Consider the following 57,671-nt stretch of genomic DNA (forward strand, 5'->3'; position numbering starts at 1 on the left):
GGTCGATGACCGCGCAACAGTTTGCTGATGTTATTGCTACAGCTCGACCCGAGTTGTCAGCGAACTTTTGTGCGATATCAAACGGCTTTGCACAACTAAGCTATCAAAGGTTTGCTGATGATATTAGCCAACAAGAGCGTGATAAGCAGTTAATAAAACTACAACTTAGCTATCGGCAACTTCGTTGGCAATTATGGCTAGCCAAGCTGGGCATTGGCTAGTATTCATTGGCTAATGTTAACGGGAAATGTTAACGGGGAATGTTAAAAGGCAATAGCTAATATTAATGCTGTTTTGATTTTAACCAAACCACTGTGCCAACAATAACAAAGAAAAATAGGCTGAAAAATAATATCACCATGACCTGACGTTTTTGTTTACTGGTTAAATCTAAGCGTTCAACCTTTATAACCTTCGCACTTAAAAAATTCTGATAGTCTGTCTCGGCTAACCAGTTAACAATATTTAGCCCCATTTGGGCATTACTGTATTGATTAATATACACATTAGTTAAAAAGTCTGCATCGGTGAAAACAATCATTCGGGTATCAGAACGGGGCGCTTGCACTTTATTCGGGCTAGCAGTTATCTCTTTATGCTCTTCAAGTACCACATAAGAAATGGGCACTGGACCAGGGGTGTCTATACCTTGATCATATTGAATCGCTAAATTTCTGTTGGTTTCTGCCCAACTTTTTTCTGTTGATGCTGTCGCGGCAATAACCGCTAACTTAATGCTTGGGCGACGTTGGGCTAACATCTCAATGGAGCGCGGCCTAACGTAAAAGGTATAATCTAAACCTTGGGTAATGGCTTTATGCTTTTGGTAGTTTTTGGTGGCAGGACTGCCAACATCGTTACCGACATGGTTGGTTAAATCAACCACAATGTCGGATTTAACCTTAAGTCCCCACTGATTAATAATGCTATTTAATGACGGATTTTGCTCTAGCTGTTCTACTGTTAGTGGCTTATCAGGCGTGGTAACTCTGGTATGTTCAACCAGAAATAAGGCATCACCACCCGCGCTTAAATAATCAATGATTAACTTATCCTCTTGTGTTGTAAGTTCAGTGCGAGCACCGGCAATAACTAGCACATCGCAATCAGCAGGGATCGACTGAGTTATACCTAACATCAGTGGTTTACTGTTAATATTGTTATCAGCCAATAACTGTTTAAAGGTCGATAAACCGACATTGTCGGTGTTTGCCAGTGAATATTCACCGTGGCCAGTGAGAAAGTAAAGCTGTCTTGGCGGGCTACTAGCGCGAGCAATAGCATTAGTGAGTTTTTCTTCTGTCAGTGCGTCATCGCTAAAATCAACATCTTTGCGGCCATTAATTGATTGGACAATAACTTTACGTTCGGCACCACTGACTACATTGCCAAACTTAGCAGCGAATGAAATATTCTCTATTGGGTCAATTATTTGCGTGCTGATCAGGCCAGCAGAAAGCCTTTCATATTCCTTAAATAAATCTTGTAAATATTTTGGTGGCAAACCGACATAAAACGCGGTTAATTCAACTTTTTCTTTCAGTGTACTAATAAACTCGGTAGTGTTTTTAGTTAAGGTATGTTGCTGACTTGCCGTGACATCCCATCGCGTGGTTATGCTATTGGCCGCATAATGACTGGTAGCCAAAAAACCTATACTCACGATGATCATAGTAAAAATAAGGCAGACTTTTTTTCCTTGTGGGCCAATAAAAATGGGCTTAGCCTTGCCTTGATTAGTATCAGTTGAATTAGTGGCGTTGAATGCCGCCTTTATCGCCTTAGCGTCAGTCTGATTAAGCTGACTGTTAAGCTTGAGCAAAACTAAAAATGCTATGCCGCCGCCTAATGTAAGGCCACTAGCAAGACTTAATGACAGCAAAGAAAATTGCGCATCGATATAAAATAACGCTAAACCTAATATAAATAGCAAGAGCGCTGCGCCAATCAACGTAGGTAATAACTTTTTAAGCAGTAAAGTTTTATTGTTTTTAATCATCATTTATTGCCACAACCTATGGTTGATGCTCAAGCCAGTTAATATCAAGCAGAGCACAATGCCGGCTAAGTAATAGACAACATCGCTGGCCGTGATAATACCCATAGCGAAATTTTCAAGATGGCTACGCGTGCTGAGTTGGATCAAAAAGTTTTCTGCAAAGCCAGTGAAATACTTGGTAAAGCTGATTGAAAAATACAGTGAGAATAGGATCAGGTACGAGGTCATCGCGGCAATAATTTGATTTCGTGTCCACGACGAGGTCAGTAAACCTATGGCGATGAAAAGTGCGCCTTCTAACCAAATACCCACATAACCCGATAAAATACTGTAAGGGTCGGGGTTGCCATAATACTCAACAATAAAATAATAAATGCCAGTGATGCTAATTAACAGTGAGTAAAAAATTAGCATACTAAAGTATTTACCTAACACGATCATACTCGGTGTTAAGGGGGCAGTGAGCAAAAACTCCATGGTGCCGTTAGCTTTTTCTTCGGCAAATAACTTCATGGTTAATAAAGGGATGATAAAAATAAACATAAACTCCATCACTTGAAAGATGTCTCGTAATGACACTTCTCTATTTTGCTCTATCAACATATAAAAAAGCACATTAAATAATAACAAACAAGCAATGAGAATAATGTAGGCCACAGGGCTACTAAAGTAGCTATGTAGCTCTTTTTTGGTCAGTGCGATAATTTTATTCATCAGTAATTACTTACATTTTGGCTTGGCGTTTGTATAGTTTTTTTTGATGAGACAGGTGCTGACTCTTGGTGATGGTTAAAAAATATTTGCTCTAAGGTTAATGCTTGAGCTTGGCTGTTTTCATCAGTGTTATTTATACTGCCTTTTAGTAAGGTTTGTAATGACTGATCAATAATAAGTTGCCCAGATTTAATCATTAAAATACGTTGGGCTATTTTTTCAATTTCAGGCAAGGTATGTGTGCTCAGTAACACGGTTCTTTGTTCTTTTTGGTTATTAATAAGTGCTAATACTTGTTGAACTTGCATGGGGTCAAGGCCACTGGTGGGCTCATCTAAAATAAGTAATTTAGGCTCATGAATAATCGCTTGAGCAATACCCACTCTTTGTTTATAGCCTTTAGATAAGGTTGAAATAGTTTTGTGTTTAACCTGCTCTAATTGGCAGTCTTCTAATACTTTAGCGAGCTGAACAGCTTGTTTTTTCGCGGCAACGCCTTTTATTTCAGCCGCAAACTTTACATACTGCAATACGGTCATATTGGTATACAAAGGCGGATTTTCGGGTAGGTAACCAATTTTTTTCCGGATAGTTAACGAGTGTTTAGTGATGTCGTCGCCATCAATGAAAATTCTGCCAGAAGAGGGGGCAAGAAAAGCGGTTATCATCCGCATTAATGTCGTTTTACCCGCGCCATTTTTACCTAAAAAGCCAACAATATCGCCTTGGTTAATTTCAAAGCTAACATTATCTACCGCCTGCAGTGCGCCAAAGTTTTTACTGATATGCTCAACTGTTAAAATACTCACTCAATAGCCTTATATAATTACGCTTAATAAATCTGACTTCAATATTATTTGATCATAAATATTTGATCATAAATATTATTGTTAACACAGATTATCTATGACATTACTCATGTCTGCTAGTTTTTATACTTAGGTCAATATAAGCGCCAGCCACTAGTTTGAAGCTATTTTTTCACTGCGCGTGTTTTACAACATTATAGTGAGGTAAAACAGCAATAATACTCATAGTTAGACTTAGCCACTAGTAAAATAGCATTAATAAAGCGCGGTCAAAAAACGCGATTAACCAATAAAAAACACTAAAGCAGTGTAGCACGAACAAACTGTTTTAGTGTTTTATAAACAACACCTTGCTACTATTTACTAAATATAAGTATCAAGATTTTTTTGCATGATTTTGGCGGTACATTCACTTGGCAATATTATCTATAAAAAGTGATTTTTTCATCTTATCCAATTTTAGTCATTGTTGTTATAGACAGTTAGCTATTATTTCTTTTTGAGGTGAAAAATAAGACAAATAGCTAGTTTATCTATAAGCGAGCATTGGTAATACTGGCAAAGTTTTGTTATTAATATATAAAATAAATCAGAGGGAAGTTTCTCTGATTAAATGCTTAGGTGAATTTAATTATGAAAATAGTATATTCCAACGAAAGTCTTTTACTGGTTAGCAATATTAAAAATCTTATTGAAGCACAAGGAATAAGCACATTTATTAAAAATGAATTTTCTCAGGGCGCTATAGGAGAAATCTCCGCTTTCGACTCTTGGCCTGAAGTTTGGGTTACAGATGATGTCGACTTGGAACGTGCGACAGAAATATTAGACTCATCACAGAGTGACATTGATGGCGAGGACTGGACCTGTACAAACTGCTCAGAGAAAAATGCCCCGTCTTTTGAAATATGTTGGAATTGCGCGTCTGAAAATTCATAACAACACGCCATGAGGTAGAGCACAGCTCTAGAGTTCAACTTACAGCAAAGGTTAATAATAGCGAGCCACTTGGTTTAATCGTGGAAAATTATTTTTTAATAAGGTTAAATGACCTGGTCTAATTACCACGAACTAACAGACATTCTTTTAATGAACCCGATTGCAATAAGTGATGCATTAACCGCTAGCAAAGTGAGTCCAACTCGTTTGATAAAGGTCACAAAAGCATAGTGCAAAGTATCAGCTTTATATTATTAAGCTATTTGTACTTTTCAGTAGATGAATCTATATAATGCTATGTGGCAAGTAAATAAATTAAAGGTCGTTGTTTAATGTTTAAAAAAGTGTTGTTGTTGTTATTTATAGTCATTAGTTTAACCAGTTGTAAGAGCATACCCAACCTCAGTTCAATTCGTAGTGCTGAAAGCTTAATTAAACAAATAAATGCTAACGATACGGATTTTATTACCATTGCTCATCAAGCGGTTGAAACTAATCGACTTATTCAGCAAGATGTCAATAATATCAAAGTGCTGCTTAAAGAGTTAAGTAAGCATATAGGTGATGTGTGGGGCGAAGCTAAGCCTCAAATACCGAGCAATAAAAAACTGGTTAAATATACTAACGACTACCAAGCGCGTGCCATTGTTGATTTTGAAAAAGGCAGCATTTTAATCGAAACGTTAGCGGCTCAGTCTGAGGCTAAAACCTTGCACAATTTACAGCGTGCCATTGTGACTACTTTATTAGCAACATCAGATCCTCGAAAAACTGATATATTTTCAAGCGAAGCGCCACAACTCTCCGGCACACCATATTTGTACCAACAGGTGCTTGATCGCGACAATAAGCCTATTCAATACTCATGGCGTGCTAATCGATTTTCTAAGTACTTAACAGAATTTAATTTACAGAAATACAACAAAAATCGAAAACAAATTTATGCTGTTAGCATTAAAATGGTTGAAAAACATCAACACTTACGTGAACAAAAATACAGTAAGCATGTACTTGCGGCGGCTAATCGTTATCAAATATCACCAGAGCTGATCTTCGGCATCATTGAAACCGAAAGTAGTTTTAACCCATTTGCTGTAAGTACCGCTAATGCCTATGGTTTGATGCAAGTTGTGCCTAGTACCGCTGGAGCTGATGTTTTTCAACGTATTAAAAAGAAAAAAGGTATGCCAAGCAAGCAGCAACTCTTTGATCCTGCTTTTAATATTGATATTGGCTCAGCCTATTTACACATTCTCAATAACAATTATTTGAAAGATGTCAGCAATGCCACCAGTCGTCATTACGCCATTATTTCAGCTTATAATGGCGGCAGCGGCAATGTATTAAAAACCTTTCATGGTAATCGTAAAACCGCGATGAAAGTACTCAATACTAAATCGCCTAAAGTTGTTTATTATCTGCTCACTAAAAAGCACCCAAAGGTAGAATCTCGTCGTTATTTAGAGAAGGTAACTAAAGCTGAAAAAACCTATTTGTAAATAGCGCTGTTGTGCAGCCCTGTTACTCGGTATCTGTGCTGATAACCGTTAAATTTCATTTAACTTGATGGACTGAAGTCCAACCTACATAGTGCCTGTGAGTGACTATATAGCGTTAGGCGTTTCTTGTAGGTCGGACTTTAGTCCGTCAACCGTCAAGCCAGTGATTACTGTCATGGGCCAAAAGAACTTGCAGCTGTGTATTACTTTTCTCACTCGGTATTTGTACTGATAACCGTTAAATTTCATTTAACTTGATGGACTGAAGTCCAACCTACATAGTGCCTGCGAGCGACTATGTAGCGTTAGGTTTTTTTTTGTAGGTCGGACTTTAGTCCGTCAACCGTAAAGCGAGTGATTACTGTCATGGGCCAAAAAAATTTGCAACTGTGTATTACTTTTCTCACTCGGTATCTGTGCTGATAACCGTTAAATTTCATTTAACTTAATGGACTGAAGTCCAACCTACATAGTGCCTGCGAGTGACTATGTAGCGTTAGACGTTTTTTAGGTCGGACTTTAGTCCGTCAACCGTTTAGCCAGTGATTACTGTCATGGGCCAAAAGAACTTGCAGCTGAGTATTACTTTTCTTACTCGGTATTTGTACTGATAACCGTTAAGTTTTATTTAACTTGATGGACTGAAGTCCAACCTACATAGTGCCTGCGAGCGACTATGTAGCGTTAGGTGTTTCTTGTAGGTCGGACTTTAGTCCGTCAACCGTTTAGCCAGTGATTACTGTCATAGGTCAAAAAAAACTTGCAGCTGTGTATTGCTTTTGTCACTCGGTATTTGTGCCGATAACCGTTAAATTTCATTTAACTTGATGGACTGAAGTCCAACCTACATAGTGCCTGCGAGCGACTATGTAGCGTTAGGTGTTTTTTTGTAGGTCGGACTTTAGTCCGTCAACCTTAAAGCCAGTGATTACTGTCATGGGCCAAATATGAATAGCCAACTATTTATCACAGGTTATTATCACTAGTTTAGTAAGACGTATGTGAAAATTATGTATTTTGGCAGGGTTTTTACAGAGAGTCTTTACAGGAACTTTGTTTCTGTGTGGATATCAGTATTAACACAAGCTATGGTTCGTTATAATGCTAGCTCAATAAGTTAGAGTCCCCGCATCCTTTTATTTCAGGTGGGAATCAAGACTAAAAAACACATACGGGCAGGGCATAGAATTGACAATTAACTGGCATGATTTAATCGCAAAAGCATGGAAGGATCGAAAAGTTTTACATGAGTCTGATGAATTTGATTGTTGGCGTGTTTTTCATGGTTACGCTGAAGGCGCAAAAAGTGTTGTTATTGAAAAATTCGGTACTATGGCTGTGGTTGAATATAAAGAGGATATTCGTGACGATCTTGATGCGATTAAAGATGCACTGCTACAGCACTTTCCCTTTACGCTAATTCTAGCCAAAGGTGACCAATTACTTGGATTACGGTTGAAGGAAAGAATGTTTGCGTTGCATGGTGATTTTTCCGACGCTCCAGAATTTGTTAAAGAATATGGTGTTTATTACAGTTTACTTCCGGATGCGATGCATAACTGCGGTTTGTATCTTGATGCGCGTCCAGTGCGCAAATGGTTAGCTGATCATAGTGAGGGTCGCCGTGTTCTCAACTTATTTTCATTCACGGGTAGTCTCGGTATTGCTGCTTTAAAAGGTGGTGCAAAAGCCGCTATTCATTTGGATAAGTCGAAAGACTTGTTACCCCGTATCGAAAAAAGCTACAAAAAAAATGGCCTTGACCTTGGCACGCGCAGTTTTATACAGGGTGATATCTATAAGCATTTACCTAAAGCAATAAAGCGTGGCCAGACCTTCGACGGTATTATTTTAGATCCGCCGCCAAAAGTGTATAAGTCACCTCATTCAGAGCATCAACCTAAAGGGCAAGACTTTGCGAGATTGGTCAGTCTATGCTCAAAGCTTTTAAACCCAGGAGGCTGGTTGATTTGCATGTTTCATCGCTTTGATGCAACGTGGGATCAGTCAGATGCCGAAATTATTACCGCATCGACTCATACCTTGAAAATGATTGATCGGTTTACCAGTGAGTGTGACTTTCCTGATGAGAATGTCGATCGAAAGCTCAGAGTGACAGTATTTGAAAAGATTTAAGCTATGTCTCGTTAGCGCATAGACCAAAAAACTGTGGCCAAATAAACGATTTTATTTTTTCACTGTACTGCCAAAATAGATGAGCACGGCCGTCGATAAAATTATGTGTATAACAAGGGAAATCTGTCTAATGGGTTTTCCGCTTATATTATGAATCATCAATGGGATGGTGGTACTAAGGCGTTTCTCTTGAGTTTGGCAAAAAATTTTAGAATGATGTTTAATAAAATCTTAGTTTTCAATAAATTCATCGGGTCATAAAAACAGGTTATTTTTACATGATAAAAGTGGGTGTAATAGGATACGGATATTCAGCTAAAACATTTCATATTCCCCTGATAGAAACATCAGAATATATGGAGTTAGTCGCGATAAATAGTTCTCAAAAAGAATTAGTAAGGGAGCAACATCCTAATATTGCCATTTTTGATACGGCACAAGCGTTAATAACGAGTGCAAACCTTGAATTAATGGTCATCACAGCGCCAAATAATGTGCATTATTCATTGGCAAAATTGTGCTTAGAACATGGCATTAATGTCGTTATAGAAAAACCTATGGTTACCACCAGTGTAGAAGCGCAGGAGCTAGTAGATTTAGCTAAAGAGCAGGGGTTATTACTGTCTGTTTTTCATAACAGGCGGTGGGATGGGGATTTTTTAACGGTTAAAAAGCTTTTAAAAAACAATCAACTTGGAGATGTTCGATACTTTGAATCTCATTATGATCGTTTTCGCCCTACCGTTAGGCAAAGGTGGAGAGAACAAGCAGGAAAGGGCTCTGGAATATGGTTTGATCTAGGCTCGCATTTAGTGGATCAAGCCATCAATATTTTTGGTCTGCCTGAGTCATTAACGGCAAGATGTTTACCATTAAGAGCTGGCTCTCAAACCACGGACTATTTTCACGTGCAACTTCATTATGAAAATCTTGAAGTTGTTCTCCATGCAAGTTCATTTTCAGCGGCTCCCAATATGCGCTTTCGTATTGAAGGAACAAAAGGAAGTTTCATTAAATATGGTTTTGACCCGCAAGAAGAGCAATTAAAAAAGGGTATAAGCCCAGTAAATTCCTTGTATGGTGTCGAAAATGAGGAAAACTATGGTCGTTTATACACTGAGTTTTCGAGTACAGCGATAGAAACTGAGCAGGGTTGCTACAAGCAATACTACTTAGAAATTGCTCAAGCTATAAAGTTAGGTGGTTGTAATCCAATTAATCCAGCTGATGCAGTAGAGGTTTTAAAGATACTTGAATTAGCGGAAATAAGCAGTGAGAGTGGTAAAAAAATGATGATATCTCTAGCTAAAAACTATGAAGGATTAAAATAGGACAAATAAAATTTGTTTTTTGCGGCTGTGTCGCTTACTTTAGCCAGCTATATTTTTCTGCTGAAATAGCTGTAAGGTTTAAAATGAATATTCTTTGTCCAAATTGTCAAAATGCACTTATTTCAAAAAGTGATGTAAACAAGTTATTACCACTTAAACGGTTTGGACTCTCTGAGGTAAAGTGTAAAAGCTGCGGTAGCCTTTGTGTTTCAACAGGAAAATCCAAAAGCATCTGGTTTGCTATTTTTTTAGCGACATTAATATTTTTAATGCTTACGGGTAAGCAACTGGTAGAATTTAGCGGCTATGACTCAGACGTTCGTATTGTTGTACTGCTTGTGGTTTATTTCTTCGTAAATTGGCTTTTTTCTTATATCTGGCCAAAAGTTATCTCTATAGAGTTAAAAGCGGGCACTGAGTAACACTAAGCTTACTAAGTTTTTGTTCCATGTAGGTTGGACTTCAGTCCATCAGGTTTTAAAAAAAACAGCGCTCAGTTTGAAGTTTTGAGCTGTCAGATTTAAAGAAAAATAGCTTTCAGTTTATTTTTCTGTTTGGCTTTATCCCACTACGTTTTGTATTCGCGGTAAGCTTGACGGACTAAAGTCCGACCTACAAAAAAATCACTAAACGTTTGTCCCATGTAGGTTGGACTTCAGTCCATCAGGTTAAATGAAATTTAACGGTTATTGGCATAAATGCTGATAAAAAAATATGCCGCTGCAGATGTCGGATGACCTATTATGTTAATTGGCCACTAAACGTTTGTCCCATGTAGGTTGGACTTCAGTCCATCAGGTTAAATGAAATTTAACGGTTATTGGCATAAATGCTGATAAAAAATATGCCGCTGCAGATGTCGGATGACCTATTATGTTAATTGGCCACTAAACGTTTTTCGGACTGAAGTCCGACCTACAAAAACCGACAAAAAACCGATAAAAGATCTACAAAAAAATGATAAAAAAATGCTTAAAGGCTAGATTATCATCGGTAAAAGCAATCTTGGTTCAATACTCATTTTTATAACCTTTTGTAATTAGACTTCATAACCTAATAACCGTGTTGTGGAACAGAGCCAAATTACTAATAATCGTTGTTGTTAAAGCAGGTTATTCGCCGATCTGCATATATACCCGTTCCACCTCAAGAGGCAGGCTTTTGCAAGTCGACAAAGGTTTAGCCAGAAGGCACGGATTACTTCAGGCGATCATGATCTTTGCCTATAGACTAGCCAAAGCTATTAAAAATTCCCCCGATATTTTGTTAAGAGAATAACCATTATCATCGTATCCCGCCTTGATCTTATTTCCTCGTTTAACGCTGAAACTACACCTTAAAATGGCCTGGGTATCACAGTGATCTTAAATAATATCTTTGCTTTAACTTCAAATGAAGCGAAAGGTGTTTAGTTTATCTAATATGCTTTTTATTCAATGATTTTCAATACCTATGAGACAACAACCGCTAGTGTTATCGTGCGTGATGTGGTTAAATTTAACTATAAAAACCCTGGCTAAAAAGGCGCGCACTTGTTCTATCTTTATCCCGCTAACAAAATGGAAAATTTGTTAGTGCTGCTTGATAAAATTCAGCAACTCTCCCCACTTCCTGTTTTCGCTCAAGACACTGTTATTGTGCAAAATGCCGGTATGCAACATTGGCTGAATATGTCACTGGCCGAGCAGCGAGGCATTAGCATGAATATGCGTTATGCCTTACCATCACAATTTTTGTGGAATTTAATTAGAAATTTAGCCAGTGATGAAGACGTGCCTGAGCAATCGCCTTATTCACGAGAAGTACTTGCTTGGCGCATCGACACTTTATTAGCATCAAATGAAGTCATTGATGATGTCTCGTTTCAAGTAGCCAGTGATTATTGGCAGGCTAAAGCCAATAACTCTGAAAATTTTAACAATACTGGTAATCGCCCTATTGCTAATAAAAGTGCGGCTAATAAAAACGCCGCTGGTCAAAGTTACAGTGATGCTGAGCAATTAAAACGTTATCAGTTGGCTTGTCAGTTAGCTGATTTATATGAGCAATATTTAATATTTCGTCCTGAATGGATCCACGCTTGGCACCAAGGTGAATTTAGCGCTTTTGATCAACAAGCGAGTGAGCATTCAACAGTATCAGATGATAATCAACAAGATATTGAAAGTAATGCTATTTGGCAAGGCAAGCTTTGGCATTTATTGGTGCGCGAACAACCTTATAATCCCCGTGAACTAGTCGCACTGGCGATAAAAAACTTAAATAACCTTGACCGATTAACAGCACAAGCGTTACCGCATCGCTTATCATTTTTTGGCATTAATGCCATGGCACCACTTTGGCTTGAGTTTATTAATGCCTTAAGTGAAAAAATTGATGTGCATTTTTTTCATTTAAACCCTTGTTATGCTTATTGGGGCGATGTGGTGACAGAAAAAAATGCCATTGAAGCTTGGCTCAAAGGCACAGACTTTTCGGCGGAACAAGTCAATGAGGTGAGTGATGAAAGTGTCGATCAGCAAAGTCTTAATGCTGATTTAGCCGATATAAACCAGCCAGTAGGTAATCCTCTCTTAGCCAACTTGGGCCAGCAAGGCCGAGAATTTATGGCGCTTTTATATCAGTACAGCACAATCAATATTGAGGTCTTTGAATCAGCCGTTGCAGACTTAAATAGCGCTGAGCAAGCTAACTCTAGCCCTGAAGCCATTTCACAAATCATGTCACAAGCCAATGTTTTAGCGAGTGTTCAGCAAGACATTTTATCTTTGTCAGATGCTCGCCATCAAGAGCCGCAAAGCCCTGAACAAGCGCCAAAAGTTGATGGCTCAATTTTGATCACCAGTGCTCACAGTGCGCTGCGTGAAGTGCAGGGTTTACACGACTGGTTGTTACATCAATTTAATCAAGACAAAAGCTTAACGCCAAAAGACGTTTTAGTAATGTGCCCGCAAGTTGAGCAATATGCGCCTTATGTTAATGCCGTTTTTACTCGAGGCTGGCAAGATGTTGCTGACGAAGTGCCACCGCTACCTTGTTCGATTGCTGATCGCATTAGTAAAGACGCCGAGCCGTTAGTAGCCGCGTTTGCCCAGTTATTAACCTTGCCCGATAGCCGCTTTCAAGTGTCAAGTTTAATTGCTTTATTACGCTTGCCGGCGATGCAATCTCGTTTTGGTATTAACCTTGACGACATCGAAAAAATTACCCATTGGCTTGAACTTTCTTGTGTGCATTGGGGTTTAGATAAAGCCCATAAACAACAAGTGTTAACGCAAAGCCAAGCGGGTGACGTGAGGGAAGAGCCTCATAAGCAAGAAAATGAACCAGTGGCTTCAGATCTCAACAGCGCCAGTAACAGTTTTACTTGGCAACAAGGTTTAAGCCGTTTAATGCGCGGTTTTGCTTTTGCAGACCATAGTGTGATTTACCAAAATCAGCTGTTATTGCCTACTATCGAAGGCAGCGACAGTGAGCTACTTGGCAAACTCATGTTGATTATTGAGCAGTTACAACTAACCGCTGTTAGCATGTCAAAAGCACGCACAGCCGTGCAATGGCAGCAATTTTTGTTTGATCTATTGCAACAACTTTTTGACGATGAAAGCGATAATGGTTTGAACATTATTCGCACCGCCATTGAGTCGTTAGTGGAATATTGTCAGCATGGCGCTTACGACAGCGCGATTAGTTTGGCGGTTATTCGTGATTTTTTAAATAGTCACTTCAGTCAGCCTGATCCCGGTCGACAGTTTATGATTGGGCAAGTTACCTTTTGTTCTATGCTGCCTATGCGCAGTATTCCCTTTAAAATTATTGCGGTATTAGGCTTGAACGATGGCGAATTCCCGCGCCAACGCCAGCCACTCAGTTTTGATTTAATGACCACCACACCAGCGCAATTGGGTGACAGATCACGCCGAGGTGACGACCGATATTTATTTTTAGAGGCAATAATTTCTGCCCGCCAAGCTTTGTATTTAAGCTATCAAGGTAAAAATATTAAGAACAATAAAGACCGTCAACCGTCGTTGGTATTAAAAGAACTGATGGAATATCTTGCTCGCGGTTATGGTTGGCAGTTACTCGGTTTAAACGCCGAAGCGGCAACTAATGTACAGGGCCAAGTTAGACAATTACCTATGCAGGCGTTTAGCGAGAAAAATTACCTAGGTGCATTTGCCAGCTTTGATGCCAACTGGTTACACTTGCGCCAAGCAAAAGCTGAACTTGGCAATGCGGTTACCCATGCATCAGAACATAGTGTTGTAGATATTTCGACAAATGTTCCAACAAATGTTTCAGCAAATAGCACAGAGCATAACCTAGAAGGCAGCGTAGAAAATAATACCATAACAGCCGTTGATGCCAACACAGCCGGCAATCCTGAAAATTTATCGGCTAATGATGTTATTCGCTTTTATCAGCATCCTGGGCGTTATTACGCTCAGCGAGCACTTTATTTGTATTTAGACAACAGCAATACATTGATTAATGACGTAGAGCCTTTTGTACCTAACCGACTCGATAGCTACTTGCTAAGACAAGACTTGCTGAGCTATTACCTAGCACCGGCGCAAAGTAAACAAAGCTGTGATGAGATATTACTTAGCGCTAAGCTGTCAGGAAACTTGCCCGACTTACCCAGTACTGATGAGCTAATACAAGGTTGGCAAAAAGACAGCGAAGACTTCAGCCAATTCATTATTACTGAATTAGCGCAAAATGAAGGCTTAACCCTTGAGCCCATAGATTGTAGCGTCACGCTGAACTTAGCTGATGCTTTAACCAATAAAGTACTTTTTGATGACAGCCTATATTCAAGCAATGAACTAGCCAGCTTAAAAACTGTGTTACCTAAAAGCTTAACCCTTGAGAGTAAATTGACTATTGTTGATAACAAGGCGGTATTTTATCGCAGCAGTAGTGCGAAAGCGAAAGACTTATTTACCTTGTATTTACACCAACTTATTGTTCAAGTTGCACAAGTTGAGGCTTTACAAAGTAACTCAGCACCAGCGAAAACCGCATTATATGCCAATGTGGCCGCGACACATGGTTACTATTTTGACACTAAAAGCCAAAAGCCAAGCCAATTCTACTTTAGTGATATTAACGATGCCAAAGGGCAATTATTACGCTTAATCGTAACGTTTTATTTAGGTCAGCAGCAACCACTATTACTTAATGGTGATATTGCAGAGAAAATACGCAAGAGCAAAGTTTTTGAACAAACACAGTTTGAACAGTTTTGGTCTGACAGTAATAGCTTTCAAGCCTTTGGTGATGAAGCCTATGTACAATATTTTTGGCCACAATGTCCTGATTATCAAAAAATATCACCCAGATTACTTGCTTTGTATCAGCCAATGTTCGATGCCCTGCAGTCAGTAAAAGTAGCAGCAAAAGGGCAGGGAGCTAAAAAATGAAAAATTTAAACGCCAATACTATTGAGCTGCAAGGCAAACATTTAATTGAAGCCAGTGCCGGTACAGGTAAAACGCATAATATCACCCGAATATTTTTACGCTTATTGTTAGAGCGAGAATTACCGATTGAACAGATTTTGGTGATGACTTTCACCAAAGATGCGACAGAAGAAATTCGTGGTCGTATTGATGATTTTATTCGAGAAAGTTTACACAGCTGGGATAGGTTAATTGTTCAGGATGCTTACTTTAAAACCTTGAACCAAAATCTGGTCAATAAAAATATTGGTAGTCGTGAAGTAAAAGCGCGCTTAAGCCAGGCCTTATTGTATATCGATGAAGCCGCTATTTTTACCATTCATGGTTTTTGTAAGCGTGTACTGAACCAATATGCTTTTGCCAGCGGTATTAGCTTTAATGCCCAAATGGAAACTAACACCCAAGATATCACCTTAGAAGCTTGCCAAGACTGGTATCGCGTATTGGCATTAGGGGCCGAAAATAACGGCCAAGCCTTTAAGTTGGTCAGCGAATTTTGGCCAGAGCCAGCTACTTTTATTAATCAGTTTTCTAAAGCGTTAGCGACACAAAACGTCTTGAACGTGCAAGACCCAGAAAATATTAGCGTTGAATTTAAAGGCTTAGTTGAGGAAGCCATTGCTAGTTTAGATGCCAATATAACCATGTTAACCACCTCGCTCATTGAGGTTAAAAAGGGCGTAGAACAAGAAAAGCGCCAACAAGAGTTAACGCTATTACTCCATTGGTTAGCAGAGCTGTCGGCTGATGTTGCAGGTAAGCACGGCAAAATGCCTGATGCTTTTATTGATGGTCGACGTTACGGTCGCTCGAAAGTGAAAAGCGAATTAATTGAAATTTTTACCGCGGTCAATAGGGTTAAAAAACAACATCCTGATTTAGCAAAACAGATTAATCGTGCACAAGCTTTGTTGGTGGTGAGAAAAGGTATTTATCATATCCGCGCAGAAATCACCCGAAAAAAACTGCAAGCGAATGTGATGGGCTTTGACGATTTAATTAGCACGTTAAATGATTGTTTGACGCCTAAATCAGGGCAAGCGCCTGATCAGGTGTTGGCCAATAGTATATTTGCTCAATTTCCTGTCGCGCTGGTTGATGAGTTTCAAGATACCGACCCGCAACAGTTCTCGATATTAAAAGCAATTTATTATCATCAGCCAAGTGCTGCACTTTACATGATAGGCGATCCTAAACAAGCCATTTATGGTTTTCGTGGTGGCGATATTTTTGCCTACCTTTCAGCGCGAAACGACTGCGACCATCAGTGGTTAATGGATACCAATTGGCGCTCAAGTGCTGCCATGATCACCGGCTATAATCGTTTGTTTTACGGTAATAAATTATCTGACGATGCAGTTGATGTTTTTGGTTATCAAATTCCTTATTTACCGGTTAAAGCCTCAGCCAAGGCGCACGAAAAAGTGTTTCCAGACCGCGAGTTTAATGCCCTACAGTTTATTCACTTTAATGTTGAAGCGGATGCTAAAAGCAAAGACGGTAAAGAAAAAGCGGTTAAACAAGGCTATCGCACGCAAATGTCGGCTTGGTGTGCCAATGAAATTGTCAGGCTCTTAGCTTGCCCTGAACTTAACATGGCGAGTGGCGATATTGCTTTATTGGTCCGCGACGGTGCCGAAGCGGCTGATATCAAATTTGCCTTAAACCAATGTGGGTTAGCTAGCGTGTTTATGAGTAATCGCGCCAACTTATTGCAAAGTGATGAAACCAAGCATTTACTGCAATTATTAAAAGGTATTTTGTTTTTAGAGAATGACCGTTTATATACCGCCGCATTAGCCAGCCCATTAATGGGCTTTAATCGTGAAAAGTTATTGCAATTACAGCACGACGAACAACAATGGCAAGCATTAAAAATTAGCTTTGAAAAACTGCGTAATGAATGGCAATTTAAAGGCTTTATCAGTATGGCATTGCAGTTAATGCATCAACATTTTCATATTGAGATTAGTGCTGTAGATAACAGCGCTGATGATAAGCATAATGCGGATAGAATATTAACCAATTTATTGCACTTGTTTGAATTGTTACAAGGGGCAAGTCAACGACATCGTCAACCGCAAGAGCTGTTATTTTGGTTTGAACAACAAAGCCAGATAGACAACCCAGAAGTTGAAGCTGAGCTACGTTTAGAAAGTGACGAAAACCTGATCCGTATTATTACGCAACATGGCTCTAAGGGTATGGAATATCCGGTGGTGTTTGTGCCGTTTGCCACGCGTCATAAAGACCCGCTTAAGTTCGGTAATCGTCAGGTCAGTTTTATCGAATTTCATGATAAAAATGGCGTGCTACAACAGAGCCTAGACGGTAACGACGATGCGAAAACCCGCATGGCGTCAGAAGCTTATGCTGAAGCTATTCGGCTGTTATATGTAGCGGTTACTCGCGCGGAAAAACGCTGTTATATTCTCAGCACGGCTTTCGACCATTATGAAAATTCTCCCTTAGGTAAAACACTAAAATGGTCGGCAGATACTGATATGGCAACCAGCTTGCAGCAATTAGTGCAAGACAATCCTGATGAAATAGCCCTTGCAGTGTTAGACAACTATTTAGCCGGAGAAAGCTTATCACAAGAAACCTTATCAAAAGAAACGCTATCAAATGAAACCTTAGCTAAGCAAATTTCAGTCACGGGCAATACCAATATCAATACCCAAAGCACTAATGATGAAATCAATGCCAAGGTTATCGTTGAAAAACAAGCTCAAGTAGCGCGTTTTGAGGGTAAAATTGAGCGTGATTGGTGGTTAAGTTCATTCTCCGCTTTGAGTAAAAATCTACGTCATAATGGTGTTTCTTCGCCTGATCGAGATAATCAAGAAACCGAACTTGCTGATCAAGGCGATAATACCTACAACGCACTATCAAGTCATATTAACGAGTTACGTTTTACCTTAACCAAAGGTGCACAAACCGGTAACTTACTGCATGATATTTTAGAACAAACCGACTTTTCAGCCCCTGATTGGCAAAAAAGCTGCCATTGGCCACTGGTAAAATATGGCGCTATAGATAGCGTAATAGAAAGTGTGGCAGATAGCAGTTTAAATAGTTCAGGAGAGAGTTCAATCGAGAGTGGCGAAAATACGCCGCAAAACCATGGCCAAACACGGTTAATAACATGGTTAGAAGAGGTATTACACACGCCACTTAACGTAAATAACTCTTGGTCTTTAGCTCAGCTTGAGTTGCAAGATACCTTACGAGAAACCGAGTTTTATTACCCCATGCGCTCGGCAAGTAGTAGTTTATTAACAAAACTGCTGACCGAGCATAGAAATAGTAATGCTAGTAGCAAAATAGCTAAAAATCATCGAGTGCATCTGCCTTCTTATCATCAACTTAAAGGTATGATGCATGGTTTTATCGATTTGATTTTTCAGGCCGATGGTAAATATTATGTTTGTGATTATAAGTCTAGCCATTTAGGCGATCACTATAGTGATTATAACGATCTGGCTATGCGTCATAATATCGAGAAAAATCATTACGACTTACAATATCTTATTTATGCTTTGGCATTACACCGTCATCTAAAATATGCCTTGGCTGATTATGATCCCGAGCAGCATTTTGGCGGTATTTATTATTTGTATTTACGTGGTATGAGCAACCAAACTCAGCATCAAGATTGTGGTGTTTATTATCGCCAAATTACCCTCGCAGAATTAGATCAACTTGATGATATTTTTGCTGGAGAAACCACTAATGCCTGAAGTCATGATTAACCATAAAGTACAAAGTGAAACTATTTATGCATCGTTTCAACATGCGTCAAGTCAACTTGATGGTTTGGTTGCTGTGGATTATTTTTTCGCTAAAGAAATCAGCCAATGTCTGGGTTTTTACCTGACTAATAACTTAGCTGATAAACAGACTGATGACATGCAAAGTGATGAACAACTGTTATCCAATCAACAACAATGGTTTCATTTGTTGATCGCTTTAAGTGCGAGTCTGCGAGACGGTCATACTTGTTTACCCTTAGCGCAAGTCGCCGGTAAACGACTCTTTAGTGATGGCACAAGTCAAAGTGCTGATGTGAACGAAAACCCCACAGTGGTAACAACAGATACTAAGGGCTTTATATTTGCCGACCTTAAAACCCTTACGGCGCTGATGGAAAAACTTCCTTTAGTAAGCTTGGAGCAAAAGATAGAGGCCGAGCAACAACCGATAGTGTTAAGTCATGAACGGCTTTATTTACGGCGCTATTATCAATTTGAGCAAGAGCTAAAGCAGCTAGTGCGAGAGCGACGTAACAGTAGAGAGAGGCAAGTTGAATCAGCTGAAAATACCCAGCAAGCAAAATGTGAACTTGATACCATCAAAAGCATTGTCAGCACTTTGTTTCCTGATTTAGCCGCACAGAATGAGTTACCCACTAGCGCCATTGACTGGCAAGGCGTTGCCGTAGCTAATGCGATGAATAAAGACTTTGCTATTATTGCCGGTGGTCCTGGTACAGGCAAAACTTATACCGTGACTAAACTGCTTGCTGCCTTGGTCATGTTAGCCATAGCAGATAGCGAAAACTCAAGTCAAGGTAGCCAAAACTTAACGGATGAAAGCTCAAGCGACTCAAACTTAAATAGGGCAAGTTTTACGGCCCCACGAATCGCCTTAGTAGCGCCAACAGGCAAAGCGGCACAACGCTTATCAGAATCAATCACCAATGCGGTTCAAGATTTTCGTGGTATTATTGCTGATCAAGTATTAGATCTTATTCCAGAGCAAGCAAAGACCCTACATAGATTATTAGGCGTTATTCCTGATCAGGTCAATTTCCGCCATTATCAAGAAAATAAACTCGCGATAGATATTTTACTGATTGATGAAGTATCTATGGTCGATTTACCTATGATGACGCGAATTTTTCGCGCCTTACCAGCCACCACTAAAGTCATTTTATTGGGTGATGCTGATCAATTACCTTCAGTGGCGGTTGGCAGTGTTTTAGCTGATTTTGCACCGCGTCCACACTTAGGTTACAGCGCTTTAAATCATCAATATTTAGCCCAGGTAACCGGTTATCAAACGCTGACAAAAGATAGCAGCGTATTAGCGGCAGATGAGCAATACAGCGCCGGAGATTGCGTCACCTTTTTAATGAAAAGTCGTCGCTTTGATGGCGAAGGTGGCATAGGTAAAATCGCCAATTATGTTATTAAAGGCCAATATCAAGAAAGTTGGCAGTTATTGCAACCAAGCGAGCCACCGAGTAACGACAAACAACTCACCTTATTATCGGGCACTATTGAAACTTGGCTTACACCCTTGGTTGAGCAGTATTACCTAGGCCTTTGTCAATGCGACAAGGTTGAAGAGGCTTTTGCCTTATTGGCTAAATTTAGAATTTTATCGTCAACGCGTAAGGGCCCACAAGGGGTCGAAAGCTTAAATGCCTTAGTGATTGATATATTGCGTAATAAAGGGGTAATTCCTTTTAATCGCTTTGAATCAAGTAATACCTTATACGCCAGTCAACCGATAATGATCAGTGAAAATGACTATCGCTTAGGTGTATACAATGGCGATATTGGCTTGCTATGGCGTAATAGCCAAGGGCATTTAATGGCCGTATTTGAGAATACACAGGGTGGTTATGACTGGATAATGCCGTCGCGTTTGCCTAAATTTGAAACGGTTTATGCGATGACTATCCATAAAACTCAAGGTAGTGAGTTTGAACATGTCGCTATGGTGCTGCCTGAGCAAAAAGACAATAGATTATTGTCGCGTGAATTATTATATACTGGCATTACTCGAGCTAAGCTGCAGTTAAGTATTGCTAGCAGTCAGAGCGTTTGGCAAAGTGGCGTAAGTCAGCAAGTTAAACGCCATTCTGGCTTGGCAATAAACTAGCTTTTATCACCCTAATTGTTCATCTTTATTGAAATTATAGAAGTAAGTTAAGAAATGAAATTAAAAGACATTGAAAAACCCGTTTACCGTAAACACCTCAATATTATTATTGTCAGCTTTATTGCTAGTTTGCTTATTTTAGCTTTGGCTTACGGACAAGCTTTGATCATGCTATTTGCTGATGTTGGCAATATAACCCCGGAGCCGGCAGTTAAAGCGGCAGGTGAGTTGACAAAGGATGGCGCCGCATCAGAAAGTAATTTTAGGTATAATTTTATTGGGGTATTATTGGCATTATTAACCTGTGTTTTTGCTTTGCATCGCCTACGAGCCAGTGCATTTTTTAGTGAAGTGTATTATGTTTGGCAAATTAAGCAGCAACAAAACGCGATATATCGTAAACTGAAAAAAATAAAAGCCGCCGCTGCCAATGACAATGTTAATGCACTGATTATTTTAAATTTTTATTATGCCAGTTTAAAGCAAATTTATTTATTAGATGACAACACCTTAACCATGTCTAAACTTGATAAAGATATTAGTGAATTGAATACGCGAATAGAAAATAAAAATTTAACACTCTCTACCGATCAGTTTAATAAATCACTGTTGGCAGATTATTAAAATACCCATGTGAGTGATATGTCATGAGAGGTTAGTTTATAGCTTAGGTTTGATTAGGTCGCAATATCCTAGTCTAAGCCGTAGCCTTTTACCTTAATAAGACAGTAGTATAATTTATAGTAAAGGTTTTAATATCAGTGCTGTAAATTGTACGAATTGATTACATGATCACTCAGTATGATCACTCAGTATGATCACTCAATATGAACAAGGCTCATTTTTGATCTTAAGTTTAACACCTGAGCTTGTTATGGAATAAAAACACAGGAAAATATACCGCGCATGAAGAAGTTAAAAAATGAAGCTGAATTATTGAAAAAAGCCATTGTTATTGGTGAAGGTTATGCGAAAAATCGTGGCTATAAAGGCTTTTCAACCACTAACGCCGCAAAGGACAAAATTGAAAGCTTATATCGCTTATTGGTCAATGATAAACTTATTCAACCTTTGCCAAAAGATGCTGAAGACTTGGCCAGCATGAAACATAAGTTATCGTTATGGATTGCCAAACAGTTACCGGCAGATCATCCGTTACTGAAATAACGAGGCATTTATCTCAGGCGCTAACTTAGCGGGCATAATGCTTAGTTTAGATTAGTGGCTTTGATATGAGTGCCGTGTTCATCGTAACGTTTTTACAGTACATTTTTTAGAGAATTTTTTAGAGTACTTTTTATAGTACATCCTTGATAGTCATAGAGAAGCAAACAAGTTATATGAATCGTAAAAAGAAAATTAACCAAGCCTTAAAATCAAAAGTTAAGAAAATGAATGCTAAGTTGCAAAACTCCAGCAAGCCTAAGTATGTTTCTAAGGCCGACCGGGTGGCTGTTGCAGAAAAAGAAGCTGAAATTCATTTAGCTGATTGCACAGAAAACTCGCCTGAAAGTGTTGGTGATAGTGCTGTGGATAGCGTTACTGATAGTGGCTCATAATAAGCTATAAATTATTAACATGTGCACAAAATTAGCAAGGTTAAAACCGACTAAATACGACTTACAAAACAGTACCCAAGGCGATACCATCACCCGCAGGTACTATGTAGGTTGGACTTTAATCCATCAAGTTAAATGAAATTTAACCCTGTTAGCATAGATACTGAGCGATAAAACAATACACAGCTGCAGATTTTTTTGGTCCATCAGATTAATCACTCGCTTAACGATTGACGGACTAAAGTCCGACCTACAAAAAATTACCCAACGCTAAATGATCACTAAACGTGACATTATCACCCGTAGGCCTTATGTAGGGTGGACTTTAGTCCATCAAGTTAAATGAAATTTAACCTTGTTAGCATAGATACTGAGCGATAAAACAATACACAGCTGCAGATTTTTTTGGTCCATCAGATTAATCACTCGTTTAACAGTTTACGGATTGAAATCCAAATAACAAAAAATCAGCCAGCACTTTACCACTTTTTACGCGCTACAAATGGCTTGTGCTGTTCAGCTTTATGGGTTTGATTATAAATTTTTCGATGAACATTTTTACCCATTAAAATTCTAATTTGATAATAAGACTCACGAAATAACGCCCAACCTTTGCTACCTTGCCAACTCTTGTTATAAAGCTTTTTATTGGCTGCGATCGCGTCAGGTGATTGTTGCATTAAAGTAAGGGCGAAGGTGTGTGCATCGGCTAGAGGACTTGCTGTGATTTCAGTGACTAAATTTAAGGCCAGCGCTTGTTGGCCGGTAAACGCTTCTGCTGTCATAGCGAGCTTTTTTGCTTGATCAATCGCGAGGAGGTCGCGCAATGCTATTGTGCCGCCCATATCAGGTATTAAGCCCCATTTACCTTCTAGGATAGATAATGAGCTGTCAGGTGTAGCAAACCTAAAATCTGCTCCTAAGGCTATTTGTAAACCGCCGCCCCAACATCGGCCATGAATAGCGCAAATAACGGGTACGGGAATATCCTGCCAACCGGTAGACACCACTTGCGCTAAGTTTGCATGCCAAGGTAAGACCTTAAATAGCAGTTTGATCATGCTCATTGGTGATTTCATGATAGATTTAACATCTAAGCCAGAACAAAAATCCTCGCCATTACCTGATAAAATAACCGCACGAATGTCACGGTTTTTACGCAGTGTTTTTATCGTCTGCCGAATGGCGATAAACATTGGCATATCTAAGGCATTAAGCTTATCTGCACGATTAAGTTTAACGTGGGCAATATTATGGGTGATCTCTACACTTACGCGTTGCTCAGTCATGGCTGTCCTAGCTCAATAGCCTATTAGGCTATAAATATTATGCTAACGTTATTTGATGGTATGACCAGTACCATAGCGAAAGCGTTTATTAATGTCTACATTGAGTTAGCTTTGTCTAAGCTGAAAACTTGTAAAAGTAGAGAATTTATCGCACATTGTTAGCTGAGATGGTTAGCCGATAGGGTTAGCATATATTTTTAGCACCTGATTATTGTGGCAATATTATACAAAGCGTTGCAGCGATATTATATTAAACATTACGGCGAAATCACATGAAAAACAAATTATTGTTATCAACTGTTTTAACCTTAGCAAGCGTGCCGCTATTTATGCATGCTGCTGCGCAAGCTCACCAAGAGCCAGTTTTTGCTATCGCTATACACGGCGGCGCAGGCACAATAAATAAAAGTAAAATGACTACAGAAAAGCGTAACGCCTATGAAACTAAGTTAAAACAAGCGCGTGATGCCGGTTATGCTCTGTTAGCAGATGGAAAATCTAGTCAAGCGGCTGTTATTGCCGCTATTCAAATATTAGAAAACTCGCCATTGTTCAATGCCGGCAAGGGCGCAGTTTACACTTTTGATGGCGAGCACGAACTTGATGCCTCGATAATGAACGGTAAAACCTTAAATGCCGGCGCCGTTTCAGGAGTGAAAACCATTAAAAGCCCAATAGCGTTAGCCGAAGCCGTGATGGAAAAGTCGGTGCATGTCATGCTTAGTGGCGAAGGTGCGGAAGTTTTTGCGCAACAACAAGGCTTAGAAAGTGTTGAAAATAGCTATTTTGATACCGATGCGAGATACCAGTCGTTATTAAAAGCTAAAAAGCAGTTAGTAGAGCAAGAAAAAACGCTGAAAAACTTTCAAGCTGCTCATCAAACACTGGGTAATGAATATAAATTTGGCACAGTTGGCGCGGTTGCACTGGATAAATCAGGTACATTAACAGCAGGGACTAGCACAGGCGGCATGACCGCAAAACGTTTTGGCCGTATTGGTGACGCACCCATTATTGGTGCGGGTACATACGCGAATAATGACAGCTGTGCTGTTTCAGCAACAGGTCACGGTGAATATTTTATTCGCTATCATGTCGCCGCAGATATCTGTGCGCGTATGCAGTATCAGGGCATTAGTCTTGAGAAAGCCGCAGACGTAGTGATAAATGATGTTTTAGTTAAAGCTGGCGGCTCAGGTGGTATTATTGCGATTGATACGGCGGGTAATATTACTATGCCATTTAATAGCACAGGTATGTATCGCGCGAGTAAATCGTCAAATGGTGCAGAATTTATTGGGATATTTAAAGATGATTAAAAAATTGATGATTTTGAATACGAGACTTATTTCAAAAAACAGATTGGTTTTAAAAAATAGATTGGCTTCAAAAAAAATAGTCGTTGCAAAAAATAGCGTGACTTCGACAGCTTCAATTACCTCAAGGCGTTTTATTAATTGGCCTCACATAAGCCACTTGAAAACCTTGCTAGGCTTATCTATCGCTATGGTACTTGTTGGCTGTTCAGATGACGTGGGTAAAGTTAGCCTAGGATTATTTACCACAAAAGACGTGGTCATCAACGCTAAGCAAGACCCGATTGTCACTGGGGTAACATGTCATATTAGTCATGTGGAAGCCGATTTAGATTTTTCTGATCCATCAGATATGAGTATTGCTTGTCGACAAACGGGTGAAATATCCGCGCAAGCTTTAGCAAAAATTGATCGTTCAAAAAATGGTGAAGTAGTCTTTAAAGAGTCAAAAAGTATTTTATTTAAAAGCTTAAAAGTCAGACGTATTTATGATGCTGAAAATAAAAGCCTTATTTACCTGTCTTATTCAACGAAAGAGTCGTCTGGCAGTCATCATCATTCATTATCAACAGTGCCTTTATACAATACTAAAGCTTGGCAATGGGCCTTGGCTCAAGATGTGAAAAACTAGATGTTTAAGACCTTTAACTGATGAAAGTGAAGCATTAACTTGTGGGATATAACCCATGTTAACTTTTGATTTTATTTGTAGTGTTGTTTACTTAACAACCCATAAAATCAAAGCGTAAAGATTTAAAAAGTAGTATAAATTATGTTAGCAAAACTGTTTAGTCCGAAAGAAATTATTGATGAAAATACCCAGAATTGGATATTTGATACCTTTGCATGGGCCATTGAAAATTTTGAAATTAATGTGCTTAAAAATGATAGTCGTTTAATACTACCGACCAATGAGTTTTATCCTGGCAAAGTTAGCAGTATTGATGAAATGGCTCAAGCTATGTTCATCAACACCAAAAACTATGCGGGCATGCAAAAGTGGCCGATACAACTTTCATCAGCCACACCGGCATCAAATACTGCCATTGAAGATTTGAGTTTAGGGCCAATTATTCGAGGCGATCATGCTGAGGTTGCCATAAGCAATGGCAATGGAGCCTTAATACTGGGGTTTACGCCAAACCAGGTGAATCAACCACAAGACTTAATTGCCGCTATTAGCCAAACACTGGCCAGTATTTTGGTGATTTCAAACAAGGTTTTGCCGCCGGGAGGTAAAGAATATTTACCCCAAGCGACAGATCTTGTCGCTTGTTTTATGGGCTTTGGTGTTATTTTTGCCAATACAGCCTATCAATTTAAAGGTGGTTGTGGCGCTTGTAATAATGCCAGTTTAAACCGTCAAGCGGCATTAACCGAACCTGAAACTTTATATGCATTGGCTCTTTTTTGCGTTTTAAAAAAAGAGCCAATGAAAAATGTTAAAGGCCATCTAAAGTCACATTTGAAAAAAGATTTTGTTAACGCTTATAAAAGCATTGAACAATCACTTTTAAGCACGACACAACCGGCCTTATTAGCTTTGGTAAGTGAATAATTTACAAAAGCTAAAAAACTAAAAAACTAAAAAGGTGAAAAGTTTTGACTCTATAGCACGACCGGGCTGTTAGGTTATGAAGTCAACGGTTTAGGGGGAGAGAGAAAGTTAGTACTTTAGTCAAAATTGCTTTTATAGGTGTTTATCTAACGTATAGCTATTTTTTACCTTTTGTAGGTCGGACTTTAGTCCGTCAACGGTTAAGCCGGCAATTAACGCGATGGGTTAACAAACCTCTGCAACTAGGTGTGATTTTTGTTGTTTAGAATTTTGCCAAAGATAGTTAAATTTCATTTAACTTGATGGACTGAAGTCCAACCTACAAAGGCCCAGATAAAACTTACGGGTAATTGCGTAACGTTTGGCGATTTTTTGTAGGTCGGATTTTAGTCCGTCAACGGTTAAGCCGGCAATTAACTCGATGGGTTAACAAATATCTGCAACTAGGTGTGATTTGTGTCGTTTAGTATTTTGCCGAAGATAGTTAAATTGCATTTAACCTGATGGACTAAAGTCCAACCTACAAAGGCCCAGATAAAACTTACGGGTAATTGCGTAGCGTTTGGCGACTTTTTGTAGGTCGGACTTTATTCCGTCAAGCGTTTAGTCAGTGGTTAATCTGATGGGTTAACTCAGATTTGCCGCGGGTATTTTTTATTTATCTATGTGTTAAGCACAGTTAAATTTCATTTAACTTGATGGACCGAAGTTCAACCTGCATCGAGCCTACGGGTGATCAGATAGCGTTGGGCAATTGTTTTTTAGGCCCAGTTTCACTCCGTCAACCGTTAAGCTGGCAATTTTCAAGTAGAGCGGGTATATACTTATTCATTTGCCATTGCTTACCTGTTAATATAGCTTCTTTGTTATCTGTTTTGAGTCTGTCTTGTCTACTGCAATCACCGCAACTTCCACTGCTACTAAAAAAGCTAATAAAAACGTCACCGTAAAATCCCTTTTTAACCTTTTAGAGCAGGTTAAATTATCTGATAAAACGCGCATTAAAAAGCGCTTATTGGGTGTTAAAAGTATTACTGATCAGGGTAAGCAAGAAAAAAGCTTACAGCAAATAGCGGCATTGATTGAACAATCGATAGAAAATAAACAACTTCGTCTCGCTAACGTACCTAAATTTAGTTACCCGGAAGCTTTACCGGTTTCACAAAATGTTGATGTTATTGCTAAAGCTATTGATGAAAATCAAGTGGTTATTATTGCGGGCGAAACTGGCTCAGGTAAAACTACCCAAATTCCGAAAATATGTTTGCAGCTTGGGCGTGGTATTGACGGTATTATTGGTCATACTCAACCCCGACGTATTGCTGCTAGAACGGTAGCAAACCGTATTGCAGAAGAACTCAACACCAAGTTAGGTGACGCCGTTGGCTATAAAGTGCGCTTTAATGACCAAGTGGGCAAGCAAAGCTATATCAAGTTAATGACCGACGGTATTTTGTTGGCAGAGATGCAAAAAGACCGTTTGTTACGCCAATACGACACCTTGATCATTGATGAAGCGCATGAACGTAGTTTAAACATTGATTTTATTCTGGGTTATTTACGCCAAATTCTCCCTAAACGTCCTGATCTAAAAATCATCATTACTTCGGCAACCATTGACCCTGAAAAATTTGCCAAACATTTTGCCAGTGCTGCTGGTGTTCCTGCGCCCATTATTGAAGTATCGGGTCGAACTTTTCCAGTTGAAATGCGTTATCGGCCCCTGAACGAGGCAAGTGATGAAAGCAATGATGATGGCGATATTATTTCAGGCATTCTTAATGCGGTTGATGAGTTAGGCGCCGATGATAGTGGTGATATATTAGTGTTTCTCAACGGTGAACGAGAAATTCGAGATACCGCACGCTCATTAGAAAAAGCAAACTTACGCCACACTAATGTGCTGCCACTATATTCTCGTTTAACCGTTGCCGAACAAAATTTAATATTTAAACCCCATACTGGCCGTAATATAGTGTTAGCCACCAACGTTGCTGAAACCAGTTTAACTGTGCCGGGCATTAAATATGTTATTGACCCAGGTACCGCAAGAATTTCTCGTTATAGTTACCGTACCAAAGTGCAACGCTTGCCGATAGAGGCTATTTCTCAAGCCAGTGCTAACCAACGTGCTGGTCGTTGTGGTCGTGTATCGTCAGGGGTCTGTATTCGTCTTTATTCAGAAGAAGACTTTTTAAACCGCCCTGAATTTACCGACCCTGAAATACTGCGCACTAATTTAGCGACTGTTATATTGCAAATGTTGTCCTTAGATCTAGGCGAAATTGCTGACTTTCCGTTTGTTCAACCACCAGATAATCGCAATATTACTGATGGGGTGAAGTTATTAGAAGAGCTGGCCGCGATAGACGCGAAGGCAAATAAAGTGACCTTAACGCCAATAGGGCGCTCGTTAGCAAAATTCCCTATTGATCCACGTTTAGCTAAAATGATTTTAACCGCGTCAGACTTAGGCTGTATTGAACAAATATTCATTATTGTCAGTGCCTTAAGTATTCAAGATCCACGTGAACGTCCACACGAAAAGCAACAAGCAGCAGATGAAAAACATAGCCGTTTTAAGAACAAAGAATCTGATTTTGTTGGTTTATTAAAACTGTGGAGTTATGTTGAAGAACAACAAAAGCAACTAACCAACAATCAATTTCGTCGCATGTGCCAAAAAGAATTCTTGTCCTATGTGCGTATTCGAGAGTGGCAAGACATCTACAGTCAGCTAACGCATTCGTTACGCGAGTTAAAAATTCCGATGAGCCGCATCGAAGTAGACTTATCAGAAGAAGCTGAAAAAAGCGCCACTAATCCAAATGTAGATATTGTGCATCAAGCGATATTGTCAGGTTTACTCAGTCATTTAGGTCAACAAGATGAAAACCGAGAATATAAAGGCGCACGTGGCAGTACCTTCTTTATTTTCCCAGGCTCTGCCTTAGCTAAAAAATCGCCTAAATGGTTAATGGCGGCAGAGCTAGTTGAAACCAGCCGTTTATTTGCCCGTATGGCCGCAAAAATTGACCCATTGTGGATTGAACCCCTGGCTCAACATTTAGTTAAACGCAGCTACAGTGAACCGCATTGGGAGAAAAAGCAGGGCGCTGTGATGGGCTTTGAGCAAGTATCACTCTACGGCCTGATTATTGTTGCTAAGCGTAGTGTGCACTTTAATCAAATTGAACCTGATACCTGTCGTGAAATTTTTATCCGCGAGGCGTTAGTTAACGGTGAAAGCACGATTAAAGAGGCATTTTTAAAAGATAATCGTCAATTAGTGAATGAAATTGAAGCATTAGAGCAAAAAGCTCGACGCAGAGATTTTTTGATTGAAGAGCAACAGTTAGTTGATTTTTATACCGAAAAACTACCAGAGAACGTTAATTGTCAACGCAGCTTTTTAGCATGGTGGAAAAAGCAAAAACAAGCCGACGCCAAACTATTAAACTTTACCAAAGCCTTTTTGTTAAAAGAAAGTGCGGTTAAGTTATCGGCCACTGAATATCCTGAAACCTGGCAGCAAGGCAGTTTAACCTTACCGCTGAGTTATCATTTTAACCCGGGCGATGTCGACGACGGTATCAGTGTTTTGATACCGCTAGGAATATTAAATCAAGTGGAAAACATTGGTTTTGATTGGTTGATCCCCGCTTTACGGCTTGAACTTATTACGGCATTAATTCGAGCTTTACCTAAAGCATTAAGGCGTAATTTCGTGCCTGCGCCTAATTACGCCGAAGCTTGTTTAGCGGCAATCACTAACGCTGATGTCGCATTAACTACCGCCATTGAAAAACAGTTGTTAAGAATGACAGGTGCTCGTCTACCGGAAGACGCTTGGCAAGGTTTAGCGCTAGTACCGCATTTATCGATGAATTTTAAAATTGTTAATGAACATGGCAAATTGATCCAACAAGGTCGCAAGCTCGACGAATTAAAAGACAGTTTACAAGGTAAGGTGCAAGCGTCGATTAAAAAGGTCGCTGACAAAGGTATTGAACGCAGTAATATCGACCAGTGGGACTTTAAAAGCTTGCCAAAAAGCTATGAAAAGAAAGTCGCTAATATCACCATAAAAGCCTTTCCAGCTTTGGTGGATAAAAATAAGTCTGTTGCTATCGAGTTATTTGAACATGAAAGTTTAGCTGAACAAGCCATGCTTGACGGGGTCAGTCGACTTGTTTTACTGAGCATACCGTCGCCAATAAAATATTTGCAGGAAAAGTTACCCAATAAAGCTAAATTAGGGCTGTATTTTAATCCCTTTGGTTCGATAACTGATTTGTTAGATGACTGCATCCTTGCTGGCTGTCAATTTTTAGTTAACGAATACGGCGACTTACCACGTGCTCAAGCAGAGTTTGAAGCCTGCAAAGAACATGTTCGTGCAGAAATTGCAGATTGTGTCTTAAGTGCGGCGATTAAAGTTGAGCGAGTATTAAGTCTGGCACATGATGTACGCAAAAAAATGAAAGGCAAAATGTCGTTAAATGTTGTGCAATCTCATGGTGATATTAAAAGCCAATTAGAGGCCCTAGTTTTTAAGGGCTTTATCACTAAAGCGGGATACCAACGTTTGGATGATATTGCCCGTTATTTAAGCGCCATGTTACGACGATTAGAAAAGTTGCAAATAGACCCTAACCAAGACCGTTTGAAAATGTTAGAGCTTGAAAAAGTGCAAAAATCATTAGATACAGTCATTGCTCAACAACCTAAGGGTCAACCAATAAGTAAAGCCTTAATACAAGGTTATTGGATGATAGAAGAGTTGCGGGTATCACTTTTTGCACAAAATTTAAAAACACCTTTTCCAATTTCAGCTAAAAGAATATTGAACTACATCAAAGAACATGCATAATTTTAGTACAATAATTTGACAGTTATCGTTACCATGAGTATAAATGAAAGTGTACTAACGATAAAAATACAATGGAGTAGTGATGGCTAATTACGATGATAAACGGAACTTTTATCGCATGATGTTAAACAGTGAAGTAACCTTGACCATTATTGACGATGAAGCTAATAGCAAGGCTTTAGTCACATGTCGTGATTTAAGTGCAACGGGTATAGCGATTGAGATGCAGCACCCATTAGAAATAAATACAGCGGTGCGTATCAGTGTTCAGTCGGTCAACAATGCTGTGCTACCCTTAAATGCTACAGGCAAAGTAGTGAGAGTAACGGAAGATAGCGCAAACTGTTATTTGATTGGCGTTAATATTACTGAGATTGATTAAGTCAGCGGAAATAAGTAGCTAGAAAAAGTCTAGCTACTCTTATTAAGCTATTAATATTTAGCCACTAATATCTAGTGGCTAAATATGGCTTTATATAGTCAAGTTACTCAACTTGGCAGACCAAACCTTTAAGATAATAGCCTTCAGGGTAATTTGACGATACCGGATGATCCGCGGCTTGGTGCAATCGATCAACAAAGTAAGCATTTCTTTTCGCGTCTAATGCCCCATCAGCAACCACTTTTTGAAATAAACTTGATTCCATTAAACCAGAGCAAGAAAAAGTTAACAAAATACCATTAGGGTTAAGCAACTGCATTGCTAACATATTGATATCTTTGTAGCCACGACATGCACCTGTTAGTTGAGCCTTTGATTCAACAAATTTCGGTGGGTCGAGAATTATCATGTCAAAGGTACGTTTTTCTTCACGGTATTGACGCAATAATTTAAAAACATCCGCTTTAACGAATGAGATATTTTTATCTTCTAACTGATTAAGCTCAACGTTTTTCTTGGCTAAGTCTAATGCTGATTCAGAAACATCAACATTAATGACTTCTTTAGCGCCACCCGCTGCACAATGTAGCGCAAAAGTGCCGGTATAAGAGAAACAGTTTAATACACTCTTATCACGGGCATATTTACCTGCAGCAAGACGAGATTCACGTTGATCTAAATAAAACCCCGTTTTATGGCCTTTAGCCACATCAACATGAATTTTAATACCGTATTCTTCAATAATACACTCTGTTGATGCTTGTGGTTCGGTTAACCAACCTGTTACCGGCTCTAAACCTTCTTTTTTGCGCACATCAACATCTGAACGCTCATAAATATGGCAACCCGGATAAAGTTCTTTAAGGCATTCAACTAAGGTATAGCGGTGCAAGTCTGCTCCGGCGCTCAGTAATTGGCAGACAATTAAGTTGTCGTATTTATCTATGGTGATACCGGGCAGGCCATCAGACTCGCCAGCAATAAGTCGATAGCCGGTTAAACCGTCTCTTTCGATAAACCAGTCGCGTCTTTTTTGCGCACTTAACAATTTATTACGAAAAAAGCTGCTATCAATTTCCTCATCAATATCAAAACTCCAAACCCGAATTCTAATTTGAGATTCTGGAGAATATGCGCCTTTAGCGAGCCAGTTGCCTTTGTTGTCATAGACATCAACCGTGTCACCAAGTAATGGGTTACCTTTAATTTTGTTAATTGCTTGAGAAAAAATCCAAGGATGTTTTCGGCGTAATGATTTCTCACGAGCAACTTTTAAATAAATTCTTGCTGACATAGGCCTATACTTATAATTACAATAATAATGGCGCGAGTGTAGTCAATGCATGGCGAGGGTGCAATGGTCAATTTTAACTATTTTTAATTTCAAAATTTTGATGTGAATGAAAGTTAACAATAACAATAACAATAGCAATAAGCTTAATTTAAGGTGAAAAATAATGGATGTAAGTTACATGGCACATGTCAGTGGCAAGGTTCAAGGCGTTTATTTTCGAGTTTCTAGCCAACAGGTTGCGATTGAACATAGTTTAAGTGGTTACGCGCGTAATTTAACTAATGGCGATGTAGAAGTGCTACTGTGCGGTGAAGAGAAAAATATTGATAAAATGCTAAAGTGGTTAGCAAAAGGTCCTCCAGAAGCACAAGTGGTGAAGGTTGACGTTAAGCAAGTACCATTTCAGGAACATAATTTTTTTTCGATTAGCTGAACTTCTACCTTTATCACGTTGGTATTTAAGGTTAATTAAGGCAAACTAGTTATTATAATAAACCGTGGATAAAAGGAAATAAATTGCGTTATATAGCCATTAATGATCAACAGCAGTTAAGTCTAGATGAAACTGACAAGCCAGCAATAGGTGACGATGAATGCTTAATCAAAGTCAGGGCTATTGGTGTTAATCGCGCAGATATTTTGCAAAAAAAAGGCCAGTATCCACCTCCGCCTGGTGAATCAAGCATACTCGGCATTGAAGCTTGTGGTGAACTTGTGGCTATTGGCGGGCTACAAACTAGTTGGAATGTTGGCGATAAGGTTTTTGCTATTGTGCCTGGTGGCGCCTACTCAGAATATGTTAAAGTCAAAACCGATCACTTAATAAAGCTGCCTGAAAATTTAAGCTATGTCCAAGGTGCGGCAATAGCCGAAGTTTATTTAACCGCTTATCAATGTTTATTTTCCATCGCTAACTTACAGTCAAATGCTAAGGTACTTATTCATGCCGGCGCTAGTGGTGTAGGTACGGCGGCTATTCAACTAGCTAAACAGCTTAATTGCTCAGTAACCGTTACTGTCGGTCATGAAGACAAAGTAGCAGCTTGTAAAGCATTGGGCGCGGATGAAGCGATAAATTATCACGAAACTGACTTTGTGACTTGGGCAGTACAACAAAAACACAGCTATGACGTTATTATCGATGTGGTTGCCGGCGAGTATCTTAACAAAAACATTAAGGTATGTGCGCTAGATGGTCATATTGTTATCTTGTCCATGCTAGGTGGCCGTTTTGCGGAAAATATTGATGTTGCTAAAATGCTTGCTAAGCGTGTAAACCTTCATGCCACCACATTACGTAGCCGAAGTAATGAATATAAAACCCAGTTAATTAAAGCATTTACGCAAGACTTTTATCATTGCCTTGACGTGGGCTCAATCAGCCCGGTTATTTACCAACAATATAGTTGGCATGAGGCAGAAGTAGCCCATCAGGTTATGTTGAATAATGAAAATATCGGCAAACTAATACTCACTGTAGATTAGTGCTATTAGCATTAGTTTTCGACGGTCAGTTCAGTGCTTAAACTGCGTACTTTAATATTAACACCCGTGGTAACTAGGTTTTTAAAAAAGTCATAAATTTGGCAAGATGAAAGTTGTTTACAGATAATTTCATACTTTAAAATGGCCGGTTTGTGACTTTGCAGTGCCGCCTGATTCAGCCAATAAAGTGCTTTGCTGAGGTTTTTTTCTACGTATTGTCCATTAATATACATTTGTGCAAGGTTCACTTGTCCTTGTGCAAAGTTGTAGTTTGCAGAGGTAGTAAATAACTCAAATGCTTGTTTTAAATTGGTTTCACTGAACCGCTGGTTAAGGAAAGCCTCACCCGTTAAATTCTCTCGTCGACCTTAAATAAAAATATTACTACGATATTTTCTTGGCTCAGGCCCTACGCGCTGTCCTAAAAGTTTGTCGTTAATAGGTCGCATCGCTTGATAAATAGCACCGGAAGTCAATTTTTGTTGAATTTCATGATGGTTATAATCAAAGCGCTTAGCTTCAAAGTAGTCTTTATAAGTTAGCTGGCCATAATAAATACTATTGATGGTCGCGTGTTGGTTGGGATAATAAAAACTGCCATAAACTAAGGTAATAATGTCACCCGTTATATCAACTACTTTGGCAATACGATATTTTTTATTGGGTCTTAGGTTATGGCTTACTATACGAAAATCAAACAAATAAATATCATTGATTTTTGGTGCTGCTACTATTTGGCGGGTTTGTTGTTGATCACGATTGGTTTGATAAATAACATAATAGCTATAATAGGCCAGAAAAAATAATACGGGGATTAATAATGATTTTTTTGAAGCTATAAAGTGCTTAAATGTCGGTATAAAAGCCGATAGCTTGAGCCGCTGAACTTGCCCGTTGTTACTATTTTCAACCCTACTTACTTTAAACATTATATATCCCTATAAAGATGAATTAGCCTGGAAAAACTCTATTAGCAAACCATCATGAATTCTAACATCTTCAATGGCAATATTATTAACATCTTGGAAATGCTGGCTAAATAAACAATAGAGTCAGGACAGTAAATGCTAGGTGGCCTAAATCCCAGCACTTTGGACTAGCGTGGTCTAATCCAATCAGCCATAACAGAACAACAATTATCTTTAAATAGAGCCTTGATTTGATTTCCTCCCTTAGCATTGGGTGATTTTTTCTGTCGGTTTTTTGTAGGCCGGACTTTAGTCCGTCAACTGTTAACGAGATGGGCAACAGGTATCTGCAGCGCCTTATTTTTTTGCTCGTTCGCATTGATGCTGAGGACAGTTAAATTTCATTCAACCTGATGGATTAAAGTCCAACCTTGAATCATCATAAAGCCTACGGGTGATAATATAGTGTTGGGTGATTTTTTTTAGGTATTTTGTAGGTCGGACTTTAGTCCGTCAACTGTTAAGCGAGCTGTTAACGAGATGGACAACAGGTATCTGCAGCGCCTTATTTTTTTTCGTTCGCATTGATGCGCAAGGAAGTTAAATTTAACTTAACGTGATGGGGCTAAAGTCCAACTTACACTTTTAATTAACTATCTTAACCAACATATTGAAAGCGTTTGAGCTGCTTTCCATCTCTTTCAATAATTTCATCAAACATAGCAAGTGGCCTAACCCAAATCGCTCTTTCACCGTATTCAGGTTGATAAACCACCATAGTTTCTTCAGTTTCACTGTGGGTTGCTAAGTGTAGTACTTGGTAAAAATTACCTTTAAAATGTTGATAACGTCCGATTTTTAGCATGAATAATCTCATTGTTTCTAGTTTGTTAGTTTTGTCGACCATTGTTGTGAAATTTTACTGTCACTGGCTTTGGCTTCTAACCATTTACTGCCTTCACTGGTTAACTCTTTTTTCCAAAACGGGGCTTTGGTTTTTAAAAAATCGATAAGAAATTCGCAAGCAGCAAAGGCCGCTTTTCGATGTGGGCTCGTGACACCAATAAAGACAATTTGTTCGCCAAGGGTTAAATCGCCAACGCGATGAATAATAGTCACCTTATTAAGCGGCCAGTGGTCGCGCGCTTCAGCCTCTATTTCACTCAATACTTTCTCTGTCATGCCAGGGTAGTGCTCTAGCGATAATCCTTGTACTCCAAGCCCTTCATTAAAGTCTCGAACTTTACCAACAAAAGTTACTACAGCGCCATCTTGGTTGTCATCTGCGAGTTTTTGATACTCATCTGCAACAATAAAGTCATTCTGTTGTACGTTGATCATATTAGCCTCCGGTAACAGGAGGGAAAAAAGCGACTTCATCACCGGCATTGACACTATGTGACCAATCGGTGATTTGCTGATTAACCGCAACAAGTAAGCTATCAGCCGACATAACTTTGGCCCATAAATCATCTGTGTTAGCGAGTTGTTGTCGAATTAGCTCTGTTGTCATATTTTCACTGGCCGATATTTGCAAGCTATCGGTGGATAATTGTTCGCGTAGGCGAGCAAAAAACAAAACTTTTATCATGATTAGATCCTTTCTTGAGTCGCAGGGGTATGAAGATAGCTGCCTGATTTTCCACCTTGTTTTTCACATAAATGGATATTAGTAATAATCATGTCTTTTTGTACCGCTTTACACATATCGTAAATCGTCAGGGCGGCGGTTGAAGCGGCGGTTAATGCTTCCATTTCTACCCCTGTTTTACCTGAAAGCTTACAAAGCGCAGTGATTTTTACCCGGTTTTGCTTTGGCTCTGCGATTATGTCGACTTCTATTTTTGTCAGCATAAGCGGGTGACAAAGCGGAATAAGCTCACTGGTTTTTTTTGCCGCCATAATGCCAGCAATTCTGGCGGTGGCAAATACGTCACCTTTATGATGTTTTCCTTCGACAATCATTGCGAGGGTTTGCGCAGACATTTCAATATAGGCTTGAGCAATGGCAGTACGTTCAGTAACAATTTTTTCAGTTACATCAACCATATGGGCATCACCATTAGCATTGATATGAGTAAATTCGTCGCTCATCAAAAAATATTCTCTTAATTATTAGCTATTCAGCTTTATGTAAATTCACCGTTTATAGTACCTTATCTGAAGGTATATTTAGTGATTTATATTAAGAAAAGTGATTTGATATTAGTATCAAGTGATTAATAAAGTATTTATTAAAAATTGTAGTGAGGGTATTAAATTTAAGGTATCAGTAGGATGATTTTGATTTAGCTGTATTTAGGTACTATTTGATTTAGGTCGTATTTGAAGTTTTAATCGTTGTTACATTAAGATAACTTTGATTTTAGATAAACTAGAAGGGTATATAAAATAGATATATTAGAGGTGTATATAAAATTGGTTGCGGGAGCAGGATTTGAACCTACGACCTTCGGGTTATGAGCCCGACGAGCTACCAGACTGCTCCATCCCGCGTCCGAATGGTTTAAGTAAACACTTAAACAAGCCAAGTTGTTTTAATTCAAACTTAAGAATTGGTTGCGGGAGCAGGATTTGAACCTACGACCTTCGGGTTATGAGCCCGACGAGCTACCAGACTGCTCCATCCCGCGTCCGAATGGCTTAATAAATTAGCCAAGACAGCTTGTTTTAATTCTAGCTTAAGAATGCTTTAAAGTGGCGGTTAACTGCTTGCCTTAAAGCGAGGCGTATAATAAGGATACATCATCTTATTTGCAACATGTTTTATGCTTTTTTTAGCGATTAATTTCATTTATTTATTACTTGTTGTTTTTTTGCGCGTGAATGACTCGTATTTCAGACGATTAGTTGAAATTAGGCTGAATTTAAAATAAACAGCGCTTAACTTAGTAGATATTGTTAGATAGTTTGCGCTAATTTGTAAAAGGCCTATAAGTAGCACGTGTCTTTGTTTATAATCGCGGCATAAATTAGATTGGGAAACCTATATGCAGCAATTTTTAGCATTAACCTCACCAGGTATAGAAATATTACTGGCGCAAGAACTTAAAGATTTGAAAGCCGAACAAGTTGTTCAAAAGCCTGAGGGCGTTTATTTCACTTCAACGATTGAACATGCGTATCACATTTGTTTACGCTGTCGCTTATCCACTCGCATACTGCTGAAATTGGCTGAAGGTGACGCCAACAATAAAGATGAGCTTTATGCGGTAGCAAAGTCCATCACTTGGTCGGAAATGTTCTCTGTTGATAATACCTTTGCTATTGATTTTGTCGGCACAAGCGATGAAATCAGAAACAGTCAATTTGGTGCCTTAACGGTTAAAGATGCGGTTGTTGACCATTTTCGCGATTTAAACCAAGAACGTCCTTCAGTTGATAAGTCAGCGCCACAGGTAAGTTTTCAAGCACGTTTGTTAAAGCAAAAAGTTGTTATTTACTTAGACTTCTCTGGCCGTAGCTTATTTAAAAGGGGCTATCGAGAGCATTCGGGCGCTGCGCCATTAAAAGAACATTTAGCGGCCGCTATCATTACTCGTTCTGGTTGGTTAGAAGATACCTCTAAGCCTTTAGTTGACCCTATGTGTGGTTCTGGAACTATAGTGATAGAAGCGGTATTAATGGCAGCGGGTTATGCACCTGGCCTTGATAGAGCGCAATGGGGCTTTGATTTTTGGTTAGGGCATCAGCCTGCCGCTTGGAAATCAGCAAGGTCTGCTGCCATTGAACAATCACATGTTGGTTTAACGCAGCTTAAAACTAAAGTATTTGGTCTTGACCTTGATAGCCGAGTATTACAAACCGCCCAGCAAAATGCTAAAAATGCCGGCATACAAAGATTTATTGAATTCTCGTGTAAAAATGCTAATGACATAAAAAATGCCTTTGGTCCTAAAGGGACTATCTTATTTAACCCACCCTACGGTGAACGAATAGGTGAATTACCTGAACTGGTAGAAAGCTTTGCTTTATTAGGACAGAAATTTAAATCTCATTTTGTTAACTGGCGAGTGGCTGTTTTAACCGCCAATGCTGAATTGTTAGCCATGATGAAAATGGTGACTTTAAAACGTTATAAGTTTAAAAATGGCCCATTAGATTGTCAATTTGCACTTTATAATTTAGATGATAAGCAAGTGTCGAGCAGTAATGTTGATACTGAATTTGATGGTAAAGACTCAGACTTTGGTAATCGCTTATTAAAGAATAAGAAAAACTTGAAAGGCTGGCTTAAGCAAGAAGGCATAGAATGTTATCGTTTATATGATGCCGATATTCCTGAGTATAATGTAGCGGTTGATGTTTATGGCGATCACTTGGTTATTCATGAGTATACGGCGCCCGCTATTATTGAGCCTGAGAAAGTGGCGAAAAGATTACAAGAAGTGGTTTATTTTGCCCCTAAGGTACTTGGCGTTCCTACCGATAAAGTTATTATTAAAACGCGGGCAAAGCAAAAGGGCAAAGATCAGTACCAACGGGTTGAACAAACCAAAAAATCTATGGTGGTGCATGAATATGGCGCGAAATTAAAAGTAAACCTTTGGGATTATTTAGATACCGGGCTGTTTCTTGATCACCGTAAAACCCGCCAAATTGTTGCGAAAAAATCAGCGGGTAAATCATTATTGAATTTGTTTGCCTATACAGGTTCGGTTTCTTTGCAAGCGGCATTGCATGGCGCGGATACGGTAACCACGGTTGATATGTCGAAAACTTATTTAAGTTGGGCACAAGATAATTTTGTACTGAATAATCTCAGTGGTCATAAATATGACTTTATTCAAGCGGATTGTTTGCAATGGTTGAAGAAAAACGAGCAAAAATTTGATCTGGTGTTTATTGACCCACCCACTTTCTCTAATTCAAAGCGCATGGGAGAAAGTTTTGACGTGCAACGTGATCACATCAGTTTAATTACTGATGGAGTCAAATCACTTGCTGCGGGTGGTGAGTTAATTTTTACCAATAATAAGCGTAATTTTAAAATGGATTTTGACGCTATTTCTGCCTTAAATTTACAGGTGCAAGAAATAAGCGAGAAAACACGAGATAAAGACTTTCAACGCAACAAGCATATTCATAACAGTTGGTTGATTACACGTAAGGTGTAAGGTGAGTTAATATGTCGGTAAAATTTAATCTTTATGGCAGCGAAGGCTGTCATTTATGTGAAGAGGCTTTGGCATTATGCCTAGCCGTGATGCCAGCAGCAGATATTTGCGTGGTCGATATACTCGATGATGATAAGCTAGTTACGCTGTATCGTGTTCACATTCCTGTATTAGAGCGTCTTTCGAGCCAAGAAAAATTATTTTGGCCATTTGAACAAGCACAAGTTTTGGAGTTATTGTAGTTTATGGAATTAATTCGTATTTCCCAAGGTGAATTAGCCTTTGGCGAAGACAAAGTCTTAGATAAAGCGGATCTGAGTGTACAAACTGGCGAACGAATTTGTTTAGTCGGTAGAAATGGTGCTGGAAAATCGACATTAATGAAAGTATTAATGGGTTTTCAAACCTTAGATGATGGCCAAGTGCTTAAATCTAGCACTATGCAAGTCGCGATGTTAGAGCAAGATCCTCCAGAAACTTCAGATATCAGTGTTTTTGATCATATCGCACAAGGTGTAAAGGAAAATGCAGATTTAATTAAGCGTTATCATGCGATTATTCATGATGTTACTGAAGACCCATCAGACAAGAATCTTAATAAATTAGCCAATGTTCAAGATCAACTTGAAGTGGCAAACGCTTGGCAAGATGAACAGCGTATCGAGCAAGTGATGACAACCTTGGCGCTGAATCCAGATGATAAAATTTGTGACCTTTCAGGTGGTTGGTTACGTAAGGTCGCGTTAGCTAAGGCCTTAGTGACCGCACCTGATATTTTATTACTTGACGAACCCACTAACCATTTAGATATTAAAAGTGTTTTATGGTTAGAGTCATTTTTAAAAGACTTTGCTGGCACGATACTTTTTATTAGTCATGATAGAGCATTTATTCGTGGCGTATCGACACGTATTATTGACCTTGATCGTGGTGTTTTGAAAAGCTACCCAGGCAATTATGATCTTTACATAGAGCAAAAAGCGCATGACTTGCAGGTTGAATCACAACAAAACTCGCTATTTGATAAGAAGCTAGCAGAAGAAGAAGTGTGGATCAGACAAGGTGTAAAAGCTCGTCGTACACGCAATGAAGGCCGAGTAAGAGCACTTGAGAAACTTAGAGGTGAACGCCAAGCTCGTCGCGAGGTTCGCAATCAAAGTACGATGAATATTACCCAAGGTGACCGTTCAGGTAAGTTGGTATTTGAAGCGGAAGACATAACTATCGCTTTTGATGATAAAGTTATTATCAAAAATTTAGATTTATTGATCACCCGAAATGACCGCATCGCCTTTATTGGTGCTAACGGTACGGGTAAGTCGACCTTGATTAAAATGATTATGGGCAATCTTGAAGCTACCAGCGGTAAAATGCGCTCAGGTGTTAATTTAGATATTGCTTATTTTGATCAACATCGTGAAGCCTTAGATCTTAACCAAACCGTGCAAGAAATTGTGGGTGAAGGTAAGCAAGAAGTTGTGGTAAACGGTAAGCCACGACATGTATTAGGTTACCTTCAAGACTTCCTTTTTAGTCCTAAGCGTGCACGAACACCGGTTAGAGCCTTATCGGGTGGTGAAAAAAATCGCTTGTTACTTGCTCGGTTATTTTTACGCCCCAGTAACCTATTGATTTTGGATGAGCCAACCAATGATTTGGATATTGAAACCTTAGAACTATTGGAAGAAGTCGTTGCAAATTACGCAGGAACGGTTATTTTAGTTAGCCATGATCGCGACTTTGTTAATAACTGTGTCAATAGTTGCTTGTATTTTGATGGTACCGGACACGTTTCACAAATCGTTGGTGGCTATGATGATGTTGATGATTACTTAGCTTATAAAGAGAAGCAACGTGAAACAGCGACTAAAGCCGTTGTTAAAGTCGCCGTGGCTGAAAAAGCCAATAGCAAGGTTAATACCCCGGTTAAGAAAAAACGCTCATTTAAAGAGAAAACTGAGTTAGAAAACTTACCTGGGATTATTGATGAACTTGAAACATCAATTGCTGACTTGCAGGAAAAAGTTAATCACGCTGACTTTTTTAGTCAAAGCAAAGAACAAAGTAATAATATATTGAACCAGTTAGCTATAGATGAGTCAAAACTCGAAGTTGCCTACGCTAGATGGCAAGAATTAGATGATTAATAACAAAAGTGAGTTTAGTAGTTACATGAACAAATTTGTAAAATCAATTTTAGCATTAGGTATCACTAGTGCATTAGGACTATCCGTGGTTAATGCGGCAACTTACCAAGTTATTGATAAAGGTAATGTTTCTTCATTAAAATACACTTATTCACAACAGGAAAATAATAACGGTGAAGCTGCTATTTCTGGCACTGACATCTATAACTTTCCCGTGCAGTTTCAATACTTTGATGAAGAAGATTATGACTTTATCGTTCTTTTAGCTGAGCGAAGTCATGAAGGTGTGCACGACTTAGTTAATATTGAAGATGAAGTGGCTTTACGCGCAGGTAATCCAACGGCTAATGATCTTTCATGGGTTATAAGGTTTTTAAGTTCAAGAGCCGGTAATAGCCTTTATCAAGAAGTTGGTGATGTTTTTGCCATGACTAACTTTAATGGTCAAACAGAATTATTTAATGTATTTGATGAAAATATTCCTAATACAGATATTCTTACCCGTTCGACAAAAGAATTTATTAGTGGCATTACCAATGAAGGTTGGGTATATGGCAATGCCTCAGCGCCTTACTTACCGCTTGATTTTACTAAAAGTGATGCTGAAGAAGTAACACACTGGTTACGTGCATTTACTACCCGTGGTTTTTTCTCGTCTGACGGTGGTGCTAGTATCATCGAAGTCATTCCTCCTAGTGAAACAGATTTACCTGAAGATCAACGTTTTGGTGGTGAATCAGCCATATTAGATATTAGTGAGTCTCACTTTGCGGTTGGTTATGCAAGCACGAGTATTGATCAAAATGCCATTGACTTTATCAACGATGAAACCGGTGGTTGTGCTGATCCAGACATACTTGCTGATTTACCGTTTAAAGTCTGTGTGCAGCAGATTATTGCTGAGGTTTATAATACTGAAGCAATAAAATGGTCAATTGATGAACAAGGTATCATTAGCTCAGAAATATTAGGACAGTTAGTTACTCCTCATGTTGATGATGTACGTGAATATACTAACTATGCTCAAGCGATTAATAATCAAGGTGTAGCGGTTGGTTATGCTCATGGCTGGGTTAATGAAAATGTAACTGAACCCAGTGCAAGAGAACGCCGCAGTATATATGCAGTAGTATATAAAAACGGTGAAGTTATGGACTTTACTGAGGATCACGGCAAGTACTTTGATTCGCGTACCTATGACATTAACGATGCCGGTATAGCAATAGGGCATGTTAATGCTTTTATTAATGGTAACCAAAGAACTAAGTTTTATCATGTTGATACCAATGCTGAAACGATGGAAATGATTTTACCAACAGATTTTTTCAACGGTAGTTCGAGTACAGCTCGCGCTATTAATGAAAGTGGTAAAATAGTAGGTGAAGGTGAGGTTGAAACGCATAACGACAACACTAGTACCCCGAGAAGAACACATGGTTTTTTATATGATATTACCAGTGAAACTTTTACCGATCTTAACGACTTTTTAGCTTGTGGTAGTGATTATACGATTATTGAAGCACGTGACATTAATGATGCCAATGAAGTTTCAGCAACCGCATTGATCAGAGTGCCTCGTCGTGATTCAAAAGGTGAGTTAATGCTGGATGAGCAAGGCGAACAGCTACTTGAAGATGTAGTTCGTGCAGTAACCTTGCAGCCTATAGCGGGTGAGCTTGAAGATTGTAGTGCCGTTGAAGAGAAAGTAGAACGTCAAGGTGCAGGTTTTGGTTTAAGTAGTATTTTATTGTTAACGTTTGCCGGTTTAGCGCGCAGATTGACATGGAAGAAAAAGCTTAAGCAATAAATAAGCCTAGGCTTTTTAAAAACCCGGTAACATATTTTGTTACCGGGTTTTTTAGTTCTGAATCTTAAAAAAAATTGCCCAAGGCTACATGTTCACCCGTAAGCGATATTTAGGTGATATGTATGACCTATGCAGGTTAATTAGATTGAGCGCCTGTTAAAGGGTTGACGGACTGAAGTCCGACCTACAAAAATATCGCCCAAGATTACATGATCATTCGTAGGCCCTATTTAGGTTTAATACAGGTTCAATGTAGGTTGGACTTTAGTCCATCAAGTTAAATAAAATTTAACCGTCCTTGGTATAAATACTGAGCGATAAAAAATATATGGCTGCAGGTTTTTGCTGGCTGATTAGATTGAGCGCCTGTTAAAGGGTTGACGGACTGAAGTCCGACCTACAAAAATATCGCCCAAAACTACATGATCATTCGTAGGCTCTATTTAGGTTTAATACAGGTTCAATGTAGGTTGGACTTTAGTCCATCAAGTTAAATGAAATTTAACCGTCCTTGGTATAAATACTGAGCGATAAAAAATATATGGCTGCAGGTTTTTGCCGACTCATTCGCTGCAAGTGTTTATGACCCACTAGATTAATCGCCTACTAAAGGGTTGACGGACTGAAGTCCGACCTACAAAGCCATCGCCCAAGATTACATGATCATTCGTAGGCTCTATTTAGGTTTAATACAGGTTCAATGTAGGTTGGACTTTAGTCCATCAAGTTAAATTTTATATTACATATCAAATATGTAATATAAATATTTGATATGTAAAGTCCCCTAAGATCGTGTATGTAGCAAAGTATCTTATTATTTCACACTCAATGCTTTTTCACCGCGAGCAATACCGACACAGCCAGATCTCACTGATTCTATGATTTCTGTTTCGTTGGCGAGTGTGGAGATAAAAGCATTGATTTTCTCTGCATTACCCGTCAGTTGAACGGTGTAAACCTGCTTACCAATATCAATGATAGAGCCTCTAAAGATATCAGTTATACGTTTTACTTCACTACGTGACTTTTCGTTCATTGCCAAGACTTTAATCAGTAGTAATTCACGCTCGACATGACTTCGCTCGGTTAAGTCAGTTACTTTAATAACATCGATAAGTTTATTGACTTGTTTAACTATTTGCTCAAGTATTTTGTCATTACCTTTGGTGACAATAGTGATACGAGATAAGCTATCATCATCAGTGGGTGCAACGGTTAAGCTTTCAATATTAAATGCTCGTTGAGAAAACAACCCGACAATACGTGAAAGTGATCCTGCTTCGTTCTCTAATAATACGGCTAAGATTCTGCGCATTAGCTTTTCACTCCTTTTTTGATCCACATTTCATCAATAGCTCCAGTACGTATTTGCATCGGATAGACATGCTCATTTTCATCAACGAGCACATCGACAAAAACCAGTCGGTTTTTAATCGCAAAAGCCTCTTGAATTTTTTCGTCTAATTCATCAAGCTTATTAATTTGCATACCTACATGACCATAGGACTCAGCCAATTTAACAAAATCGGGTAAAGAATCCATATACGAAGAGGAATGACGTCCACCATAGACCATATCTTGCCATTGACGTACCATGCCTAAAGAGCGGTTGTTCAATGAAATAATGACCACAGATAAATTATACTGCAAACAAGTTGATAGCTCTTGTATGTTCATTTGTATTGAACCGTCTCCGGTAATACAGATAACATGGCTATCAGGAAAGGCTAATTTTACGCCCATTGCAGCAGGTAAGCCAAAGCCCATAGTGCCTAGACCACCTGAATTTATCCACTGACGTGGCTTCGCATACGGATAGTATTGCGCGGCAAACATTTGGTGCTGTCCAACATCAGAACATACGTAGGCTTCACCTTGTGTTGCTTTATACATGGATTCAATAACACGCTGTGGTTTTATTACGCCATCGGTTTGTTCGTAGCTAAAACTTTTAACTGCTCGCCATTGTGCAATTTGTTGCCACCACGTTTGGTTTTCTTCTTTGTTAACACTAAATTGCTTTTCTTCCAGTTCAACAAGTAACTGTTTAATCACAATGTCAAGCAAGCCAACAACAGGGATATGAGCATTAATAGTTTTAGATATCGAGGTGGGATCAATATCAACATGCACAATGGTGGCATCTGGACAAAATTTCTTCACATTGTTAGTCACACGGTCATCAAACCTTGCCCCTAAAGCGAGAATAACATCGGCATTTGCCATGGCTCTATTCGCTTCTAAGCTACCATGCATACCTAACATACCAATAAAGTTTTCATGTAAACCTGATATAGCACCCAATCCCATTAAGGTATTGGTCACAGGTGCGTTAAGTTTTTCAACTAATTCAGTCAGTAACTCTGCTGCATTCGCTATGATTACGCCGCCGCCAGCATAAACCACAAGACGTTTTGCTTGGCTTATTGCCTGTACCGCCTTCTTAATTTGACGGTGATGGCCTTTCACGTTTGGATTGTAAGAGCGCATGTTCACTTCAGCGCTGAACTTAAACTCTGCAGTGTGTTGTGGCATTAAAATATCTTTAGGTAGCTCGATAACCACAGGACCTGGTCGACCGGTACTGGCAATATAAAATGCTTTTGCAATAATGTTAGGTATGTCGACAACACTTCGACAGTTGAAGCTATGCTTTACTATTGGGCGAGAGCAACCAACAATATCGGTTTCTTGAAAGGCGTCGTCTCCAATCAGTCCGGTAGGCACTTGGCCTGAAAGTACCACCATAGGAATAGAGTCCATATACGCGGTTGCAATGCCGGTAATACAATTAGTAGCACCTGGCCCTGATGTAGCTAATACAAAGCCTACTTCACCGGTAGCGCGGGCAAAACCATCTGCCATGTGAGTAGCAGCCTGTTCATGGCGCACAAGAATGTGCTCAACATCATCTTGTCGAAAGAGTGCATCATAAATATCTAATACAGTACCTCCGGGATAGCCAAATAAATATTTTACCTTAAGTGCTGCTAGGGTTTTCACCACTAGTTCGGCACCTGAGAATTGCTCTTTTGTCATATGTAATTCCTATAATAAAAAAATCTGTTGTTAATAATATCAATTGAAATAAATAGCGATAAAAAAACCCCCGTTCTTTTCAGAGCGAGGGTTTATTGTTGTTATTTTTTTACTTTATTTTTACACACAATATCGCCCACGCTTTGGTTTTGAGACCAAGACGAGAATGAGGAGAGATAGCAGCGTATTGACGAAGTTCATGTTAAAAATTATTTGTGTAAAAAGTAATGACTACAGTTTTAAGGGGTTTGTCTAGATGTGTCAATGTAAAGTTCATAATTTCTGATTATTTCTGATAAATATTTACCACTTGTACTACTTAAAAATAAAGTTTTGTCATTAATTTGCTATTAATCTGGCCATATAATTAGGTTTGCGTTGCTTAAGAGTGCAAGGATACTGATAGCAATCTCACTAATTTCATGATTATTTCTCCTCGTTTAAACAAGCTACTAGCGCGTTATTTATTTAATAATTAGAACAACGAGTTATTAAATAAACGCCTTGTGTTTAGTTGTTGTTTCTGGATATAAAGTAAAGTAACTAATTAATCAAATGGGTATCAATAGTTAGGTTGAGTTATTAAAATAATATAATTTTTATCTATAATTTTTTGTTAAATTAATAATTTTATTGGTAAGTGATCTGTTATTAGTGGTTATTTTTTATTATTATGTAAGTAGAGTAATGTAATGAAATTTTTCAGCAGCGGACTAACATTTTTATGATAGGCTGTATCTTAAGTTTTAAATACATCAAAGTTATTTGGAAGGATTTATGTTAAAAAATAAACTAATCATAATGTTAGCACTTGTTGGTGCAATGGCTGGCTGTGTATCAAACCAGCAAGCTAGAGTTGACTTTGATCGTAATAGTGAGATTACTACAACAGATTATAAAACATTTGCTTGGCTGAACAAGAGCAAGATATTAGCGGAGTCTGTTGATGCTAACCCTGTGATGAAAGTCAGAATTGATAATGCCATTGAACAAGCTTTCATCGCTAAAGGCTATCAGTTAGTTAATGATGCAGAGCAGGCTGATTTTACCATTTCATACACCATGGGTAGTCGAGATAAAGTAAAAGTTGATTCTTTACCCGTGATGTATCGCACCAGCTTTATGTGGGGCAGTCGTTTTTACGGCGGCATGGGTACTGACACGCGCGTGCGAAATATTACTGAAGGAAAGTTGGCAATAGATGTATATGATGTCAAAAGTCACCAACCGGTATGGCACGGATGGGCAGTTAAGCGCATTAAGTCGTCTGAACAAGACAACCCAAGTAAAGCCATTAAAATGGTTGTTGAACAGGTTGTTGCTCAGTTTTAGTCAACCTTACTTAGCATTTAGCAACGAATAACCTCTTTAAAAAGCGCAGATAATCTGCGCTTTTTTTGTTTAAACAAATTTTAATACTCTGTTGGTGTTACTTTTATTTTCCTGGTGTATAAGTAAACTCGATGCGATTACCGCTAGGCTCACGAGTCATCATATGTTTACTTGGGCCTTTACCGTTAATGCTAGATGATGTAATCCAACATTGCTTGTTCACGTATAAGCTAACTATGTCAAAAATAGCGTTAGCTGTATTGATTTTACCTAGACTTTAAATGGATGCTCAACCAAGTTAAATTTGGTATCGTTTTCGCCAAAAATAAAGACATGACATTGTTGCCAAGCGTCGGGTATTTTCCACGTATTATTGTTTTCAATGGAATAAACATGACGTTTATTAGCACAACGAATATCAATTTTGTTTAACTTACCTTTGATGTTGGTCAGGGTAAATTCATTTCGTACTAAGGCATAATGCCAGTAGTCATCACTGCGAATATCGGCGTCAACAATAAGTTCTTTCTCTGAATGAATAAATTCATCAACTTGTTTAATCAATGCTTGATAATGTGCTAAATAAGGTTTTGCAACGGAATTTTTTTCAATTTTTTTATAAATGTCATAAGCATTTTTAAATTTATTTAGCTGGAGTTCTAATACAAAGCGTTGAGCTAATAATGATAATTCGTATTCAGTATTTTTATCATCAGTGGCAATTTTTATTTTTTTCAAATGAGCAAGTTGCATAGCATCGTTGCCTATCGCTTTTGCGTATTCGGCATTTAATAATTGCAAGAAATTATGCTCTGATAAATGCATGTACTCTATCTTTGTAAACTTACTCAGCAGCGCTTTTGTTTTTACATAATCCTTTTCTGCTAAGGCAGCTTTCGTTTTGTGATACAAACTGTTAAATCGGCGGGTGACCTTTTTAGTGCCATTTTTATGCATTCTAAAATCAAATTGCACACTATTAACACATTGCTGTATTGGTTCACCATTTTCAATGGCTGGCTGATACTGCCACTTCATGACTGCTTTTTTAGCCGCTAAGGTAATATCTTTACTGCCTGATGTTTCTTGCGTGATCACGTTGGAAACACTACCATCTTTTTCGATGACAAAGCTAAATGTAGCCCAACCTTCACGACCGTTACGTGCAGCAGAAATTGGGTATTTAGGTTCAACTCTAATTTTGGGCGTGGGTTCAGTTGAGGTACTTAAAAGCTGAGACAGCTCTATAGCGGCTGCGCTGTTGCAAAGTAAGAGGGCGGGTAAGAACTTAATAATAATTTTTTTCATTTGAACATCCGTGTATATATATAATATAAGTTAAGTGACCACAAAGATGATATCTTCAAAATATATTTTTGTCACTTAACCTATTGAAAAAATTAGGCAAGATAATAAGTTAACTACCCGTGTTTTGAGGTTATTAAATCAGTAATAACTTTTGCTGTTTCTAAGGGCTGCTCCATAGGAAAACAGTGATGTCGGCCAAATTTTTGCCATTGAATATTTTTATTGATTTTTGCTGCTCTTTTAACTGCTTTTGGAATAAAGAAATAACTTTTATTAGCCATTAATATCTCTACGGGTATCTTTATATTGTATATCGCTCGCCAGAGTCCCTTTGGATAAGAGCCAAAAATTGACGCTTCCCAACTTGGCTGACAACTGAGCGTTACTGAGTCTTGATGACTAACATGAGTAGAAAACTCGCAATAATCACTTATTACTTGGGGATGCCAAGCTTTATAAAAAGATTTGCCAGCAATATTTTCTTTCATATTAGTCAAGCTTGGCCATATTGCTGTGCGATTAGCGACCGATTTGACTAATGAGCTTCTCCGCCATGCGCCAGTTGCCCGCATGAGTTGCTGCGCTATAATCATTTCAGTTTGAAATAACACGGGATCGAGTAAAATAATTTCGCTGAATAAATCTGGATATTTAACGGCGGCTAGTAGCGTTATAACACCGCCCATTGAATGTCCAATACCCACCAAAGGACCATTTTCTTTAACATTAGCCTGAAGATAAATTGCATCAGCGATGGTATTGGCCATTTTTTGCCAGTTGGGCATTTGCGTAGTTGGCTGTGTTGAATAGCCATGACCGGGTACATCGGTTAACCAAATTGCCCAGTCTTTGGGTAATTGTGATGCCATGGCGGCTAAGGTCATGGCTGAAAAGCCAGTGCCGTGTAACAAGTGAATACGTTTAGCGTCTTTAGCACCCGCGCGATAATAACCATTTACTGTCATTGCGCTGTTAGATTTTTGTTGCCATTGTTGAGTATTTTCAAGTAGTAAACTGTTAGATGAAAGCATTGTTTCAAAAGATGAGCATTCAGACATTAATATTGTTAACGATAAAGGAGAATTGTAAATAACATAGCAACATACTGATCGGATGTGAATGTATTTTACCTAGATATTACACTTTTGATGATATTAAGCAGGGTATAAGCCTTGGTGTTAACTAAGTGAGAGCTAGGGTGAAAATCATCCTTTAAGTGGACAAGTTCGATTATATTTCCCATTCATCGCAGAATATATATTCTTTAGGTGGGCTCTGGTTAATTCTATTGATATAATATCCTTAATTATATTATTTAAACTTTATTTTTTAGGGGTTCTGTGGATGTCGGAAGTAGAAAACCGTCCAACAAATTTTATTCGTCAAATTATTGATGCCGATCTTGCTAGTGGCAAGCATAGCCAAGTACAAACTCGTTTTCCACCTGAGCCAAATGGTTATTTACACATAGGTCATGCGAAATCAATTTGTTTAAACTTTGGTATTGCTCAAGATTACCAAGGTTTATGTAACTTGCGTTTTGATGACACTAACCCTGAAAAAGAAGATATTGATTATGTAAATTCTATTCAAGCAGACGTTAAATGGTTAGGTTTTGAATGGGCCGGTGATATTCATTATTCTTCAGATTATTTTGATCGTTTATATGGTTATGCTGTTGAGCTTATCGAAAAAGGTTTAGCCTACGTTTGTTTTTTAAATGCCGAAGAAACACGTGAATATCGTGGCACGTTAAAGCAAGCTGGAAAAAACAGCCCTTATCGTGCAACTTCAGTTGAAGAGAACCTGGCTTTATTTGAAAAAATGAAAGCAGGTGATTTCAAAGAAGGACAGTGTGCGCTGCGCGCTAAAATCGACATGGCGTCAAGCTTCATGTGCATGCGTGATCCTATTATTTATCGGGTTAAGTTTGCTCATCATCATCAAACCGGTGATAAGTGGTGCATTTATCCAATGTACGATTTTACTCATTGTATTTCAGACGCCATTGAAGGCATTACGCATTCAATATGTACGCTAGAGTTTCAAGACAATCGTCGTTTGTATGATTGGGTTATCGACAATATTTCAATTGAAACTACCCCGCGTCAATATGAGTTTTCACGCTTAAATCTCGAATATACCGTGATGAGTAAACGCAAGCTAAACAACCTTGTGGAAGAGAAGTTAGTCAGTGGTTGGGATGATCCTCGTATGCCGACCATTGCTGGCTTTCGTCGTAAAGGTTTTACGCCTGGCTCGTTACGTGAATTTGCGAAGCGCATTGGCGTAACGAAAATGGATAACACGGTTGAAATGAGCGTTTTAGAAGCTTGTATTCGTGAAGACTTAAATGACAATGCCCCACGTGCTATGGCAGTGCTTGACCCGATTAAGTTAGTCATTGAAAACTATCCTGCTGATACAGTTGAAAACCTTAATGTTAAAAATCATCCTAGCGATGAGAGCTTTGGTTCACGTATTGTGCCATTTGCTAAAGAGCTTTACATTGAAGCAGAAGATTTTCGTGAAGAAGCTAATAAAAAATATAAACGTTTAGTGCTAGACAAAGCAGTACGTTTACGTGGTGCTTATGTAGTAACCGCCACGCGTTGCGATAAAGATGAAGACGGCAAGGTAACGACAGTTTATTGCCAATATGACAGCGAGACTTTAGGTAAAAACCCCACTGATGGCACTAAGCCTAAAGGTGTTATTCATTGGGTTGCGGCAGCGCAAAGTCTTGATGCAGAAATTCGTTTGTATGAGCGTTTGTTTTCTGTACCAAATCCAGGAGCAGCAGAAGACTTTCACAGTGTAATGAACCCTGATTCCTTGACTATTATCACTAACGCGAAAGTAGAGCCATATTTGGCAACGGCGAAGCCTGAGCAAGCATTTCAGTTTGAGCGCCAAGGTTACTTCTGTTTAGACAATAAGATATCAGCACAGGATGCAGAACAAGGTAAGTTAGTATTTAACCGTACGGTAGGTTTACGTGATACCTGGGCAAAAATTTCTGACTAGTAGTTAGTTATTAGTAGCTATTAATAAATGGCTTTGCTCCAGAACCGGGTTGTTAGGTTATAATGTATATTCTTAAAGGGCGATTGTTTTGTAGGTCGGACTTTAGTCCGTCAAACGTTTAGGCATTGGTTAACGTGATGGGTTAACTCTGATCTGCAACGGTTATTTGTTTATCGGCATTTGTGGCGAGCACGGTTAAATTGCATTTAACTTGATGGACTGAAGTCCACCCTACAAAGGCCCAGATAAATTTATGGGTGATTGCGCAGCGTTTTTGTCGATTGTTTTGTAGGTCGGACTTTAGTCCGTCAAACGTTTAGCCAGTGGTTAATCTGATGGGTTAACTCAGATCTGCCGCGGGAATTTTTTTTATCGGCATTTGTGGCGAGCATGGTTAAATTGCATTTAGCTTGATGGACTGAAATTCAACTTACATTGAGCGTAATAAATAGTTATTGGCCATTTTAATAAATTAAGTAATAAAAAAGCTCATAAGGTATTCCTTATGAGCTTTTTTTTAAATTAACTGTTATTTTTTTAACTGAAAAATTAAACTATTTTCTAACTTCTAACTTCTAACTTCTAACTTCTAACTTAAAGCTTAGTAGCCAGTTTCATTGCACTAATAAATTGTGTTAATTCTTTAAGCATATTCTCGTTATCATCAAGATTTTTTTCAATGACTTTAACAACGGCAGAGCCACTAATAGCCCCTCTTGCACCGGTTGCTAAGGCGGCTTTTACTTGTTCAGGTTTTGATATACCAAAGCCCATAACGGCTGGTGCCGCTTGGTATTTCTCCAAGATATGAATAAGTTTATGACCGGTCATTTCTGCTTCGGTTTCTGTGCCTGTAACACCGACTCGACTCAAAACATAAGTATAACCAGCGCCATATTGTGCAACTTTTTCTAAGGTGGCTTCGCTAGCATTAGGTGGCGCGATAAAAATAGGGGCAACACCATTGGCTATGGCGGCTTGTCTAAAAGGCTCACTTTCACGTATCGGTAAATCGGCGATAAGTACTGAATCAACACCTGCAGTGGCTACATCACGATAAAAATTGTTGATGCCGCGGGCAAAGACTAAGTTGCCATAAAGTAACAAGCCAATCGGTATGTCAGGTGCATAGGCACGAACCTTGGCTAAAATATCTAAACAAACATCAGTATTAGTATTGGCTTTTAATGACCGTAGTGCTGCCATTTGAATGACAATACCGTCAGCACTGGGATCCGAAAACGGCATGCCCAGTTCTAAAGCATCAGCGCCGGCGTCAATCAGTGTTTTAATCACAGCAAAAGATTGCTCAGCATTGGGGTCGCCGATGATGACAAAAGGGATAAAAGCCCCTTCATTTTTTTTGGCTAATTTTGCAAAGGTTTGGTCATAACGACTGCCAATTTCAGTTGCTTGCTTCATTATGCTTCTCCTCTGTGCTTTACCGTACTTTTTTCGGCAGTCTCAGGCGATATAATCGCGTTTACATGGGCTAAATCTTTATCACCTCGACCTGATAAGTTAAGCAAAATGATGGTTTCTTCGGTCGCTTGCTCGGCTAATTTTAAGGCGTAGGCTAAGGCATGAGAAGGCTCTAATGCGGGAATGATACCTTCACTACGTGCGAGTAATTGAAATGCTTCTAACGCATCATCGTCGTTTATGGCAACATATTGTGCACGACCAGAATCTTTCAATTGTGCATGTTGTGGACCAACAGCAGGGTAGTCAAGGCCAGCTGATACAGAGTAAGACTCTTCAATTTGCCCAACTTTGTCTTGCATAATATAGGTATAGTTACCATGTAGCATACCTTTAGTGCCAGCCACCAAGGTTGCACCATGGAGCGAAGTATCAGTACCCTTGCCACCAGCTTCAACACCAATAAGTTTGACACCTTCATCACCGATGAAGTCTTGAAACATACCAATAGCATTTGAGCCACCGCCTACACAGGCAATAACGTAATCGGGTAAACGACCTTCTTCAGCCAGTAATTGCTGTTTGGCCTCTTCACCAATCATTTTTTGAAATTCACGTACAATAGTCGGGAACGGATGAGGACCCGCAGCAGTACCTAATAAGTAGTGCGCGTTTTCATAATTAGCTGACCAGTCGCGTAAGGCTTCATTCACCGCATCTTTAAGTGTGCCGCTGCCCGCTGTTACCGGTATAACTTCAGCACCCATTAATTGCATGCGAAATACATTGGGTTGTTGACGCTGACAATCTACAGCGCCCATGTAAACTCGACATTTTAAGCCTAATAATGAGCAAGCTATGGCGGTAGCAACACCATGCTGTCCAGCGCCTGTTTCAGCAATTATTTCAGTTTTACCCATGCGTTTTGCTAATAAAGCTTGTCCTAAAACTTGATTAGTTTTATGGGCACCACCATGGAGTAAATCTTCACGTTTTAAGTACATTTTAACTAATGGGTTTTTAACAATATTGCGGCACAAGGTCAGTGGTGTTGGGCGGCCAGCATAACTTGTGAGTAGTTTATTGAACTCTTGTAAAAAAGCTTCATCAGTTTGTGATTCAATAAAAGCTTGTTCAAGCTCTTCTAAAGCGGGAACTAGTAATTCACCGACAAACATACCACCAAACTCACCAAAGTAGGCGGGTAAGGTTTTTTTAACCTGATTTTCAGTTGTTGCTTTTAACATGTTAATAATTCCGTATTTTGGCGAAAACTTGTTGAAGTTTATCGCGACATTTAATGCCCGGGCTTGATTCAACACCTGAGTTGATATCTAAGCCAAATAATTCTTGATTGGTCATTTGCTGACAAGCTTGAGTGATATTATCGAGTGCTAATCCACCGGCTAAAAAGCAAGTTGATAAGTCTTGCTCACTATTCGTTAACGCTTGCCAATTAAAAGTTTCTCCACTACCGGCACTTTTACCGTCAAGCACAATATGGTCAACATTTTTTGCTAGTGTTGGTACCGTTTGCTCAACAGCTAATGCTTTAAATATTTGACAATTACTGGCCAGTTTTTCCCGCAAGTTATCAATGTATTCTTGGCTTTCTTGGCCATGTAACTGCACAGCACTAAGTTGTAAGTCATGCGCTAATTCAAGCACCTTTTCCTGAGGATGATTAACAAAAACGCCAACATACTTCATGCTTGGGTTTTGGTTAATAATGGCTTTTGCTTGAGCTTTATCGATACATCGAGGTGATTTTTCAGCAAAGATAAGGCCACCAAATTCTGCCCCCGCATCAATAGCAAAACTTGCATGCTCTGCGCGGGTTAAGCCGCAGACTTTATTGTGACCAAATATCAATTGTCGACAAGCTAGGTCAATATCGTCTTCAGCCATGACAGAGCTACCGACTAAAAAGCCATCAACGGCAGGCGCAAGTTCTCTTACTTGTGCGTTGTGATAAATGCCCGACTCAGAAATAACGATGCGATCATCCGGTAGTGTGGGTGCTAAGTCAAAGGTACGTGAAATATCGGTAGAAAGATCACGTAAATTACGATTATTAATACCAATAAGTTTTGCGTTTAAGGTAATGGCGCGCTGACATTCTTCTTCATCAGACACTTCTGTTAAAATGGCTAAATTTAATGACCGAGCAACCGCGGCTAGTTCATTATATTCTTCATCATTGAGTACGCTTAACATCAACAATATGGCGTCAGCACCATAGTGTCTTGCCAAATAAACTTGGTAGGTGTCGAAGAAAAAATCTTTATTCAGTACTGGGCAGCTCACCAAGTCACTGACTGTTTTCAGATAACTAAAGTCGCCTTGAAAATATTTATGTTCGGTCAGTACTGAAATCGCGGCGGCATACTTATCATAAATAACGCCAATTTCCCCAGCATTAAAATCTGCTCTAATTATTCCTTTTGACGGAGAAGCTTTTTTACATTCTAAAATAAAGCCTGCGTACGGTTTCTCTGCTGTGCGTGTTAATGCCTGATACATGTCTTTTTTTGATGGCGTTAAGTCATCAATAAAGCTGGCTAAAGGCAGGTCTTGTTTTAGTTGTGCTATCTCAATACGTCGATTAGCGACGATTTGCTCAAGAATGTTACTCATTATGCTGCTGCTCCGGAATTTGATAGTCGAACTAAATCTGCTAAGGTTTTTGTTGCGGCGCCAGAGGCCAACACTTGCTCAGCATGTTGCGACGCTAATAATAAGGTATCTGCCTGACCATTTAATTGCTCACGATGTAAATAAAGTAGCGCCGCGCAGTTAATGACCACTGCACTATTGTGAGCTTCTTGGCCTTTACCGGCCAATATGGCTTGAATAATATCGGCATTTTCTTGTGGTGTTCCACCTTTAATATCAGCCAAGGTATAATTTTTCAGACCAAAGTCTGTGGGTGAGATTTCTTTTTCAACTAACTCACCATGATTGATCTCAGTAACCTTTGTTTTTCCGTGTAAGGCTATTTCATCTAAGCCGCTACCGTGC

General features: G+C 39.0%; 44 protein-coding genes and 2 tRNA genes (2 of these 46 cut by a window edge). 25 read left to right on the forward strand and 21 right to left on the reverse strand.

Annotated elements, in window-relative coordinates; genetic code table 11:
• A protein-coding gene (locus tag H4J61_RS08540) for a DUF3488 and transglutaminase-like domain-containing protein (RefSeq protein ID WP_182184741.1) crosses the window boundary here: on the forward strand, nucleotides 1–221 show its final stretch. Its footprint begins 2,050 nt before the window's first position; the window shows 221 of its 2,271 coding nt (coding positions 2,051–2,271); the start codon falls outside the window, past its left edge; it ends in the stop codon at nucleotides 219–221.
• A 62-nt stretch (nucleotides 222–283) separates the two neighbouring features.
• On the opposite strand, the gene H4J61_RS08545 is transcribed toward H4J61_RS08540, so the two are convergent.
• The 3 genes from H4J61_RS08545 to H4J61_RS08555 are packed head-to-tail and all read right to left on the reverse strand — an operon-like array spanning nucleotide 284 to nucleotide 3,522.
• Entirely contained in the window at nucleotides 284–2,002 is a 1,719-nt protein-coding gene (locus tag H4J61_RS08545; protein ID WP_259363213.1) for a GldG family protein, read from the reverse strand.
• On the reverse strand, nucleotides 2,003–2,713 hold the full coding sequence (locus H4J61_RS08550; RefSeq protein WP_182184742.1) for an ABC transporter permease: 711 nt from the start codon (nucleotides 2,711–2,713) through the stop codon (nucleotides 2,003–2,005).
• A complete protein-coding gene (locus tag H4J61_RS08555) occupies nucleotides 2,713–3,522 on the reverse strand; it encodes an ABC transporter ATP-binding protein (protein ID WP_310650047.1) in 810 nt (269 codons plus the stop codon). The genes H4J61_RS08550 and H4J61_RS08555 overlap by 1 nt, the downstream gene beginning before the upstream one ends.
• Nucleotides 3,523–4,155: 633 nt before the next feature.
• Here H4J61_RS08555 and H4J61_RS08560 point away from each other — a divergent pair.
• From H4J61_RS08560 to H4J61_RS08610, 11 genes are all read left to right on the forward strand, one after another.
• Entirely contained in the window at nucleotides 4,156–4,461 is a 306-nt protein-coding gene (locus tag H4J61_RS08560; protein ID WP_182184743.1) for a DUF2007 domain-containing protein, read from the forward strand.
• Between the two features lie 332 nt (nucleotides 4,462–4,793).
• A complete protein-coding gene (locus H4J61_RS08565; protein ID WP_182184744.1) occupies nucleotides 4,794–5,960 on the forward strand; it encodes a murein transglycosylase domain-containing protein in 1,167 nt (388 codons plus the stop codon).
• A gap of 1,188 nt (nucleotides 5,961–7,148) precedes the next feature.
• The gene (locus H4J61_RS08570; protein WP_182184745.1) at nucleotides 7,149–8,096 is read left to right on the forward strand and encodes a class I SAM-dependent methyltransferase; all 948 of its coding nucleotides are present in this window, start codon (nucleotides 7,149–7,151) and stop codon (nucleotides 8,094–8,096) included.
• A gap of 278 nt (nucleotides 8,097–8,374) precedes the next feature.
• Nucleotides 8,375–9,427: an oxidoreductase gene (locus tag H4J61_RS08575; protein WP_182184746.1), complete on the forward strand. Its 1,053-nt coding sequence runs from the start codon at nucleotides 8,375–8,377 to the stop codon at nucleotides 9,425–9,427.
• A gap of 83 nt (nucleotides 9,428–9,510) precedes the next feature.
• On the forward strand, nucleotides 9,511–9,849 hold the full coding sequence (locus tag H4J61_RS08580) for a hypothetical protein (protein WP_182184747.1): 339 nt from the start codon (nucleotides 9,511–9,513) through the stop codon (nucleotides 9,847–9,849).
• 1,110 nt (nucleotides 9,850–10,959) lie between these two features.
• Nucleotides 10,960–14,856: an exodeoxyribonuclease V subunit gamma gene (locus tag H4J61_RS08585; protein ID WP_182184748.1), complete on the forward strand. Its 3,897-nt coding sequence runs from the start codon at nucleotides 10,960–10,962 to the stop codon at nucleotides 14,854–14,856.
• A complete protein-coding gene (gene recB / locus H4J61_RS08590; RefSeq protein WP_182184749.1) occupies nucleotides 14,853–18,638 on the forward strand; it encodes an exodeoxyribonuclease V subunit beta in 3,786 nt (1,261 codons plus the stop codon). The genes H4J61_RS08585 and recB overlap by 4 nt, the downstream gene beginning before the upstream one ends.
• On the forward strand, nucleotides 18,631–20,787 hold the full coding sequence (gene recD / locus H4J61_RS08595; protein ID WP_259363214.1) for an exodeoxyribonuclease V subunit alpha: 2,157 nt from the start codon (nucleotides 18,631–18,633) through the stop codon (nucleotides 20,785–20,787). Before recB ends, recD begins: the two co-directional genes overlap by 8 nt.
• Before the next feature lie 54 nt (nucleotides 20,788–20,841).
• Nucleotides 20,842–21,411: a DUF3087 family protein gene (locus tag H4J61_RS08600; protein ID WP_182184750.1), complete on the forward strand. Its 570-nt coding sequence runs from the start codon at nucleotides 20,842–20,844 to the stop codon at nucleotides 21,409–21,411.
• Nucleotides 21,412–21,693: 282 nt separating this feature from the next.
• Nucleotides 21,694–21,954 carry a DUF5062 family protein gene (locus H4J61_RS08605; protein ID WP_182135519.1) on the forward strand — a complete coding sequence of 87 codons (261 nt, stop codon included), beginning with the start codon at nucleotides 21,694–21,696 and terminating at the stop codon, nucleotides 21,952–21,954.
• 173 nt (nucleotides 21,955–22,127) lie between these two features.
• The gene (locus H4J61_RS08610; RefSeq protein WP_182184751.1) at nucleotides 22,128–22,346 is read left to right on the forward strand and encodes a DUF2986 domain-containing protein; all 219 of its coding nucleotides are present in this window, start codon (nucleotides 22,128–22,130) and stop codon (nucleotides 22,344–22,346) included.
• A gap of 479 nt (nucleotides 22,347–22,825) precedes the next feature.
• Here the strand turns inward: H4J61_RS08610 and H4J61_RS08615 are convergent, their stop codons facing one another.
• On the reverse strand, nucleotides 22,826–23,635 hold the full coding sequence (locus tag H4J61_RS08615; protein WP_182184752.1) for a crotonase/enoyl-CoA hydratase family protein: 810 nt from the start codon (nucleotides 23,633–23,635) through the stop codon (nucleotides 22,826–22,828).
• A 272-nt stretch (nucleotides 23,636–23,907) separates the two neighbouring features.
• Between H4J61_RS08615 and H4J61_RS08620 the strand changes: the two genes are divergently transcribed.
• The 5 genes from H4J61_RS08620 to H4J61_RS08640 all read left to right on the forward strand — a co-directional run bounded on the left by H4J61_RS08620 (nucleotide 23,908) and on the right by H4J61_RS08640 (nucleotide 31,764).
• Nucleotides 23,908–24,954: an isoaspartyl peptidase/L-asparaginase family protein gene (locus H4J61_RS08620; protein WP_182184753.1), complete on the forward strand. Its 1,047-nt coding sequence runs from the start codon at nucleotides 23,908–23,910 to the stop codon at nucleotides 24,952–24,954.
• Nucleotides 24,955–25,141: 187 nt separating this feature from the next.
• Nucleotides 25,142–25,582 carry a CreA family protein gene (locus tag H4J61_RS08625; RefSeq protein ID WP_182135554.1) on the forward strand — a complete coding sequence of 147 codons (441 nt, stop codon included), beginning with the start codon at nucleotides 25,142–25,144 and terminating at the stop codon, nucleotides 25,580–25,582.
• A gap of 141 nt (nucleotides 25,583–25,723) precedes the next feature.
• Nucleotides 25,724–26,509, forward strand: coding sequence for a hypothetical protein (locus H4J61_RS08630; protein WP_182184754.1), 786 nt, complete (start codon nucleotides 25,724–25,726; stop codon nucleotides 26,507–26,509).
• Between the two features lie 886 nt (nucleotides 26,510–27,395).
• Entirely contained in the window at nucleotides 27,396–31,382 is a 3,987-nt protein-coding gene (hrpA, locus tag H4J61_RS08635; protein ID WP_220461230.1) for an ATP-dependent RNA helicase HrpA, read from the forward strand.
• An 82-nt stretch (nucleotides 31,383–31,464) separates the two neighbouring features.
• Nucleotides 31,465–31,764: a PilZ domain-containing protein gene (locus H4J61_RS08640; protein ID WP_182135524.1), complete on the forward strand. Its 300-nt coding sequence runs from the start codon at nucleotides 31,465–31,467 to the stop codon at nucleotides 31,762–31,764.
• A gap of 103 nt (nucleotides 31,765–31,867) precedes the next feature.
• Here the strand turns inward: H4J61_RS08640 and H4J61_RS08645 are convergent, their stop codons facing one another.
• The gene (locus tag H4J61_RS08645) at nucleotides 31,868–33,058 is read right to left on the reverse strand and encodes a class I SAM-dependent methyltransferase (protein ID WP_182135525.1); all 1,191 of its coding nucleotides are present in this window, start codon (nucleotides 33,056–33,058) and stop codon (nucleotides 31,868–31,870) included.
• A 163-nt stretch (nucleotides 33,059–33,221) separates the two neighbouring features.
• Between H4J61_RS08645 and H4J61_RS08650 the strand changes: the two genes are divergently transcribed.
• Together H4J61_RS08650 and H4J61_RS08655 are read left to right on the forward strand one after the other, a co-directional pair.
• Nucleotides 33,222–33,491: an acylphosphatase gene (locus H4J61_RS08650; protein ID WP_182135526.1), complete on the forward strand. Its 270-nt coding sequence runs from the start codon at nucleotides 33,222–33,224 to the stop codon at nucleotides 33,489–33,491.
• An 83-nt stretch (nucleotides 33,492–33,574) separates the two neighbouring features.
• Complete coding sequence (locus H4J61_RS08655; protein ID WP_182184755.1) at nucleotides 33,575–34,543, forward strand: NAD(P)H-quinone oxidoreductase; 969 nt, start codon at nucleotides 33,575–33,577, stop codon at nucleotides 34,541–34,543.
• An 11-nt stretch (nucleotides 34,544–34,554) separates the two neighbouring features.
• On the opposite strand, the gene H4J61_RS08660 is transcribed toward H4J61_RS08655, so the two are convergent.
• The 8 genes from H4J61_RS08660 to H4J61_RS08695 form a co-directional block, all read right to left on the reverse strand.
• A complete protein-coding gene (locus H4J61_RS08660; protein WP_182184756.1) occupies nucleotides 34,555–34,791 on the reverse strand; it encodes an SEL1-like repeat protein in 237 nt (78 codons plus the stop codon).
• 120 nt (nucleotides 34,792–34,911) lie between these two features.
• On the reverse strand, nucleotides 34,912–35,472 hold the full coding sequence (locus H4J61_RS08665) for a hypothetical protein (RefSeq protein WP_182184757.1): 561 nt from the start codon (nucleotides 35,470–35,472) through the stop codon (nucleotides 34,912–34,914).
• Nucleotides 35,473–36,109: 637 nt separating this feature from the next.
• Nucleotides 36,110–36,316 (reverse strand): DUF1653 domain-containing protein, encoded by a 207-nt coding sequence (locus H4J61_RS08670; protein WP_182135529.1) that lies wholly within the window; start codon nucleotides 36,314–36,316, stop codon nucleotides 36,110–36,112.
• Between the two features lie 17 nt (nucleotides 36,317–36,333).
• Nucleotides 36,334–36,792 carry a molybdopterin synthase catalytic subunit MoaE gene (gene moaE / locus H4J61_RS08675; RefSeq protein ID WP_182184758.1) on the reverse strand — a complete coding sequence of 153 codons (459 nt, stop codon included), beginning with the start codon at nucleotides 36,790–36,792 and terminating at the stop codon, nucleotides 36,334–36,336.
• A gap of 1 nt (nucleotide 36,793) precedes the next feature.
• A complete protein-coding gene (gene moaD / locus H4J61_RS08680; protein ID WP_182184759.1) occupies nucleotides 36,794–37,042 on the reverse strand; it encodes a molybdopterin synthase sulfur carrier subunit in 249 nt (82 codons plus the stop codon).
• Nucleotides 37,043–37,044: 2 nt separating this feature from the next.
• Nucleotides 37,045–37,545 carry a cyclic pyranopterin monophosphate synthase MoaC gene (gene moaC, locus H4J61_RS08685; RefSeq protein WP_182135532.1) on the reverse strand — a complete coding sequence of 167 codons (501 nt, stop codon included), beginning with the start codon at nucleotides 37,543–37,545 and terminating at the stop codon, nucleotides 37,045–37,047.
• A gap of 325 nt (nucleotides 37,546–37,870) precedes the next feature.
• Nucleotides 37,871–37,947, reverse strand: a tRNA-Met gene (locus H4J61_RS08690).
• 60 nt (nucleotides 37,948–38,007) lie between these two features.
• Nucleotides 38,008–38,084, reverse strand: a tRNA-Met gene (locus H4J61_RS08695).
• A gap of 357 nt (nucleotides 38,085–38,441) precedes the next feature.
• Here H4J61_RS08695 and rlmKL point away from each other — a divergent pair.
• From rlmKL to H4J61_RS08715, 4 genes are read left to right on the forward strand one after another with little or no spacing between them, the layout of a single operon-like run.
• A complete protein-coding gene (gene rlmKL / locus H4J61_RS08700; protein ID WP_182184760.1) occupies nucleotides 38,442–40,568 on the forward strand; it encodes a bifunctional 23S rRNA (guanine(2069)-N(7))-methyltransferase RlmK/23S rRNA (guanine(2445)-N(2))-methyltransferase RlmL in 2,127 nt (708 codons plus the stop codon).
• An 11-nt stretch (nucleotides 40,569–40,579) separates the two neighbouring features.
• The gene (locus tag H4J61_RS08705) at nucleotides 40,580–40,810 is read left to right on the forward strand and encodes a glutaredoxin family protein (RefSeq protein WP_182135534.1); all 231 of its coding nucleotides are present in this window, start codon (nucleotides 40,580–40,582) and stop codon (nucleotides 40,808–40,810) included.
• A gap of 3 nt (nucleotides 40,811–40,813) precedes the next feature.
• On the forward strand, nucleotides 40,814–42,715 hold the full coding sequence (locus H4J61_RS08710; RefSeq protein WP_182135535.1) for an ATP-binding cassette domain-containing protein: 1,902 nt from the start codon (nucleotides 40,814–40,816) through the stop codon (nucleotides 42,713–42,715).
• 25 nt (nucleotides 42,716–42,740) lie between these two features.
• The gene (locus H4J61_RS08715; RefSeq protein WP_182184761.1) at nucleotides 42,741–44,522 is read left to right on the forward strand and encodes a DUF3466 family protein; all 1,782 of its coding nucleotides are present in this window, start codon (nucleotides 42,741–42,743) and stop codon (nucleotides 44,520–44,522) included.
• Nucleotides 44,523–45,336: 814 nt separating this feature from the next.
• Here H4J61_RS08715 and ilvN read toward each other — a convergent pair.
• Together ilvN and H4J61_RS08725 are read right to left on the reverse strand one after the other, a co-directional pair.
• Nucleotides 45,337–45,837, reverse strand: a complete 501-nt coding sequence (gene ilvN / locus H4J61_RS08720; RefSeq protein ID WP_182135537.1) for an acetolactate synthase small subunit — start codon at nucleotides 45,835–45,837, stop codon at nucleotides 45,337–45,339.
• A complete protein-coding gene (locus H4J61_RS08725) occupies nucleotides 45,837–47,561 on the reverse strand; it encodes an acetolactate synthase 3 large subunit (RefSeq protein WP_182184762.1) in 1,725 nt (574 codons plus the stop codon). The genes ilvN and H4J61_RS08725 overlap by 1 nt, the downstream gene beginning before the upstream one ends.
• A gap of 777 nt (nucleotides 47,562–48,338) precedes the next feature.
• Between H4J61_RS08725 and H4J61_RS08730 the strand changes: the two genes are divergently transcribed.
• Nucleotides 48,339–48,893 carry a DUF4136 domain-containing protein gene (locus H4J61_RS08730; RefSeq protein WP_182184763.1) on the forward strand — a complete coding sequence of 185 codons (555 nt, stop codon included), beginning with the start codon at nucleotides 48,339–48,341 and terminating at the stop codon, nucleotides 48,891–48,893.
• Nucleotides 48,894–49,163: 270 nt separating this feature from the next.
• Here H4J61_RS08730 and H4J61_RS08735 read toward each other — a convergent pair whose 3' ends face one another.
• Together H4J61_RS08735 and H4J61_RS08740 are read right to left on the reverse strand one after the other, a co-directional pair.
• Nucleotides 49,164–50,201 (reverse strand): energy transducer TonB, encoded by a 1,038-nt coding sequence (locus H4J61_RS08735; protein WP_182184764.1) that lies wholly within the window; start codon nucleotides 50,199–50,201, stop codon nucleotides 49,164–49,166.
• Between the two features lie 113 nt (nucleotides 50,202–50,314).
• The gene (locus H4J61_RS08740) at nucleotides 50,315–51,259 is read right to left on the reverse strand and encodes an alpha/beta fold hydrolase (protein ID WP_182184765.1); all 945 of its coding nucleotides are present in this window, start codon (nucleotides 51,257–51,259) and stop codon (nucleotides 50,315–50,317) included.
• A 286-nt stretch (nucleotides 51,260–51,545) separates the two neighbouring features.
• Between H4J61_RS08740 and glnS the strand changes: the two genes are divergently transcribed.
• A complete protein-coding gene (gene glnS / locus H4J61_RS08745) occupies nucleotides 51,546–53,228 on the forward strand; it encodes a glutamine--tRNA ligase (protein WP_182184766.1) in 1,683 nt (560 codons plus the stop codon).
• 594 nt (nucleotides 53,229–53,822) lie between these two features.
• On the opposite strand, the gene trpA is transcribed toward glnS, so the two are convergent.
• The 4 genes in view from trpA to trpD are tightly spaced (at most 1 nt apart) and all read right to left on the reverse strand, a layout consistent with a single transcriptional unit that may run on beyond the window.
• On the reverse strand, nucleotides 53,823–54,650 hold the full coding sequence (gene trpA, locus H4J61_RS08750; RefSeq protein ID WP_182184767.1) for a tryptophan synthase subunit alpha: 828 nt from the start codon (nucleotides 54,648–54,650) through the stop codon (nucleotides 53,823–53,825).
• On the reverse strand, nucleotides 54,650–55,897 hold the full coding sequence (gene trpB / locus H4J61_RS08755; protein ID WP_182184768.1) for a tryptophan synthase subunit beta: 1,248 nt from the start codon (nucleotides 55,895–55,897) through the stop codon (nucleotides 54,650–54,652). Before trpB ends, trpA begins: the two co-directional genes overlap by 1 nt.
• Before the next feature lies 1 nt (nucleotide 55,898).
• Complete coding sequence (gene trpCF / locus H4J61_RS08760) at nucleotides 55,899–57,287, reverse strand: bifunctional indole-3-glycerol-phosphate synthase TrpC/phosphoribosylanthranilate isomerase TrpF (protein ID WP_182184769.1); 1,389 nt, start codon at nucleotides 57,285–57,287, stop codon at nucleotides 55,899–55,901.
• Nucleotides 57,287–57,671: the 3' end of an anthranilate phosphoribosyltransferase gene (gene trpD, locus H4J61_RS08765; protein ID WP_182184821.1), read on the reverse strand. The gene runs 653 nt beyond the window's last position; the window shows 385 of its 1,038 coding nt (coding positions 654–1,038); its start codon lies off the right edge, out of view — the gene reads right to left on this strand; its stop codon occupies nucleotides 57,287–57,289. Before trpD ends, trpCF begins: the two co-directional genes overlap by 1 nt.

The sequence above is a fragment of the Colwellia sp. MB3u-4 genome (assembly GCF_014077065.1).
Classification (GTDB): Bacteria; Pseudomonadota; Gammaproteobacteria; order Enterobacterales; family Alteromonadaceae; genus Cognaticolwellia.

Coding starts and splice junctions, on each gene's coding strand:
- H4J61_RS08545 (WP_259363213.1), bottom strand. CDS start 2,002: ATGATGATTAAAAACAATAAAACTTTACTGCTTAAAAAGTTATTACCT.
- H4J61_RS08550 (WP_182184742.1), bottom strand. CDS start 2,713: ATGAATAAAATTATCGCACTGACCAAAAAAGAGCTACATAGCTACTTT.
- H4J61_RS08560 (WP_182184743.1), top strand. CDS start 4,156: ATGAAAATAGTATATTCCAACGAAAGTCTTTTACTGGTTAGCAATATT.
- H4J61_RS08565 (WP_182184744.1), top strand. CDS start 4,794: ATGTTTAAAAAAGTGTTGTTGTTGTTATTTATAGTCATTAGTTTAACC.
- H4J61_RS08575 (WP_182184746.1), top strand. CDS start 8,375: ATGATAAAAGTGGGTGTAATAGGATACGGATATTCAGCTAAAACATTT.
- H4J61_RS08580 (WP_182184747.1), top strand. CDS start 9,511: ATGAATATTCTTTGTCCAAATTGTCAAAATGCACTTATTTCAAAAAGT.
- recB (WP_182184749.1), top strand. CDS start 14,853: ATGAAAAATTTAAACGCCAATACTATTGAGCTGCAAGGCAAACATTTA.
- recD (WP_259363214.1), top strand. CDS start 18,631: ATGCCTGAAGTCATGATTAACCATAAAGTACAAAGTGAAACTATTTAT.
- H4J61_RS08600 (WP_182184750.1), top strand. CDS start 20,842: ATGAAATTAAAAGACATTGAAAAACCCGTTTACCGTAAACACCTCAAT.
- H4J61_RS08605 (WP_182135519.1), top strand. CDS start 21,694: ATGAAGAAGTTAAAAAATGAAGCTGAATTATTGAAAAAAGCCATTGTT.
- H4J61_RS08610 (WP_182184751.1), top strand. CDS start 22,128: ATGAATCGTAAAAAGAAAATTAACCAAGCCTTAAAATCAAAAGTTAAG.
- H4J61_RS08615 (WP_182184752.1), bottom strand. CDS start 23,635: ATGACTGAGCAACGCGTAAGTGTAGAGATCACCCATAATATTGCCCAC.
- H4J61_RS08620 (WP_182184753.1), top strand. CDS start 23,908: ATGAAAAACAAATTATTGTTATCAACTGTTTTAACCTTAGCAAGCGTG.
- H4J61_RS08625 (WP_182135554.1), top strand. CDS start 25,142: ATGGTACTTGTTGGCTGTTCAGATGACGTGGGTAAAGTTAGCCTAGGA.
- H4J61_RS08630 (WP_182184754.1), top strand. CDS start 25,724: ATGTTAGCAAAACTGTTTAGTCCGAAAGAAATTATTGATGAAAATACC.
- H4J61_RS08640 (WP_182135524.1), top strand. CDS start 31,465: ATGGCTAATTACGATGATAAACGGAACTTTTATCGCATGATGTTAAAC.
- H4J61_RS08645 (WP_182135525.1), bottom strand. CDS start 33,058: ATGTCAGCAAGAATTTATTTAAAAGTTGCTCGTGAGAAATCATTACGC.
- H4J61_RS08650 (WP_182135526.1), top strand. CDS start 33,222: ATGGATGTAAGTTACATGGCACATGTCAGTGGCAAGGTTCAAGGCGTT.
- H4J61_RS08665 (WP_182184757.1), bottom strand. CDS start 35,472: ATGTTTAAAGTAAGTAGGGTTGAAAATAGTAACAACGGGCAAGTTCAG.
- H4J61_RS08670 (WP_182135529.1), bottom strand. CDS start 36,316: ATGCTAAAAATCGGACGTTATCAACATTTTAAAGGTAATTTTTACCAA.
- moaE (WP_182184758.1), bottom strand. CDS start 36,792: ATGATCAACGTACAACAGAATGACTTTATTGTTGCAGATGAGTATCAA.
- moaD (WP_182184759.1), bottom strand. CDS start 37,042: ATGATAAAAGTTTTGTTTTTTGCTCGCCTACGCGAACAATTATCCACC.
- moaC (WP_182135532.1), bottom strand. CDS start 37,545: ATGAGCGACGAATTTACTCATATCAATGCTAATGGTGATGCCCATATG.
- rlmKL (WP_182184760.1), top strand. CDS start 38,442: ATGCAGCAATTTTTAGCATTAACCTCACCAGGTATAGAAATATTACTG.
- H4J61_RS08705 (WP_182135534.1), top strand. CDS start 40,580: ATGTCGGTAAAATTTAATCTTTATGGCAGCGAAGGCTGTCATTTATGT.
- H4J61_RS08710 (WP_182135535.1), top strand. CDS start 40,814: ATGGAATTAATTCGTATTTCCCAAGGTGAATTAGCCTTTGGCGAAGAC.
- H4J61_RS08715 (WP_182184761.1), top strand. CDS start 42,741: ATGAACAAATTTGTAAAATCAATTTTAGCATTAGGTATCACTAGTGCA.
- ilvN (WP_182135537.1), bottom strand. CDS start 45,837: ATGCGCAGAATCTTAGCCGTATTATTAGAGAACGAAGCAGGATCACTT.
- H4J61_RS08725 (WP_182184762.1), bottom strand. CDS start 47,561: ATGACAAAAGAGCAATTCTCAGGTGCCGAACTAGTGGTGAAAACCCTA.
- H4J61_RS08730 (WP_182184763.1), top strand. CDS start 48,339: ATGTTAAAAAATAAACTAATCATAATGTTAGCACTTGTTGGTGCAATG.
- H4J61_RS08735 (WP_182184764.1), bottom strand. CDS start 50,201: ATGAAAAAAATTATTATTAAGTTCTTACCCGCCCTCTTACTTTGCAAC.
- H4J61_RS08740 (WP_182184765.1), bottom strand. CDS start 51,259: ATGTCTGAATGCTCATCTTTTGAAACAATGCTTTCATCTAACAGTTTA.
- glnS (WP_182184766.1), top strand. CDS start 51,546: ATGTCGGAAGTAGAAAACCGTCCAACAAATTTTATTCGTCAAATTATT.
- trpA (WP_182184767.1), bottom strand. CDS start 54,650: ATGAAGCAAGCAACTGAAATTGGCAGTCGTTATGACCAAACCTTTGCA.
- trpB (WP_182184768.1), bottom strand. CDS start 55,897: ATGTTAAAAGCAACAACTGAAAATCAGGTTAAAAAAACCTTACCCGCC.
- trpCF (WP_182184769.1), bottom strand. CDS start 57,287: ATGAGTAACATTCTTGAGCAAATCGTCGCTAATCGACGTATTGAGATA.